The sequence below is a fragment of the Cysteiniphilum sp. JM-1 genome, assembly GCF_008711525.1.
In the GTDB taxonomy this organism is placed as follows: domain Bacteria; phylum Pseudomonadota; class Gammaproteobacteria; order Francisellales; family Francisellaceae; genus Caedibacter.
Genome location: NZ_VXKS01000020.1, coordinates 1 through 45,588 on the forward strand (window position 1 = coordinate 1; position 45,588 = coordinate 45,588).

Consider the following 45,588-nt stretch of genomic DNA (forward strand, 5'->3'; position numbering starts at 1 on the left):
TGCGTCGATCACGTCTCCACAAAAAATCAAAAAAAATCTGTAGTGCCTTAACTCAACTTTGTGTATGGCTCAATGCCTTATGCTGTCTACGTTTCAGAAATTTTGCTTACCAAGTTGGGGTTAGAAATAATATTTTGAAATTCAAGTAATAGGAGCAGAAAATGACCGTAACAAAAGAAACACAGCAAAAAGCATCAACTTGGCAAAAGTTCAAAAAAGAATATATCAAGTTTTGTTCATTACAAGCGCAGTCACAGCTGTATTTATAATCGTAGCGTAGTGCTAGCGTTGTTTACGTATAAAGGTAAAGATAGTTGGGTTAACACCAAGTTTCTTGATCACAAAATAAGTTAATACTAAGTTCCAGAAAATCATCGCAATCGCTGAAGCAATCGCGACACCAAAGGCATGTAAACTTGGAATAAGGGCAATGCCTAGGACAATATTAATAACAAGTGCGATATAAAAGACACGACATGTTGTTTTCTCAAATCCTGCCATATTTAAGATGGTAAAGACACTACCACAGAGGACGTTAACCGCTTGACCAATCATTAATACGCAAAATAGTGAGTAAGCTTGGGTATACGCCTGACCATAAAGCATAGTAATCCAATAACCTGCAATAATCAGAACTATCATACCAAGTGATGATAATCCGCAGATAATACGTGTATACTCGGTGATTTTAGTTTGAAATGCATCGCGTGATAGCATTTTATAGTCATTGGCTACTTGCGCCACAATATTGGCACTAACGGCATTTAACACAAAGACAACTAAGGCGCTTAATTGCAGTGCTACGGCGTAATAAGCAATACTTTCATTACTAGAGAATATTTTTAGTAAGACAATATCGATTTGACTTAAGAGTAAATTTCCCCATTTCAATAACATAAAAGAGAGGTTGCTACCCTGTGGCTTATGACTTTTAAATCCGTGTTTGACACTTATTTTTAACCATAATATAAGCATATATAGGGTAATCGCAGCAAACATAGAGCCCACAAGTAGGGGAGCATTGTGAATCTCGATCACAATATAAATGCCAATAATCAGTAGCATAATCAGACGCATGATAAATTGGATTAAGTTGGCATAAATCACTTTTTTATTGGCAACATAAAAAGACTGCAAAAGGTTAGCAATAAAAAAAGGCAGCGCAAATAAGAAAGCAAAAACCTCAATAAAACTGGCATTAGGATCAAATAAATAGATATAGCTAAAGCAGCCGATACAAGCAAAGATCAGAATAATTATCCCGCGGCGCCAAAACCAGTTGTGTAGTTGGAAAACTTCTTTTGTACGTGTAACCCCGTTGTTGCTAGACCAGCCCCAGCTGCGAGCTAAAATCCCATCGGCTCCTAAGGTGGCAATTACAGCGGAAATCGTGGCAATGGTCACACCAAACATATATTGCCCATATTCAGAAACAGTTAGATAGTGTGCCAATAAAATGGCAGAGGCAAAGGCGGTCATCTGTCCTAAGCCTTGTACAAACATTGTCCCTAGAGATTTGATGAGAATTTCATTGTGAAGTAATTTTTTAACTTTTACGGTTAACATCTTAAATGCATCTTTTAGGTTTGGGTAATCCTGCGATTTTAGCGGCTTGTACTGCAGGTGAGATCGGAAATAAGGTTTGCAGATAAAGGCTATTGCCAATGTTACTGCCATATTTTTCTTTGAGAGACTTCACCAAAAGGCGAATCGCCGGCGCTGTTTTATGTATCTCATAGTATTCACGTAAGAAATCAATAACCTGCCAATGCGCCTCGGTTAGTATAATATTTTCGTCTTTGGCAAACAAATAAGCAATATCAGCTGACCATTGTCTATGATCTTTCAAAAAGCCGTGCTCATCAAGTGGTGTACTAAATTGGGTCATTAATATAGAAAATGAAATTTTCAATCGCCATATGGTAGAGGAATTTAGTGAGATAGTGAAGTTGAAATTAAACGGTTAGATTATATAAACCCACTTCAATATTGCCTAATACCTGTTTATATATCCAAGAAAATGGTAGTTGATCAGGGTTGAAGTTATAAACATGTACATCCCATAGTTTGGTTGATGCGTCGTAGTCAATAACCATGTTTAAATAACAAGGTGCATTACTGTTATTACTCAAGGTATAAAATGAGCTATCAGACATCGTTTGAAAAGCAGGTAGTGGATATTCTGAATTATTTGTTGTTACCCAACATTGTTGAACTTCTGTTTGCGAAGGGAGGCTAACACGTGCGCGCGAGGCAAAATAAATTGTTGTAATGCCTTTTTCATGGTGAACTCTTTCGAGTAATCCAAAATAGTTATTATTGATGTATTGATTCAACAACAATGAGATATAACGTGTAGAGCTATCATTTTCTTCACATGAGTGATGTGTGCAAGAAGTTAATGAGAACATCGTTATTAAAAATATAATGATAGTTGAGGGAAATACAAACCATCTTGACGCTTTTCTAGGTACTGAAAGTTTCTTATGTAAAAGTGTCAACATGATTCGCAAAATAAATTAAGTCCTTTAATTTAGTCAAAATAAAACAGATAAAGCAAGAAAGGCAACATAATTGTTGCCTTATATAATTGCTTTTACTTGTTCAATTTTTCTTTGATCAAGTCACCAATGGTTGTTGGTGCCATTTGCTCAGCTTTGTAGTTAGTTTTAGCTGTTTTTTCCATATCTTCATCCAAGCCTTTGATTGAAAGGTTGATGCTGCGACGCTTAGTGTCAATATTGCTAACGCGCGCTTCAATTTCCTGACCTACTTTAAGAACATGGCGGGCATCTTCAACGTGCTCACGTGAAATATCAGCAACACGAATGAAGCCTTCTACTTCAGGTGCAAGCTCAACGTTGGCACCATTTTGTTGAACAGCAGTGATAACACCAGTTACTTTGGCACCTTTGTCATTTGCAGAGGTGTACTGTGTAAATGGATCATCAGAAAGCTGCTTAATGCCAAGTGCGATACGCTCACGCTCGATATCAACAGAAAGCATAACGGCTTCGATATCTTCACCTTTCTTCAATTGCTTAACAACGTCTTCAGCTTTGTTCCAAGCAACATCAGAAATGTGTACCAGACCATCGATATTGCCATCTAAGCCAATAAAGATACCAAAGTCTGTGATAGAGCGGATCTTACCATTAACTTTATCACCTGGCTTATGTGCATCAGCAAATGCTTGCCATGGATTGATAATGCATTGCTTCATGCCAAGAGAGATACGGTGACGTGAAGCATCAACTTCTAATACCATCACTTCAACTTCTTGACCTAAAGAAACTAATTTGTGTGGGTTAGCATTCTTGTTCGTCCAATCCATTTCAGATGTGTGAACAAGACCTTCAATACCTTCTTTAAGCTTAACAAAACAACCGTAGTCAGTAATGTTAGTGATTTTGCCCATAAGTTTAGTACCAACAGCAAGCTCTTCAGCAACGCTCGCCCAAGGATCTTCACCCAACTGCTTGATACCAAGAGAGATACGACCTTTATCATTATCAAATTTGATGATTTTAACATCGATTTCATCACCAAGCGCTAGCATATCACTTGGGTGTTTGATGCGACTCCAAGACATATCAGTGATGTGTAATAAACCATCAACACCGCCAAGGTCAATAAATGCACCAAAGTCAGTGATGTTTTTAACAACACCTTTAACAACTGAACCTTCGCTTAACTTCTCGAACAATGCGTCACGATCTTCTTGTGTCTCAGCTTCGATAACCGCACGACGAGAAACAACGATATTGTTGCGCTTAGTGTCAAGTTTAACAATCTTAAGCTCGATATCTTTGTCTTCTAGGTGAGAAATATCACGTAATGGACGAACATCAACAAGAGATCCTGGTAAGAACGCACGTAAGCCTTTAACTTCAACTGTGTAACCGCCACGAACGTGGTTTGTGATGCGACCCAATACAGTTTCTTGATCATCACATGCTTTCTCAAGCGCATCCCAAACTTCGATACGCTTCGCTTTTTCACGAGATAGACGTGTTTCACCGTTGCTATTATCTAATGCGTCAAGCACAACATCTACTTGATCACCAACTTGAACTTCAATTTCGCCTTGATCATTTTTGAATTGATCAAGAGAAACGATAGATTCTGATTTTAAACCTGCGTCGATCCAAGCAAATTCACGATCAATCGCAACAATAGTTGCTTTGATGATCTTGCCAACACGCATTTCAGTTTCTTTTAGTGAAGCTTCAAAGAGGTCTTTAAAATTTTCAGTCATGGTTTAGTTCCAATATATCTTAAGCCAGTGGTTAGTTATACATTGAGTTTACGGCATTCACTGGAAAACTGCATAAACTCAGCCTAAAAGGTGGCAAGATTTTAAAGGATTGTCTTGATGTTTTCAATCAGTTGTTGCAGTTTTGTGCAAAAAAGTCAAAAGTTAAATGGTTTATCCGCTTTCTATTAGCTGAAATAGTCGAAGCGGTATATGCTAATGCTACACATCCTTTAAGTAAAGCTCGCTAATACAATATGAAGAGTTACCTATGTTTTGACCTAGGCGGAACCTATACCAAATATGCACTGATTGATCTGGCGGGAAATATCGTTACAGCTGATAAATATCACACCGGAGAAATCATCGATCCTGAGGCGCTGCTTCAGCAATTTATTGTGCGTTTTGTAGAATTAAAAAAGACATATCACATTGTGGGTGTTGGCTTTTCGTGTCATGGCATTGTAGATCCTCAAAGAGGTTGCATTGCTTTTGGTTCACCTTATGTTAAAGCGCTAGAAAATTACCCGTTAGTTGAGCGCTTTAAACAAGAAACAGGCGTTGAGCTTGTGGTGATTGAAAATGATGTTAATGCTGCAGCCATTGGTGAAGCAATCTATTGGCGAGAGAGTCATTATCAAAGCTATCTTTTTTTAACATTGGGTACGAGTATTGGTGGTGCGATTATTATTAATGGTCAATTGTATCGTGGATTTAATAATGCGGCAGGTGAGTTTGGCTATCTGTTGACAAATGCACAGGATAATCAACAAAACAGTGGCAAAGCACAAAATATGCTACCAGGGGCTTGGGAAAGTTATGCTTCAGCCAAAGCGTTATTAGCAAACTATTGCGCTGCAACACAAAGTAAAGAAGTAAGCATAGCGCATTTTAAAGAGCAGTTATTTAATAAAAACCCTATTGCGCTACAGGTGTTTGAAGCGTATTTGCATCAGGTTGTTGTCGGACTTATTTCATTGACGCATATATTGGCACCTGAGCTGATTATCATTGGTGGTGCGATCTCAGAGGAGATATTTTTTATTGAAGCATTACGACAACGTTTTCAAGAAAAAGTATTGCCCTTTTATAAAGAGGTAAAAATTATGCCAGCGCATCTGGGCAATCATGCTGGTGTGCAAGGGGTTGCTGCTTTATTGAGCAAAATGAAGGTGTGTTAACGATTATTTGCGTGAAGTGCTTGACGGATGCCGTAACTTTGGTTATCAATAACAGCAGAAGTTAAATTACAAAAATAACTAGAAAACAAAAATTTAAAAAAAATTAAGTTAAATAAACAGAAGTTTAAACGTCTTAAGGTGACTATCAGCATGAAGCTAAAAATGAACACGATGTTTAGATGGAGGAAGGAGTAATAAAACAATGGCAAATCAATATTCTCAGAGCTTTGAAATCATTCTGTCAAAGAAGTATGGAAGACCGGCAGAAGAAGTACTAAAGGATTATTCAAACGAAGGCTTAAGTTATGAGGACGTTGCTGGCAAGTTTGGCTTTAAAACCACGACGGTGCGCAAATGGTGTCGTAAATACAATATTGAGCTGTTGGGTCCCACCGATGGCAATGCCGCAAAGGCTTATGAGACACTTTATCAATCAAGTCTTAATGCTGTATCTGTCAATACTTATAACGTACTGTATCGCTCTTGGTCAATTGATCACCAGTATTTTACGGTTGATAGAAAAAATTAAGCTTTGATGATTAATGCAGCTTAATCAACTCGATCAGCAGCATTAGAATTATCGTAAACAAAAAAGCAGTTGATAATAAAAACGAGCAGAGTCTTAAGCTTAAATTATTCGTTGTTAAGTGAATAATTGAGTTAATGATCCTAAAGCTGACAAATAGCCAACCAAGGATGAGAAAATAACTGATCTGCATAAGCTCTGGATTGAGCAAGATGATGATAAAGCAGATATAAAAAAGCACAGGCATTTGAAATAAGTTATCAAGATGTCTTGAGGTGATTTCAAGCCAAGGATGCTCTTTCTTACAAAAATCCATCGTCCGCAAATCGTCCAGTGTGATTTTCTCCTTGCGAATAGCATGAATGCGACTAAATAGGGTGATAAAAACACTGACGATGGTAAGAATCATCATCACAATAATCGGTATTGACCAAGCGGTTGTTGACATTGTGATACTCCAATTATTAAGTTTACTTAGCTAATGCTTGCCATTTTTCAGGTGTATATGTTTTCATAGCAATGGCGTGTAACTCACCTGATGCAATGTACTCATTAATTGCGGCATAAACCATCTGTTGTTGTTTGACTTTACTTAGAACCCCGCTAAAAACATCACTGATAATCGTTGCATTAAAGTGTACGTTATCATCACTTTCAATTAGTGCAGTGGTGTTAGCCCCTAATTTATTCTCGATTAAGGTTTTTAACTCGACTGTATTCATGATTTGTAGTCTCTTATTTGTATTGTTTTATAAAAGGTGAAAATAGATTATCTAAACCGTGGATGTTAATCAATGATTTAGCATTTTCTGAAACAAGACCCGTAAACTGCAGATCAATGTTATTGCTTTGACAGTGTTGGATAATATGCATAAGAAGCGCAATGCCGGCGCTATCAATCTCTTGAGTATCATTAAGATCAATTTTTAGTGTTGATATTATAGATTTAAGCGCATGATCTAGTTCTTTTTCAATGCTTGAAGCATTGCTAAAATTAAGATCGCCTTGCAGGCTAAAACTATTTGGATTTTTTATTGATAAGCTCACTGTTCTTTTTCTCAATGGCAAGGTTAATATCTTTAAGAGTTTTATAGTCTTTAAACTGTGCTCTGAAGTTATCTAATATGCTGACACCAGCAACAGATAGATCATAAATTTTCCACTTGGCTGCAGCGTCTTTTCCTGCTTCATTTAACATTTTAATACTCAAATCAGAAGAGGATTGATTTTGCAAATTAATGATTTTGCCAGTTACCACAATAAGACGTTGTCCTTGCCACGAGTTATTACTAAAAGGAAATATTTGAATATCATAATTACCCGCTTGAGCAATATTCTCAGCATATGAATAGGCTAACATTTGTGTGATTTCAGTGATAAACTTCTGTTGCTCGGTCTTGTCAGCTGCTTGCCAGCGTCCTTTGCCAACTAAAAGTTGTGCGATGATGTTTGTCGCTAAAAGTGGCATCACATGGGTGTTAATTAACTGGATCAATTCTTTGGGGTTTTGACTTAATTCATTTTTTGATTTAATCAATGTTTTTTGTGTTTCAACAATAGATTTTTGCAGTAGCGCTACTGGGTCGGTATTTGTTGCAGGTTTGTTAATTGCAGCAGCAGGTTTTGTGCCTGCAGAGGTTACGGTTGTTACAGTTGTTGCAGGTTTAGCATCAGCTGCAAAGCTTAGCTGTATGCTGCTTGCCGTTAAAATGGTACTTGTCAATGCTATAATTTTTTTTGCTCTATTCATTTTATTCATTATTTCTTATCTCCAGAACCTGATACAAAGGTGTTGATCAGTGAGTTTAGGTTAATGGCTGAAGAGGTATTTGACAACTCTATGGTGCTACCATTTTCTAAGTATTTACTGTTATATAACCCAGGTATGTCCATATTTGATGGGTGAAGGGCAATAAAACTATCGCCTAAAATACCGCTTGTATCAATGGCAGCACCATAGCTGCTTGGAATATTGCTATAGCGTTTATTGATGTTTAAAGTCACATCAGCAATAAAGCCATTATAATTTGGTGTTAAGCTGATGCTGTCAACTTTACCGATTTCAACACCGGCAATACGTACTGCAGCACCCGGGCGCAAGCTGCCGATGTTTTGAAACTGTGCTTTGACTTGATAAGAGCTATTATCAAAGCCAGAAAGTGACATTCCGCTAACTTTTAATGCCATAAAGATAAGTGCAACAATGCCAAGAAGGACAAAAACACCTACTAATAGCTCATAAGATTTTTTATACATTTTTTAAACTCCTTTGAACATTAAGGCGGTCATTAGAAAGTCTAGACCTAAAATTGCTAAAGAGGAATAGACAACGGTCTTTGTCGTCGCTTGCGCAATACCTGCGGAATTAGCACGACAATTATAACCTTGATAAAGCGAGACAATCGCCACGGCAATGCCAAATACTAGGCTTTTTAAAATACCATTCATCACATCATCATAAAATAACACTGAAGCTTGCATATTACCCCAGAATGTGCCGCTAAAAAGCCCCAACAGTTTGACGCCAATAAGGTACCCACCCCAAATCGAGATGGTTGAGAAAAACAAATTTAAAATAGGCACACTTAAAACACATGCCCAGAATCTAGGTGCCAAGATAAAACGAACAGGGTCAACGCCCATCATATTAAGGCTGGCAAGTTGCTCGGTGGCTTTCATTAATCCCACTTCAGAGGTTAGTGCGCTGCCTGCGCGTCCAGCAAATAATAAAGCAGTGACCACGGGTCCTAGCTCACGAATAATGCTTAAGGCAACCATTGGACCTAAAGCCGATTCAGCGCTGAATTTAGCAAGTGTATAAAAGCCTTGTAGTGCTAAGACAAAACCAATGAATAAACCTGAAACCAGAATGATCAAGACCGAGTTGATGCCAACATGATAGGTTTGCGTAATAATGCTACGTGGATTGCAACGCCCAAATGTCATCTCAAGTGCCAGTAATATTGACTCACCGAGATTAGTAATTGTATTTAAGGTATTGCGACCAAGCACTTGGAGTATTTTTAGCATGAATCACTTCCTCATTTATTGCAATGTGCTTAAGAAGTTAGGCGCAGGATAATCAAATGCCACCGGACCGTCTGCGCTACCGGATAGAAACTGTGAGACAAAGGGATCTTTACTGTTTTTGATAAATTCAGGTGATCCCTCAAGCATCACTTGTTGATTGGCAATGATAATGACATGATCAGCAATGCTCATCACCTCATCAATATCATGTGAGACAATCACGGATGTCATATGTAGTGCATCATTAAGCTCTTTGATTAGGGTTAAAATCACCTTTAAAGAAATAGGGTCTTGACCAGTAAATGGCTCATCATAAAGCATAAGATCGGGATCTAATGCAATGGCGCGGGCAAGCGCCACGCGTCGCGCCATGCCGCCTGATAACTCGCTAGGCATCATATCGGCTGTGCCGCGCAGTCCAACAGATTGTAGTTTCATTAATACTAAGTTATGAATGAGGTGTTCACTTAGGTCGCTATTTTGACGCAAAGGGAAGGCAACATTATCAAATACCGATAGTTGCGTGAAAAGAGCGCCTGATTGAAATAAAACGCCCATTTTCTTACGTAAAGCTAATAATGCTTTTTTATCTAATGAATCAAGTTCATGATCAAGGACACGAATATCACCGCTTCGAGCTTTTATCAGGCGACCAATCAGGTGCAAAAGAGTGGTTTTACCAGTGCCTGAGGGACCCAGTATTGCAGTGATTTTACCCTTTGGAATACTGCATGTTAGGTTCTTATAAATGCATTTTTCACCACGGAAAAAGGCGACTTTATCAAAGCTTACAGCAAGGTGATCGTGAGACATTAGGCGTTTAATGCTTGTTTAGGTTGGTTTGACTCTTCAGGGATAGTAACATTAAGCTCAAGGACAGATCTATCTCCTTGGCTATCGATGTCAATTTTTATGTCATTATGTCCGATATTGACGTATTTTTTGACAACCTCAAGAATGTCATCTTGTAGTTTATTGATGAAATCTGGCTTTTTAATACCAGAGTGAGCTTCATTTCGCTGGTGTGATACGATGATCTGTAAACGCTCTTTAGCGATATGCGCGCTATTTTTTACTTCAGGTTTACTTTTAAAAAAATTAAACAATCCCATGTTACTTTCCTCCAAATAGACGCTTTAAAAGCCCTGGTTTTTCTGCTGTGATAAAGCGTAGTGGTTTATCATGACCTAAGAAGCGCTCAACAGCATCAATATAAGCTTGACCTGCTTCGCTGTCTTGATAAGCAGTTACTGGCACACCTGAATTTGATGCTTGTAATACCATTTTGGATTCTGGAATAACGCCTAATAGCGGGATAGATAACACATCTTTGACATCATCAAGTGATAGCATTTCACCTTGCATAACACGTGTCGGATCATAGCGCGTAATCAAAAGCTTAGCGTCAACGGCTTCACCATTTTCTTTGGCTTTCCGCGTTTTACTGGATAGCACGCCAATGATGCGATCTGAATCGCGTACAGAGGAAACCTCAGGATTGGTAACCACAATCGCTTTGTCAGCATGAAGCATTGCCATTAATGCGCCTTTTTCAATACCTGCAGGCGAGTCGCAAATAATATAATCAAAATTTGCTTTAAGCTCCTTCATAATATCTTCTAAGCCAGCTTCAGTTAAGGCATCTTTGTCGCGCGTTTGTGACGCAGGTAGAATGTAAAGATTCTCAGAGCGTTTATCTTTAATCAATGTTTGATTGATGTTTGCTTCTTTATTGATGAGGCTGATTAAGTCATAGACAACGCGGCGTTCGCAGCCCATGACAAGATCAAGATTTCTAAGGCCTACATCAAAATCAATAACAACGGTTTTAAAGCCCTTCATGGCTAATGCTAATGATATCGCGGCACTTGTTGTGGTTTTGCCAACACCACCTTTACCTGAGGTGATGACCACGGTTGTGGCGCGCGGCTTGGCATTTTTTTTGGTTTGTTTGGAATCTGTGCTCACAGTATTTAATCCTTGATTCAATTGTTATTTTCTTAAAAAGGGGGGAGCCTAAATTTGGCTGATCATGATTGTACCGTCTTTTAGCTGTATTTGATAGCCATTATTGTCATTTCCAAGCGGTTCAACAGGCTCTTCAAAAATTTTATACTGACCTGCAATTGATACAAGATCTGCTTCTAATTTGTGACAAAAAATTCGTGCATTGGTGTCGCCATCTAATCCAGCGACTGCACGCCCACGTAATGTGCCATAGACATGAATATTGCCACTGGCTAATAACTCAGCACCTGAGCTTACGGACGATAAAATAATCAAGTCACCATTTTGTGAGATCACTTGCTGACCTGAACGCACGCGCGAGCTGATGATTTTGTGTTGTGACGTTGAGACTTTATTAACGGAAACCGTCGGCGCGGGAATGTTTTTCCCTTCTTTGAAGATTGGAAAACCTTTCGCTTGTAGGGCATCGGTTAACGTCTGATCAGGTAATCTAAAACCTACGGTAAGTAGTGTGTGTTTTCTTAACATTTCAGTTAAGCTTTCGATAAACTCAATCGTTAATCCGCTTGTTAAGGCAGTTAGTTCAATGACCATTGGAGTATTATTAAAGAATTGCGGCGCTTGTTTTATCTTGGTTGTGATTTGTTTTTCAATGTCCTCAAGATCTGTACTCAATATTTGTAATACGCTCAACGTAAAGAGACTTCCCTTGATTTGAAAAGCTGCCGGCATTTTGTTTCCCTTGTTATTTTGTCGCACTTTACCAATAATGGTAGCGCAAATGCATTTATTGCATCGTTAAAATATATCGATTTTATAACGAATATCATGATAATTGGCAAGGCTAATTATGCCTTTAGGTGGTAAATTATGATGAAAGGGCGAAAAAGTTGCAGACACAGATAAATAAAGTGAGAAAAATTAAAAAAATAAATAAGGCAAGTAGAGTTGTTGGCTTTAATCTCATATTAGGCTTATTGTTGCTCGTGCTGTTTGTTATCGTGAGCTTACTGTCATATGGTCACAATGCGCATTTAAACAGCTCATTGGCGAGTCAGCTGTTTTGGCAATATCAGTTAATTATCTGGGTTGCGGCAACGCTTGTAGGTGGTGGTTTGGGTGTCAGTGGTGCTATTTTGCAGTTGGTATTACGTAATCCATTAGCCGATGCCAGTATTTTAGGTGTCTCCTCGGGCAGCCAATTTGTTGGATTGATGCTGTTGTTTATCTTACCTGCTTATTTTGTGACACTGACGCATTATTCATATTTACTCTTTTTCCTTGCGTGTGTGTTTGGCGCATTTATCGTGCTTATTGTGTTTTTGCTGGTAATTAGCTTACAGGATCGTCTTGCTAATATCGCTATAGTAATTTTGCTTGGTGTCGGTGTTTCAGCGATTTTTAGCGCGTTAACGGCATTGATTATGAGTTTTAGCCAAGCGCAAACCTTGCAGCAAATCACCTTGTGGCAATTTGGCGGCTTCGTCAACATCACTTGGCAGCAGGTGATATTATTAGCTATTACTACCATGATATTTTGCAGTTTTGCTTATTGTAGAAATCAGGCATTTGATTTATTGAGTCTGGGTGAATCTGAGGCAATGATGATGGGACTTGATGTCAAAAGATTATTGATTCAGTTGGTTGTGTTATTGGCATTCTTAATTGCTGCCAATGTCTCGGTTGCCGGCCCCATTGCCTTTTTAGGGCTTGTTGCACCTCATATTGCCAGAATGTGTATTGGCACGAACAAAATGAAGTATTTGCTGACAAGCAGCTTTTTGTGTGGTGCGATTTTAATGCTAATCAGTCAGTTTTTATCGCAAAATTTGCTTTATCCCATGGTTATTCCTGTTGGTGTGATTACTTCTTTAATTGGTGCACCGTTTTTAATCTTCTTGGTGATTCGCGCATTGGCAGGCAAATAGCGCAGTAAGTAGTATAGATTGTCATAAGCCGACTGTGCTATGATACGCGCTAACTAAAACCAGAGTATTGATTTATTGATTGCTATGAGTCGTTTTCAACAAAATATTATTTATGCAGGGATTTTAATTGCCGTGATTGGCTTTTTTTGGGCGATTGTCCCTAAAACACAATATGAACCACATGCGGTGTATTTGCCACAAACCAAAGAAGTTTACTCGCCGATCAAGCTTCAGGATGTACAGTTTTATGCCTCAGAAGATATGAATTTAAGAAAGGCGGTGCCTGTAGTTAACGGGCTTAATGAATCGCCAATTGGTATTATCCGTGTTGATACGCATTATACGAGCAAAAAAGAAATCCAAGCAGCTTGTGAGCAAAATGTGCAAAAAGCCAAAGAAGTAGCAGCGCAGTATGGTGCTACTAAAGTCATTGGTAATTGTGTGGCTTCAGGCAATACTGGACCGTTGGATGGTGCTAATCTTTACGCTTACGCTTATCATTAATCTATTGAGTTTTCTAAATAAATAGCGATAAGTAGCTATGCAAATATTATCAGGTATTTTTCTGGATTCACGGATCAAATCCGAGAATGACCGCAAACCGTCATATTCTGGCTTGACCCGAATATCTATGATTATCAATAAACCATTGTTTAGGTGCTTATATGTCAAATAATCTTAAATCATTACGTATCGTCTTTGCTGGTACGCCAGATATCTCAGCACATGTGCTAAGTGCCTTACTTGAAGAAAATTACAATATTGTTGGCGTTTTCACGCAACCAGATCGTGCTAAAGGGCGCGGTAAAAAACTGGAGTGCTCGCCAGTTAAAACGTGTGCTTTGGCACATGATATTCCAGTGTTTCAACCGTTATCATTCAAAAAAGAGCCTGAAGCAATCAAGCAACTAGTGGACTTAAATGCCGATGTGATGGTGGTTATTGCTTATGGCTTATTATTGCCAAAGGTGGTGCTGGAAACCCCTAAACAGGGATGCATTAATATTCACGTATCCCTTTTGCCTAAATGGCGAGGGGCTGCTCCCATTCAGCGCGCGATTGAAGCATGTGACAATAAGACTGGTATTACTATTATGCAGATGGATGAAGGCTTAGATACTGGTGACATCTTACATGTGCTAGAAACGCCTATTTTGGCTGATGACACTAGTTTGAGCTTACATAATCGCTTGGCAGAGTTATCAGTTCCAGCTGTTTGCACTGTGCTTAAAGAGATGGCAGAGCATACATTAACCCCGCTAGTGCAGCCTGAGGGTGCGACTTATGCTCATAAGCTGACTAAAGAAGAAGGGTTGATTAACTTTAATAACCCTTGCCAGGTAATTGATTGCAAAGTTCGCGCCTTTAGTCCTTGGCCAAGTGCTTATATGATGATTGATGACGAAGCAGTCAAGTTCGCCGATATTGAGATTATTCATCAGATGTCAAATTCGGCGATTGGTAGCATTATTGGCGTAGATAAAGAGGGGCTAAAAATTCAGGCGCAAGATGGTATAGTCAATATTGGTTCATTACAATTCCCAGGCAAGAAAATGCTGGCTGTAGCAAGTATTCTTAATGGTAAAGATTTAAGTTATCTTATAGGAAAAGAAGTTTAACTAGATGCTTGGGCCGACGTGATTAACTTGGAGAAACTCAAAAATGATTTTGTCAAATAAGGCAAATAAACTAAATATCACCAATCAATTAGAACTGGCTAAAGCAGAAGAAAAAATAAGCAAACAAAAAGCAAAACAGCTATTTATCAGTGGTGATATTGATCAGGTTGAAGTCGGCAAATTCGTGGGATTATCATATATTCATGCTTATCTTTTTGCAGAGATCTATGATTTTGCTGGCAAAATTCGTGAGGTTAATATTGCCAAAGGTAATTTTCGTTTTGCACCTTTGATGTATCTTGAGCAATCATTAAAATATATCGATGCAATGCCACAAACCAGTTTTGATCAGATTATTGAGAAATATGTTGAGATGAATATTGCACATCCATTTAGAGAGGGCAACGGGCGTGCAACACGCATTTGGTTGGATTTGATCCTAAAAAAAGAAATTCAGTATGTGATTGATTGGAATCAAGTGGATAAAGACGAATATTTATCGGCAATGGAGCGCAGTGTGGTTAAAGACGTTGAAATCAAAGTATTACTTAAGCAAGCATTAACCACGCAAATAAATGATAGGGCGCTCTTTATGAAAGGCATAGATATTAGCTACTACTATGAGGGGTATAGTGAGTTTAAGACTGAGGATTTGTAATGTGGTGATGTATAAATAACCTCGCCCCTTGTGGGAGAGGTCGTGCAGCTTAAGCTGAACGGGTGAGGGGGAGTTAAAACTTAACTTATTCTTGATGAGCTGCAATACTTTTTATCTATTAATCAATGAATTTAACACATTCTGCACAATCTTAATCCCGCTATTGTCTTTTAAAGTCAATATTGATTCAGGGTGAAACTGCACAGCAATAGCAGGGTGGGTTTTATGTTGTATTGCCATAATATGCTGATGCTCATTGCTAGCAATGACGCTCAAGCAATCAGGTGTAGTCGTTGGATCAGCAATGATTGAGTGATAAGCGGCGACCTCAGCGTGTTGTGGTACGTCTTTAAAAACAACACTGTGATGTGTCAGTTTCCAAGTTTTGCCATGATGCGGATTATCAAGGTAGGTAAGTTTGCCGCCAAAGGCCTGAAACATGCCTTGAAGACCTAGGCATACGCCAAATTGGGGGATGCCTGCTTTGGTGATGTCTCTAATCATTTGCGGTAGCTTAAAATCATCAGGCGTGCCAGGTCCTGGTGAGTAAATCACTAAATCAGGTTTTTGTTTGATGATCTCATCAGCAGTAATGGTGCCTGCTCGATAGGTGCTAAGCTTAACACCCAGTTTACGAAAATAGCTTGCCAACGTATGCACAAAAGAATCCTCATGATCGATCATAATTGCCTTGATGTGATCAAAGCGTTGTGCCTGCCATGTATCTTGACTTTCTTTGGGATTAAACTGTCCTAAAGCCTTATAAAAAGTCGTCGCCTTGGTGATTGTCTCTTGTGCTTCTTCCTGCGGATTTGAATCCCATACTAAAGTAGCGCCTGATTGATAATATGCCATATTATCTTTTAAGTGTACGGTGCGAATAGTGATGGTTGAGTTAATATCACCATTAAATCCCAAACAGCCAATTGCACCACCATACCAGTTGCGCGGTTGCTTTTCATTGTGTTCAATTAGACTTACCGCGCGCTTTTTAGGCGCACCAGTCAAGGTGACTGCCCACATGTGACTTAAGAAAGCATCAAGACCGTTATAACCATTGCGTAAGATGCCTTTAACATGATCGACGGTGTGGAAAAGCCCGACATAACGCTCAATCGTGCGTCTTGAGATCAGCTCAATACTATCAGGCTCGCAAATACGCGCCTTGTCATTGCGATCAACATCAGTGCACATCGTCAATTCGACTTCATCTTTGTAGGAATTCAGGAGTTCACGAATTTTAAGCTCATCTTCCATTGCGTTATTCCCGCGACGGATGGTGCCAGAGATTGGGCAGGACTCAACGTCTTTTCCCTCACAACGCACAAACATCTCCGGAGAAGTGCCGACGATTTGCTCGTCGCCTAATTGACAGAAAAACTCATAAGGACTTGGATTCATTTGTTTTAAGCGTGTATATAATTGCGCAGGCGATCCTGACACACGCGCTTTAAATAGGCGGCTATAGACGACTTCAAAGATATTGCCTTTTTTCATTTCTTCTTTGGCACTTTCAACAAATTTGGCATATTCTTCATCAGAGATTGACGTTTCAATTGTCGATTGTGCGCTGAAGTCTGTTTGATCGGTGGTAAGTAGTTTAAAAGCATCAGTTGAGCTGTTTTTTGTGGTTAATTGATGCTGGCTAAATTCTAGAGTTAACTCAAAAGCTTGATCCTTTTGCTTATCAATAGCATAAACGTGATCAGCGAAAAACAAATGATAAATCTTATTGTCCTGAGCGCGCGTTTGCGTTAGTGGCATCGCTTCAAACGCAAAAATAAGATCATAAGCAAATGCGCCAAAAAGCCCAAGCATATTATCTTTTAATGGAGAAAATTCTTGATTAATAATACGTAACACAGAAGTCACAGATGGCTGCAAACTGCGATTTTCTTCGCTGAATGTTTCATTGGATAAATGGATTGATAATGTCAAGGTGAGGTCAGTGTGTTTTTCTAAGTTGACATGGGCGTTGCCCGCAAAAATGGGCTTTAAAAGCTGTAACAAGATAACACCACGTGGGTTAAGCGCGTTAAAAACAACATGATTGCTATAGGCAATAATCTCAAGAGGTGGATTATAAAACCCAAGCTCCCAACGATTATAACGCCCTGGATATTCAATCCCTGAAGAGAGCATTATACCTTTGTATTGATGCAGGGCTTCAGTAATATGATTTAAGGTTGTATATTGGCACGGTATTTTTTGATAATGTACATCAATGCCATGTTTGCTGGTAAAGTTTTGGGTATCCATAGTCATCCTTTTAAAATTAAACAGTCTTGTTCTTGTATTTTTGTAACGATACATAAGTATGTTGATGCTGTCGATAGTTTATTGTATGTTTTTTTGTTGATGACAGTTGTCTTTGGTAAGGTGTGAATTTTTAATAAAAAAAACTGATCAATAATTAAAATACAATATATTTATCACATGCTTGAAGGTTTGTTATAGTGTTGACATCACAAAGAGCACTAAGGAAGAAAAGTATGAAAAAGATTACAAGTATCACAATCAGTGTTATGTTATTAGGTGGTAATCTTGCGTCAGCAGGCACAGATTTTTATACAACATCGACAATGGCAAAACAGGTGTATAAGACGCAAATACATAGTCTAAATGCATCAATTAATCTTAATGAATAACGAAACAATCAATAAAACAGGAGTCAATAAATGTTCCCAAATTTAGAAAACCAACGAGTACCCAATGTCACGTTTAAAACCATGCAAGATGGTCAGTGGCAGGATGTGACAAGCGATGATATTTTTAAAGGTAAAAATGTTATTGTGTTCTCATTACCGGGTGCTTTCACGCCAACATGCTCATCTGCACATGTGCCGCGCTTTAATGAGTTGTTTCCAGTATTTAAAGAGTATGGCATTGATCGCATTGTTTGCATGTCAGTCAATGATACCTTTGTGATGAATGCATGGAAAAAAGAGCAAAAGGCCGAGAATATCGAGTTTATCCCTGATGGCAATGGTGAGTTCACTGAAAAAATGGGACTTTTGGTTGATAAAGAGGCTTTAGGTTTTGGTAAGCGTTCATGGCGTTATTCAATGCTTGTAAAAGATGGTGTGATTGCCAAAATGTTTATTGAGCCAAATAAAGCAGGTGACCCGTTTGAAGTCTCTGATGCGGATACGATGCTTAAGTTTGTTGCGCCTAATGCGCAATTGCCGAAAGAGGTGACCATTTTCACTAAGCCAGGGTGTCCACATTGTAAGCGCGCTAAAAAGTTATTGGCAGAGCAGAATCAAGGCTATGAAGAAGTCGTTTTGGGGCATGGCGCTTCAATGCGTACCGTCAAGGCGTTAACTAATCGTCAAACCGTACCGCAAATTTATATTGATGGTCAGCATATCGGTGGCGCGGATGATTTGGAGAAGTACTATAGCAGCAAGTAACGAATTGATTTAAATAAAGCGTAAGCCTTTTGCGCTGCATTAAGGTACAATCACAGGCATTGTTGAGTGGCTATAAGGAGCATCATCAGATGCATTTTCAAATCAACCCATCCATTTTATCGGCAAATCTTGCACATTTAGGTGATGATGTTAAAAAGGTATTAAAAGCCGGCGCTGATAATATTCATTTTGATGTGATGGATAATCACTATGTCCCTAACTTAACATTTGGTTCAATGATATTAAAGGCACTGCGCGATGATGGCATTAATGCTGGCATGGATGTGCATTTAATGGTTGAGCCTGTTGATTCGATGATTGAGAGCTTTGCTAAAGCCGGAGCGACAAGTATTGTCTTTCACCCTGAGGCATCAAAGCATGTTGATCGAAGCTTGGGTTTAATCAAATCTTTTGGCATTGATGCAGGTCTTGCATTAAACCCGGCGACGTCTGTTAGCGTCTGTCAGCATGTGCTTGAAAAGATCGATAGGCTACTCATCATGACGGTAAACCCAGGATTTGGCGGGCAGAATTTTATCGATGCAATGTATGACAAGATAAGCACGACAGCGCAATGGATTAAAGAATATAAAAGTGATATTTTGCTCGAAGTTGATGGTGGAGTGAAAGTCGATAATATTGCTCAAATTGCAAGCTGTGGAGCTCAAGCATTTGTCGCGGGATCAGCAATTTTTAATGCGCAAGATTATAAGGAAATTATTAATAAAATGCGCCAACAACTCGGATGAAAAATGGCCATAAAAAAGACCATAAAAAGTGGGGCAAAAAAGATTGATGAAAAAAATATTTTTTGACCTTAAATTTTTGATTGACCCGCAAAAAAATTGGCTCTAATATTCGCACTTTCTGTCACCATAAAACTTAAGGCATGATCGCAATGACGGAAGTAAAAACACTAAGAAAAGACCTTAAACTACGCCACCTGGAATTGATTTCTTTGGGAGGCATTATCGGATCAGCTTTTTTCCTCGGCACGGGATATATTATTGCCCAAGGAGGTCCTGCGGTTTTAATATCTTATGCCTTAGGCGGATTGATTGTGTTTTTAGTGATGCTTTGTCTGTGCGAGCTAACCGTGGCAATGCCCAGTTCAAGTTCGTTTATTCAATATGCAAGTGATTATATTTCACCAACGTGGGCATGTGGCACGGGTTGGTCATATTGGCTTAATTGGATTGCTTATATTCCGGCTGAGTGTACGGCAGCTGGCATTATTATGCATTATATTATCCCAAGTGTGCCTGCATTTACTTGGGCGATGCTATTTGGATTGATGATTACCATTATTAACTTATCCAAAGTACGTATTTTCGGTGAGATGGAATTCTGGCTGTCGATTGTTAAAATTGTTGCAATTGTGATGTTTAGTGTGTTAGCAATATTCATCTTTTTTGGACTGTATAAAAGTGGCGGCAAAATGCCAACCATTGGTACTGAGTATTTACTTGGTGATGGTGGTTTCTTTCCACATGGCAAGCTTGTTGTGATTAGTTTGATGGTCATGTTACTTGTCAATTTCCAAGGATCTGAAATCGTGTGTTTAGCAGCGGCTGAGTCAACTGATACTGATGTTGCTATTCCACGTGCTTCACGCAATATTGCTATTCGTATCGTGTTGCTTTATCTAGTACCAGTATTGCTATTAGTGCTCATATTCCCATGGAATAAAATGGAAAGTGATACTTCGGTTTTTGTTCTAGCATTACAGCAATATGGTTTTCACTGGGTCGCTGGCGTCTTTACGTTTGTGATTCTAACAGCAGCTTTTTCATGCGCTAATAGTGGCATGTATGCAACGGTGCGTGCATTGTATGGTTTGTCAAATCAAAAGATGGCACCAAAAATATTCTCAAGACTTAATCGCCATCAAGTGCCAATGCCTGCGGCGATATTCACTTTGATTTGCATCTGGATATTTTTGATTTTGTCATACTTTTTCTCGTCAACAGCAGCATTTTCTTACCTTTTAAGCATTTCTGGCTTTACCGGTGCGGTATGCTGGATTTCAATTTGCTGGTCACAATACAACTTTAGAAAGCATTGCAAGAAGCACAAGATTGAATTAAAAGGCAAGTTCCGTACGCCATTTTATCCATTGGTGCCACTCTTGGGAATCTGGTTGCAGGTTGCTTGTTTGGTGCTGTTATTTTTCAATGAAGAATTAAGACCAGCCTTCTACTTTGGCGTACCGGCAGTACTCTTACCAATGGCGATTTATTGGCTATATAAAAAGTACAGCAAAGCCAGTAATCATATTGAACAGAGTTTATAGATAATCTTTTTATTTTTTTTAGCAAAAAAATTTATTTACAGCGAAATAACTTGCTGTTACTTTATGCAAAATTTTTAGCAGTCTTGATTTTAAGTGCTAGACTTCATATATGAATCAACGCTTTAAATCAAACGTGTCTGATGAGAGTCAGATAATTGTTTAATTGGCACAAAACGGGAGTTTCCATGGCCTTCAATGAATAGGGCGCACATGAGTTAAATAGCTTAAGGTGCGCTTTACAAACTATAGGAGAGGTTCTATGCATAATATCAATTCATTTAACACACGTAACACATTTCAACCCTACTTCAGTTATGATGAAAACAATCAGTTGTGTGTTCATTATGGTCAGAGTTTCACACAGTCGAAACCACTCACCGAGATCATTGACAAAGTACTACAAAAAGGCGGCAGTAAGCCTTGTGTACTAAACTTTAAACACATCACTGAAGATAGGATGTTAAACCTCTACCAAAGTTTTGCCAAAGCAATGGAAAATTACCGTTATCAAGGTGCTTATCAGTTAGCGTATCCGATCAAAGTAAACCCTAATGCTGCAGTGATGGAGACCTTAAAAGAGTGCGCTTATAAATATGATTTACCTTTTAACTTTGAAGTTGGCAGTAAGTCTGAGTTGCTAAGCGTTTTAGCACTTGCTGCAAAGGAAAATAATATCATTTGCAATGGCTTTAAAGACAAGGCATTTTATGAACTTGCCAACTTAGCTGCCAAGCTAGGTTACACGGTCATTATGGTGCTCGAAAATGTTGATGAATTAGCAGTTGTTAAATCTCTAAGCTATGAATCGGCGATTTACTTTAAATTAGGTTATCGCACAAAGCCATTTCATGAGGATTTGCATAGTGTTAAGTTTGGTCTTAGCTTAAAAGACATTCTTTTTGTTAATAATGAACTAAAAGCGCTTAATTTGAGTGACAAAGTGGTATTGCTGCATGGACATATCGGTTCACAACTTAAGCAGTTAAGTCAGGTTGAGAAGCATATTAATATGATGGTTTGCTTATATGGCAACCTATTAAATGATTGTAAAAATCTGACAATGATTGATTTAGGTGGTGGCTTAGGTATTGATTATGAGGATACCCAAAACCCACGTTTTCAATTGCCATATTATGCTGAAACGATTGTTAGAACATTCAGCTATTTTGTCGATCTTTTTCAGCTGCCACATCCAACGATTATTACTGAGTCAGGCAGGGCTGTGACGGCGATCTCAAGTGTGTTGATCGTTTCACCTCTTTATCAAAAAGCAGAAAATGAAATTGTTACTCAAACAAGCTATGACGAGGCTTTACAAGCAGGGTGGTTGAATGGCGAAATCGATTTAGCAGACTTGGTTGACAGCTCAAGTGTCAGCTATTTGGGCGATCAAAATGCACAAAAATTATGGCTTAATTTCTCGTTATTTCAGTCTTTACCAGATCACTGGGGGATTGGGCAACATTTCCCATTATTACCAGTAACACATTACTCAGAAGAAGAAAGCATCGATTGTCAGTTATTTGATATTTCATGTGATGCTGATGGTGTTTTTAAAGATAAAGAAGGCAATGATTATATTAACTTGCCATGCACTGAGATTAATGATCTTGCCTTTATGTTTGTCGGTGCTTATCAGGATATGCTCAGTAGCAAGCACAATATCATTGGGCGAACAACCTCTGTCGAGGTGGATTTTGTAACCTATGATGACTGTGTGTTATATGTCGAACAGGCTGAGGATTATCATGCACTATTGTGTCAGTATGGACATAATCCGCTGCAATTAAGCTCGAGATTACAACGTTTGGCTTATTTTCATTTAACGGAAGAGTTAACAGATCATGAGCAATTGCTATTGGATAGTATCCTAAGTGGTAATCCTTACTTGCAATTGGCAGATGCCGAACAAGTAGCTTATGATTTTAATCAACAAATATTCAATAAAATCTAGACCAAAAAGACAGTAATAAGCAGATAAAAATACGATTGCTTTGGTTTTCATAAGCAATCTTTGTTATGATTTTGCCAGATAAAACTAAACCTCTGGATGTGCTTATGCGTGTTTTGCTTAATTTACTGTTTGTTGTTGCCGTTGTTGTCGCTGTATTGGTGTTTTTTCCGTTCTCAATGCTCATATTACTTGGCGTATTGTTATTGATGCTTTACTTTTTACCAAGCTATATTGCTTTTAAAAAGCAGCATCCAAGTGCGATTATCATCTTTATTGTTAACTTGTTATTTGGCTTTACGTTTATTGTTTGGTTGATCTGTTTGATTTTGGCAATTGCCTACCAACCACGTACGATTATTGTTGAAAAACATCATTACCATGCCGTGTAATGCGATGACCGTGATGCTTGATATGATTAAATCGCTTAATAAAGCGCAGCAAAAAGCCGTACTTTTAACAAATGAAAACGCATTGGTTTTAGCCGGAGCGGGCAGTGGTAAGACGCGTGTGTTAACGCATCGCATTGCCTACTTGTGTCAGGAGAGAAACATCTCACCTTTGAATATATTGGCAGTGACCTTTACCAATAAAGCAGCACGCGAGATGCGCGGTAGGGTTGAGGAGCTTCTAGGCTTTTCAACCGTTGGTATGTGGATTGGTACATTTCACGGAATAGCACATAGATTATTGCGCCAACATGCACAAGAGATCGGTTTTGATCGACGCTTTAAAGTGCTCGACCAAGATGATCAATTACAAGTCGTTAAGAAAGTTATCCAAAGTTTAAACCTAGATGAGAAATATTATCCACCTAAGTATTTTCAAGGCTTTATTAATGGCAAAAAAGATGAAGGAATGCGCGCGATTGATTTGCCAACAGCCGAGTTTGATAGTGAAGTGGTTAAAATATATCAAGCTTATGAAGCACGTTTAAAGGCAGATAATGCATTAGATTTTGCTGATTTGCTACTATACGCTTATGAGTTATTTAAACACAATGAAGTGCTTCGTAGCTATTATCAAAAGCGCTTTCAATATGTATTGATTGATGAGTTTCAAGATACCAATAGTGTGCAATATAAATGGTTGATGTGTCTGAAATCAGAGAATAATGCCTTTATGGCGGTGGGTGATGATGATCAATCTATTTATGGTTGGCGTGGCGCTAAGGTTGAAAATATTGAACATTACTTGGTGGATTTGACACCGGTAAAAGTCGTGCGTTTGGAGCAGAATTATCGCTCAACACAGCTGATTTTAGATGCAGCTAATGCGGTGATTGCCAATAACAGCAAACGCATGGGCAAGATGCTATGGTCTGAAGCTGAAAAGGGTGAGCCAATAGCGCTTTATGAGGCCTTTAATGAGCGCGATGAAGCAGATTATATTGCCGATAAAATTGATGATCTACATCATAATCAATCTATTTCCTTGGCTGATATTGCGATATTGTATCGCTCTAATGCGCAATCGCGTGTGATTGAAGAGGCATTACTTAAACGCGGGTTGTCTTATCGCATTTATGGAGGCTTACGCTTTTTTGATCGCGCAGAGATTAAAGATGCATTAGCCTATATGCGTTTGCTTGCACTACGCGCCGATAACTTAGCTTTTGAGCGGGTGATTAATCTACCAACGCGTGGCATTGGTAATAAAACCTTAGAAAGTATCCGCGAGTATGCCGGAGTGCATGATTTATCCTTATGGCACGCGACACTACAGATGATTGAAATAAAAGCGTTTAGTAGTCGTGCCTCTCAAGCACTGCAGCGATTTGTTGATTTGATTGAGGATATGTCTTCGTTGAAAGATGCATTGACTTTAGGGCAGTTAATGCGTCATGTACTTGATGCCAGTGGCTTAATGCTGATGTATCAGGAGTCAAAAGCTGAGAAAGCACAACAAAAGCATGAAAACTTAAAAGAGTTAGTCAATGCAGCCAATGAGTTTATTCCGCCTGTTGAGGATGTTGCTGATGAGGATTTGCTGGTTGAGTTTTTAAGCTTTGCTGTGCTTGAGTCAGGGGAGATGCAGGCCGAGGATAATATGGATGCGGTGCAATTGATGACTTTGCATACCGCAAAAGGGCTTGAATTTCCTTATGTGTTTATGACAGGGCTTGAAGATGGCTTATTTCCATCATCACGCTCGATTGAAGTGCGTGAGAAATTGGCTGAAGAAAGACGGCTTTGTTATGTGGGTATTACGCGTGCGATGCGTTATCTGACCTTAAGCTTTAGTAAAGTGCGCCATCAATATGGCGATGTTAATTATCAGATTAAGTCGCGATTTTTAGATGAAATTCCGGATGAGTATATTCAATATGTGCGCCAGCAAGTGAAAAAAACACCATCGCCAAAAGCTAAGAAAGCAAGTTTTGGCATGTCGCCTTTTGAGTTTATGAAAATTCAAAGTGCAAATAGCAATGCCTTTAAATCAGGTGACTGTGTTGTTCATCCAAAGTTTGGTATAGGCGTGGTTTTAAAAACCGAAGGACAAAATGATGATTTGTGTTATCACATTGACTTTCAAGCCGGAGGTGGCAAAAAGGTGTTGCTTGCCAATATGGCGAAGCTGACAAAATTATAATGCTTTTGTTTGAGCAGTAAGCCACGCTTTAATCGCTTCGTCACTAATCATAGGCAATATTTCTTTTTCGACACGCAAGTGGTAACTATTAATCTGTTTAATTTCATCATTAGTCAGAAGTGCAGTATCGATCAAGTTGCGCGCATAAGGCACAAGTGTGAGATCTTCAAAACAGTAAAAATCACCAAAATCATGGTGCGCCTGCTCGCGCATTGGTTTAACAAAGCATAAGTTTTCAATACGAATACCAAACTGATGAGGGAAATAAACACCCGGTTCATTACTCACAATCATGCCAGGCTCAAGTGATTGATTGCTAAAGGCCGGAGAAATACGCTGTGGTCCTTCATGCACACACAAGAAGCTACCAACCCCATGTCCTGTACCATGAGCATAGTTTAACTGTTGTTGCCATAAAGGCTGACGCGCTAGTGTATCTAGCTGCTCGCCTCGGGTGCCTTTAGGAAAGCTTGCATTTTGAATCGCTAGATGCCCCTTAAGTACTAATGTGTAATAGTATTTATGCTCTGAGGTTGGGTTGCCTAGATGAAAGACACGCGTAATATCTGTGGTACCTTCCAAATACTGTCCACCTGAATCTAGTAAGTAAAGACTGCTATTATCAATGACTTTAGAAGTCTTTGCAGATGAGCGGTAGTGAATAATCGCGCCATTTGAGGCAAAGCCGCTAATAGTATCAAAGCTTGCCCCTTTGAAGTTAGGTTGTTTTTGGCGGAATTTCAATAGCATATCTTGCGCTTTAAGCTCATCAACACCTTCATGCCAATGATTTTCAAGCCAGTGAATAAATTCGATCATCGCAATAGCATCTTTTTTGTGCGCATACTTACTACCATCAATTTCAGTCATGTTTTTGCACGCTTTGGCTAGTGTGATAGGTGATGGCGCGAAATGATCGTTACAGTCGATATTTAAGTTTTGTAGGATCGCATAATTTGCCGTATTAGGATCAATCCAAATTTTGCCTTGAAGCTTTGATAATTGCGGGTAAAACGCATCATAACTGACGATGCTAACGCCTTGAGTATTCAGCGTGGTTTTAACCTCATCATTCAACTTAGTTTCATCAACAAAAAACTCACAACGATCTTTATAAAGGATCACATAGCTAATCACTAAGGGGTTAAAGTTAATATCATTACCGCGAATATTGAGTAACCATGCAATTTCATCAAGCATGCTAACAATTAATGCATCGACTTTATTCTTATGCATTAGTGAGCGCATTTCTTTAAGCTTCGTCGTGGTATCTTTGCCACTGAAATGATCTTTTTGTAAAAAGGTAGCGGCATGTGGTAATGCACTTTGATCATTAAGCGTGGTACGTGCTTGATCGATTAAATTATCTTGATCAAAAACACATTTGCCTTCAAGTGAGTGCATAAGCTCCTCAAGGTGTTCAGCGCGTTTTATCGATACAGTGGTTGGGTCAATAGCGATAGTTTTGCCATAGGCATTGTCTCTTAGCCAGTTTTCTAACTCGGAAATAAAACCTTGCTGTTTTTGTAAGCTATAGATACTGCTATCAAGCTGTGCTTCAGCTTGCAAGAAATAACGTCCATCTGTCCAAAGAAGGGCATTATTTTGACCAATTAACGCTTCACCTGCACTGCCATCAAATTCGCTTATCCACGGGCGGCGTTGCCAAGCCTTAGGTAAATACTCGTTATTATGTGCATCTGTTGATGGTGCAAGATAAAAATCATATTGTTTTTGCTGCATTAATTGACGTAATGTTTGAACTTTTGTGGAGATCTCCAGCATGAAGTTGTCCCTATTGCTTATTTCATAAGTTGTGGTTATTTAATCGTAGATGCTTGCTATAAACAATAAAATTTAAATTTTTTCATTGAAAAAGCGCTAACAACACTCCCAGTCTGCTAAAAAGTTAACTATACTAGCCAAGGTTTAATTAAAAGGAATAGCTTCTTTATTGAGAAGCTCCCGCAATGTCCTGCTAACGGATAAACTATTTTTATAACCGAAAAAAATGAGGAAGAAACATGAAGAAAAAAATCATTGTTGGCTTATTAGCAGCGGGCTTGTGCTCTGCAGCTTTCGCAGCGAATGATCATAGCAACCAATTATATGGACAGTTTGGCTTAGGTGGTTATATTAATCATAGCTATTCTCAAAGTGGTCCTGCTGTATCAGGCACTGTTGGTTATGGTTTTAACAAGAACCTTGCGGCACAAGCAAGTGTTAGCTACATGGGCAACAACCAAAAAACTGTTTTAGCGGAAGGTATCTGGAATTTTGCTAATAACACGAAATTCACACCGTATGTTGCGATCGGTGGTGGTTACATGAGTTTAACAACGAACTCATTTGGTCTTGATGCAGGTGCTGGTGTTAAGTATGACTTTGCGCCGAATGCTTATATTTCAGCTGATTATCGTTATCTTCAATCATTTGGCTCTAAGACACCAAATGGTAGCATGATTACTGTTGGTCTTGGCTTGTACTTCGGTGGTGCGAATAACACATCTGCTTATGGCGCTATGGGTCCTGTGGCAGCAGATCAACAAGCACGTGAAGATGAGTATCATGCAGCTTATGCATTACCAAAGAATGTGATGGAATGCCAAGCAGGTACTTCTGAAATGACACGTGAGTCTATCGGTTGCTACACAGTTGATGGCGATAAAGTAACAATGCATTTAGATGCTAAATTTGCCTATAGCAGCTATGCATTAAATACAAAAGCTAAAGCGGCAATTGACAACCTAATCAACTTTATGAACGAGTATGATATCAAGAAAGTAGTATTACAAGGCTTCGCTTCACAAGGTAAAAAAGGTCCAGCATTTGCACAATACAACCAGCAGTTATCAGTTAACCGTGCGCAAGCGGTTAAATCATACATGATTTCTAAAGGTGTTGATGCAAGCAATATCGAAGTGGTTGGTTATGGTTATACACGTCCATTAGTACCAAACACAACGAAAGCCAATCAGTCAATCAACCAACGTGTTGAAACTAGTATCCCTGTTCCTTTAAAGGCTCAGTAATTATTTCTGTCTGAATTGTAAGCAGCCTTGTTTTGTCAAGGTTGTCTTCTTCTGAATTGTTCTTTATTTCTTAAATTTTTTAGTTCGCATTCATTCGGAAATCGGATAGAATAGCTCGAAATTTCCATAAAGCGAAACTTCAAAATCCATGTCAAAAATTACACCTACTTTCATTAAAGAAGTCTTTGATGCTTCACGTGTTATTGTACCTCAGCAAACTTTAGAAGCATCATTTGAAAAAGTGGCAACTGAGATTACACAAAATCACATCAAAGATAATCCGATTGCTGTGTGCGTGATGAATGGTGGCTTGTTTATTACTTCAGAAATTGTCAAACGTTTGCGCTTTCCATTACAGGTTGATTATATTCATGCTAGCCGTTATGGCAATGAGTACACAGGTGCCAATATGCTAAATTGGGTTAAAACACCTAATATTAACCCGCAAGGTCGCACGGTTATTTTGTTTGATGATATTTTAGATGGTGGTTTAACCTTAGCTGAAGTTAAACGTTATTACGAAGATCGAGGCGCGTTAAATGTCTTAACAGCGGTGATGCTTGATAAAAAAGCACCAAGAGATAAAGGTGGCTTGATCAAAGCAGATTACGCTGGTCTTGAAGTTGAAAATGAATTTTTATTTGGTTTTGGTCTGGATTATCACGGTTATATGCGCAATGTGCCAGAGATTCGCGCCGTAGACACAAAGCATATGATTTAATTACTCTTTTATTATTTTTTCTTATGATCATTGATTCTCATTGTCACCTCAACTATTTACAAAAAGAAGAGCAACCCACACTTCAGGAAATTGTTGCTGAAGCCAAAGCGAAAGGCGTTGAAAAAATTATCTCGATCGCGACCACACTAGAAGATGTCGAAGCAATTAAAGCGATTGCTTTAACATTTCCTGAAGTTTATTACTCCGTCGGCGTTCATCCCAGTGAAGTTGAAGGTATTCAACCGCTTGATGCACAAACCATTATCGATTATATCGACCATGATAAATGTGTCGCGATTGGTGAGACAGGACTTGATTACTATTACAATGATCAAGAGACGCACTCACTACAGCAGCAGAAATTTATTGCCCACATTGAAGCGGCAAAAATATTAAAAAAACCTGTTATTGTGCACACTCGTGGTGCCAAAGAAGATACATTAGCTATTTTAAAAACACATGCCATTGATCAATGCGGTGGCGTGCTGCATTGCTTTACCGAAGATTGGGACATGGCAAAAAAAGCGCTTGATATGGGAATGTATATTTCAATCTCAGGCATTGTGACCTTTAAAAATGCACAAGATGTGCAAACTATGGCGCAGAAAATTCCACTAGATCGCTTGTTGATTGAAACCGATGCACCGTATTTAACCCCCGTGCCATATCGCGGTAAACCGAATTATCCGGCATATGTTTATTATGTTGCCGAGTTTTTGGCAAAGTTGCGCGGTGAGGATTTTGAGCACTTTTGTCAGGCGACAAAAGAAAACACTAAGCGCTTGTTTTGTGGAATCAATGCGTAAAAAGAGCGTTTGAATCGATTGCTAAGCTGCAAAAAAATATTTCTCAGGCTATACTTTTAGCAGGTTTATGATGAGCATGTATCATTGAGACAATCAAGGAAGCGGCTATGGTATGTAATAGAAAATATAAAACATATAAAAAATATACAAAGCTGATGCGTAATAAAGATCATTATCAATCACGCAAGCAAGCTGGTTTTGGTTTGATCGAGTCTTTAATTGCACTGACTATATTAGTTTTTGTCTTTACCTCGTTTATGGCAGTGATGCTGCGCTCAGCCACTGTGGCAAGTCGCACAAATAACGAAGTTGCTATTGATATTCTATTGGATAATCGCATTGAAAACTCATGGATTACCGGAGATGCGATTGATACCGCAGCAAATGGCAATATTGTCTTTACTCAAGGAACAACGGAATTAACAGGACGTAATACCTTGTTAAATGTTGAGCAGCAGCGCACCTTTGCTGTGGTGATACCGTAAGTTTAAGGGGTATCAAGATGCATGTTCAAAGGGTTAAAACAAAAGAGCAGGGCGCAAGTTTAATTCAAATACTCGTAGGTATTGCGGTTGCTGCTTTTGTTTTGGTGATGGCAGGTGAGATGTATTACACCGTGCGTCATAGCTACACACGCACAGTCACACAATTAGTGGATAATACCGAGGCAAGTGTTGTTGCTCAAACCTTTCGCAATCTTGTGGATCAATCAACGTCACCATCGCCCTATGGCTTATGGCCATGGCAGCAGGTGGATTTGCGTGTAACAAGTTCTACCTTTAATCCGCTATCCTATCCACCAGTATATGCGGCAAGCTCATTAAATTTTTATGCTCCACCAAATCATGTTGCTGGAACTGATATATTAATGTTACAAGGCGTTGTTTCCAGTGAGCTATCTAGTGCTATTTCAGCCAGTGCTTCACCGATGAATATCACAACAGGGTTAAATATTGGCAATGATGATTATATATTGCTAGCGGATCAAACGGGCTATCAAGTGATGAAGGCAACAGCGAATGCTTCGGGTGGTTCAGTGCCTGTTGAGCAGGGGCCAGCGCGTAGCTATGCCGCGGACAGTTTTTTGGCGCAATACCATGTCTATATTTTGTATTTGCGTGATCAAGGTGGTGTCAAAAGTCTTATGATTAATGTTGATAATGCAGGAAGTTCACAAGAGCTTATTGATAATGTTGATGATCTGCAAATTCGCTACTATGTCAACGGTGTTTGGAATAATGTCCAAGCAGACGGTACAGCTAATTATCTTGAGCCTTGGTATAAAGCCGTCAAAGGCATAGAGGTTCGTTATACAGTTTCAGGGCAAGTCTATACAATCCTAATTGCGTTAAAGGCGAATGTTTTGTAGCTAGGCTGCTACAAATCAGGTTAACTCGTCAAAATAAACTGCTTTAAAAAACTGTCAATGCGCATATTAAGCTTAAAAGGAGATATGCTTGAGCCATCTTGTTGCTCAAAATAGGCTTTAGCTTGAGCCTTATCAACGCTTTCTTTTAATGCATCAAAGCGCCCAAAGTTATTAAGGTTTACCTCGTTTACTTTGTCGTTTAATAACGCTAACAGCAAGCCTCTATCCAAGCCTAAAGCATTGACAATACTATTAAGCTGAGCGTTTTCAGCATGTGCTTTATAGTCGTTTATGTAGTCTCTAAAGCTGTGTTCTTCAATAAGTTGCGCATCACCGCGCTGAAGGTCATGCAAGAACAGCTTAGCGTATTTTTGATCATTTTGAGTCAGTGATGCAAATGACTTATGCAGCTCATTGAGCACAAGTTCAATCTTAGCTTGATCTTTATGTTGGTTAAGCTCTTTTAAGTATTTTTCAAAGCAGCTGTTCATATGATTGGCGTCGATCTTGCCAGTATCAGTTTCAGTCAAATAGCCCTTAATATCAAAAGGAATGTCGCCACCGCCATTGGCGCTGCCTTGACCTTTTTTAAGAAGCTCTTTGTAGCGCACAACAAGGCTTAAATAAGTTTGCTCATTAATTGCCAGTGTGACGTGATACTGCTTGGAATTTTCAGTAAATGAATAGGTTAGCTCATGCCAATGAAATCCTTGCACCTTGGCAGCTTGTAAGTGCTGATTAAACGGATTAAACAAACTGGCAAATTTAGCGCAAGTATCAATATCCTCAGGTAGCTTTTCAAAGTTTTGCACACCTGCGTTGACAAATAACTCGGTAATTTCCGCAAATAGATCATTCATTACTTTGAGATTATCTTTAAGCCGATCGACAAATAAACCAATGGGTTTATCACCTGAGTAAAGTTTGACCGCATCCTTGATATGCTGCTCCATCGTATGCGGGTAACGATAATAACGAATCGTACCGTGAGGTTTATCCACACCAAATAGACGGTTGGTGCGTGAAAATGCCTGAATAATATTTTGGTATTTAATGACCTTATCTAAATACAAGGTATTAAGCCATTTAGAGTCAAAGCCGGTGAGCATTTGATCAACGACAATCAGTAAATTCAGCTGTTTTTTCGGTTCGGTGTGTATGCGCTTATACGGATCTTTATGCGCAAGGCGTGCCGCAATATCTTTTTTAAACGCAGCATGCTTGGCAAAGTCAAACTCGTGACCAAAGCGTGCATTATAGTCGCGCATGATTTCCTCTAAACCATCGGCTTTAAACGTTGGACCTCTGTCATCGCTACCATTGTTATCAATATGCGGATCAAATAATGCCGATATATTAAGCTCAGGCTTAGCAGCTTTTAATAGCCGGTAATAATCAATGGCTTCGGCAATGCTGTCGGTGGCTAAAATGGCATGAAATTTATTAGCCTGACTTAGGACATCCCAGTTATTTAAGATATCTTCGACAACCTTTTGTTGATGTGTATTACTCTGGTACTGCTCTTTAGGCACATAGTCTTCAATGCCTTTGAAATATTTGCCTGTGGCATCTCTATAGCCAGCCATCGGCATATCATGTATGAAGTAATTAAACTTTTTCTTTTTAGCAGGGTTTGCCATGGCATCGGCAACGCTATTGGCGTTGACCTCTTTTAAGGCAACCACTTGGCGCAGATCACGGTCTCTAAAAGTAGAGACTCTATATGGATCAAATCCCAGCACATTGCCATCGCGGATACCATCGGCAATGCTATAGCGATGCAGCTCATTACCAAACACATCGGCGGTGGTGTTTTTATTAATCTGATTTTCTGCCTGAATAGGTGTGCCGGTAAAGCCAAAGAACAAGGCTTTAGGAAATGTGTTTTTAATGCTAAGCAGCATGCCTTCCTTATCCTCTGTGCCACCGCTCATGGTGGAGCGGTGCGCCTCGTCAACGATAAACACCAAGCGCTTAGCACGAATGTGCTCGATATCTGCCGAATTAGTCGCAGTCCCCGCATCATCCACTGCTTCAAAAATATTACTCATTTTTTGAATCGAGCTTACGATGAGGGTGTTGACAGGATCGTTACTTTTAAGCTTTGTGATTAAGATATGGGTATTTTCAGTGGCTTGCACGTCATCACGCTCACCAGCAAAGCCTTTATATTCACGCAGTGATTGGGTACCAAGCTCAATGCGATCCATCAAAAAAATCACTTTATCAGCGTCTTTGGATTGGGCAATCAATTGTGCTGATTTAAAACTGGTTAGGGTTTTGCCTGATCCCGTGGTATGCCACACATAGCCACCCAAGCGATCCGGATTATTTCTACTATTGCCAAGTTGCTGCCAGCGGGTTTTAGCCACTTTGTCAGAGATGGCATTAACTGCATAATATTGGTAGCTACGCATGACTTTAAGCACACCATCGGTGTTATCGGCAACGGTATAAAAACCAATAAGCTGATGCGCCATCGGGATTGATAATAAAGTGGCAGTAATATCTTTCCAATGATTCATGGGTTCATTATTAAAATCCGCCCAATTAAATTGATAATCAGGGTTGAATTTCACGCCCATGCCGGGATTGGCAAGGTATTTGGTTTCATGAGGGGTCATTGCCACAAAGACTTGAATCAATGAGAAAATCCCGCTGAAAATGCCCTCAGCACTGTATTTTTCAATTTGGTTAACGGCTTGGCTTACTGGAATGCTGCTGCGTTTTAGCTCGATATGAATCACCGGCATGCCGTTAATCAGTAACAATACGTCACCTCGGCGATCATGACACAAGGAGCTGCCACGTTCAAACTGTGGTTGCTGTACAATCTGGTAGCGGCTTTGACCGGCAGCAATCTCGTGGCGATCATAAATTTTCAAACTCACTTCTTTACCAAAGTGCAAAGTATCCAATGGATTATCACGCTTAATGGCGATGGTTTTGCCATTGATCAAGCCATTGAGCTTAAGTGGTGTTTTAAGCGCTTTGATTTGCTCAAGGATCTGTTGCATTTCACTGGTGCTGAGCGGAACATCGTTTAGGCGATCACGCTGGCGGTTATTCTCAAACAAAATATCAGCCCAGTTTTGTAAAAGCTCGGTTTCGTTTGTATATCTTAAAATCTCAGGCTCCCAGCCCTTGTGGGTGAGCACTTCAATAAAGGCTTTCTCAAACTCAAGCTCTGTTGTAAAGGTTGTCATTTTATAGCTGAACCTCCCAGTATCCAGTTTTATCGGAGCCTATGCGTTTTAATTGGTTTGCTTGTTGTAATTTGCTAATGGCTCTGCCTATGGTACGAATATCTTTGCCCATCACCTCGGCCAATTGCTGACGCGTTAATTGGGGGTTATGTTGTAGTAATAATATAATAGCCTCGGAAGTTTTTAAGCCTGCAATATTTACAGGGGCGTTTTGCTTGCGTAATTGTGGTGAAACATTTAGCGCACTGGCGTTTAATTGCCCAACCTTTTCGCTAATGTCCGCGACCAAATTGAGAATATCAGCGCTAATGCTAAATGGTGGAATATAGCTCATATCTATCTACTCCCTGTCAAACAAACATTTTATTCAAGCACGCCTGCTTGATTTGCTTGAGTTTACTAATCTGTTGCTGGTGTTGGTTAATAAGGTTGTCGAGTTTTTGAAAGTAGTTGCCTATTTTTATTTGTTCTTCAAGACAGGGAATGGCTACAGTTGTATCCATCACTTTCGTTTTTGAGATATTGTAACGAGATATGCCTTGAGCTAAAAAAGTGATTTTTGCTCTAAAAGAAGGTGATCTCAGCATGTAAGCAAAGTAATAACAATTGAATTTTCGTTTTGGTCTATAACCAAAACAAAAGCTATTTAGATAAATATTTTTAATATCGTACACCCAAACAGAGGACATCCCTACTTCTTCCGGTGTTTCGGAGGATGTTGTAAAAAAAACATCACCAGCTTTTACTTCGGTTTGGGTTGAATCGATATTTATTGGTTCAACTAAAGTTTCATCTGAAATCACATTTGAGAAAACATTCATATACGTAACAAATCTCCCTTGACCATAACCAAAGTCGTCTTTGGTTTTTCCTGATAGCCCTGTATATGTATTGCCTATTTCTGCTAGGGTGCTCCTCTCCCACTCCCCGCTAAACCCTTTAAAGCGAATTTCTGGGATAGTTGCACCTGCTTTGGGAAACATTTTTCCTAGCATGGCTTTTTTAATATTGCTAAGCTGATTATGCTTTTGTTGATGTTGATTGATAAGGGTGTCGAGTTTTTGGAAGTAGTTAGTTATGGTTTTTTGTTCAGTTATTTGTGGAATGGTGATGGTTCTGTTTTTCCAATCAGCAACGTCAAATACTAATTTTTCAATATCAACACCATAAGAGCTAATAAAAAACAACCGATGCATTTCAGATCTTTTCGAGATAATTGTCCAGAATCGGGTAGTTATATCATCGCTATCTATAGCTATAAGATATTCGTTAGATACAACGGCATTGTTTAGATTATTTGGTACAAGTCCATTAGCTCCGTGAACAACTTGGCGCTTTGAAATTAGATAATCACCAGCTTTAATGCTGAAATAATTTTTCACTAATATGTCTTTACCTTTAAGAGTGATTCTAGGCACAACACCCTCGTTACGGCGCTTTACTGTAACTAATTGATACAATTGATCATCAAGCAACTCAATTGGTCGTTTAATTTCGGCAAGAACACATCCAATATTTTTATTTTCCCAATCCCCGCTAAACCCTTTAAAGCGAATCTCAGGCACTTTTAATTCTGAATGCTCAATGGCGAGTGTTAAATTGCTGTTGTCTTTTTCATTCATCATTTATCACTCAGCGTTAATAATTTTCTCAATTCATCTAAGCCCTGCATATCAAACTCGTTACCCGTAAGGTCATCCATCATCTGTGCCAGTTCTTGCTCAGTGGTTTTAATCTCACTGTCTACTTGTGAATAAGTCACGGCATATTTATCGGCAAGAGCTTGTACTTCACTGCTAAGCTTGGTGATTATGGCATTAGGTAGCGCGGCTAGTTCGTCACACAGCGGGGTGATCCATTTAAGCTGAAGTAAGTGATTGACTTCATTAGGATCTAGAGCTTCGATGGTGGCTTTGGTTTTAAGGTGCAGTGCGGTAGCCGCGGCTTTAACGGTCTTTTTAAGCGCTTTTTCTTCATCGATTAAGGCGCTTGCCTCAATTATTTTTGCCTCGTAACTCTCTGCAGCAAATGCTACTTTCGTGTCTTTTTGTTCTTTTAAATAAGCCTTGGCAGCCTTATTGACTTCAGCATTGGCAAAGCCGTCTTTGCTTTCTTTAACGGTATCAAGCTCTTTTTCTTCATCGCTTAGTGATTCTAGAATTTCCTCAAGTGTATTGGCAATTTCCGCTAAGCGATTTTGTTGTTTTTCTAATGCTTTTAAGTCATCACTTAACAGTGTTTTTTGCACTAAATCAAATGGCAATATATGACCCTTCCAGCCATCTTGGATCTCAATGTCTTTGCCGTCTTTTTTCTTAATCACCATATTGGGGTCAACTTGCGTGGTTGCGGCAAAGCCTTCAGTTTGCATCATTTCCAAATCAGCGCTGATGATTTGCCATTGGTTACTTAATAGTTGATAGGCTTGATACTTATCGATAAGAGCAATGGATTCAAGGCGCTTAAATAATTCAACACTGAGTAAAGCTTCTTGTTGATTGCGGTTAACACTTTGCCAATTTTGAATTAAGTCGGTGGTTAAATGCTTATCAAAGCCGTTAAAGACTTGTTTGTAGGCGTTAATAAAACTTACCACTTGCGGGTGCTGGCTAATGGTGGCGTTTACGTCTTCTTTGCTTGTCGCAAGCTCACTGTAAGCGCTTGATTTGGGCTTAAACAGCGCGCTGTGCAATTGCGGCAGCGCTTGCCAGTAGTCTTTTAAGTTTTCGATCTCACGATTGGGTATACCGCCCAACATTGTGGCATGCAAATCCCAGTGCTCAGTTGCCGCTGAGGAGTCAACATAGCGCGGGATATTGAGATTATAGCCATTCTCACGAATGGTTTGCTTCTCTACTACGTTTGAAAATTTAGGATGATTTTCACGCTTGATCACCGCATCAACAATGCGTTTGATATCAGAGGTTTGCAGCTTGTTGTTTTTGCCTTCTTTAACAAAGTGTTTGGAGGCATCAATAATCAGCACATCGCTATTAGCGCGTTTTTGTTTCAACACCAAAATCACCGTAGGAATGCCCGTGCCAAAGAAGATATTAGCAGGCAAACCGATAATCGCATCGATATGATTGTTTTCAATGAGTTGTTTGCGAATCTCACCTTCCTCACCACCGCGAAACAATACCCCATGGGGTAGGACAATGGTCATAATACCCGTGGGTTTTAGGTGATATAGATCATGCAGCAAAAAAGCAAAATCAGCCTTGGTTTTGGGGGCTAAACCAAAGCGCGAATAGCGTGGGTCATTGTCTTTGAAACTTGGATCCCAGTTTTGTGAGTAGGGCGGATTGGAAACCACGGCATCAACATACAAGGCCTGATAAGAACCTAGTGGGTCATTGTCATCAAAATACGGCCAATCATCTTCCAGCGTGTCACCATTACGGGTTTTAATGTTACTTGCTTTTATCCCACGCATGATCAGATTCATACGCGTTAGGTTGTAGGTATTGGCTTTTAGCTCTTGTGCGTAATAGGTAATGCTGTCGCGGCTTTTGGCATATTGGGCAACGGCATTACCAATATTGATCAAGAGTGAGCCTGAGCCACTGGTTGGGTCATAAATCTCAAGTGTGTCTTTGTGTTTTAACTCATGGGCAATAATGTGCGACATAAGCACTGAGACCTCATGTGGCGTGTAAAACTCACCAGCCTTTTTACCGGCATTGGCAGCAAATTTTTCAATCAAGTATTCATAAATATAACCGAGCACATCATAGCCTTGATTGCCGTTCATCGGAATGCTTTTGATCAGGTGTAGCAGATCACTAATGGCTTTGGTGCGCTTACTCGCACTTTCTCCAAGTTTACTTAAGCCGGTCTCCAGTGTGGTGAAAATGCCTTCAAATAACTTCTTGTGATTAGTATGAATAAGGCGGCTAAAGGCAGAGAGGGCATCGCGGACGTTAGACTCATCAAAGTCAGATTTAGAGTCAATCCATGTTGAGAATAGATTGTCATATGCAATAAAGTAACCCAAGTTGCGCTGTATAAACTCAACGGTTTCATCGTCGTCTTCATTCAAAGATTTGATGTCTTCACTACTCATGCCTTGAGCGCTAACAAATTGCGTGAGTTGCTCACTTAGGTATTTATAAAAAATAAAGCCAAGGATATAGTCTTTGTATTCGTTGGCTTCAATTTTTGAGCGCATCTGGTTGGCAGATTCCCAGATTTTGGCAGCAAGTTGTTGTTTATTCATAGGTTGTTTTCCTTTAGCAGAATAAAATGTTCAATCAATCGTATCATTAATTCTTTTTGCTTGGGTTGGCTTTCGGCGACTAGCAAAGCCAATGCCACTAGTGTGTTGTCATTGATAAGTTGTTCTACAGGTTTTGCCAGCAAGTTTTGATGAATACGCAAATACCACAAAAACAAAAATGAGCCACTACGTTTGTTCCCATCAGCGAAAGGGTGGTTTTTGATAACAAAATACAGTAAATGTGCAGCACGGCTGGCGACATTGGGGTAAAACAGCTCATTGCCAAAACCTTGCTCAATGGTAGCAATGGCAGATGCCAGTCCATTGCCACGTAGTTGACCAAATAGTTCAGTAGCTTCACCTTTGGCTATTAGAGTTTTTTTAAGCTGTGTAATAGCAGCTAATACATCATTTGGCGCTAGTGCCTGCATATTAAGCTGCTTGTCTGTACGTGATACAAGGTTTTGCTCATCATAGCTTTGCAATAAGCTCCAGCTGCGAGCATACTCATTAATTACAGATAATACTGCTACACCTTCTGTTGTTATTAGCTGTTGATTGTTTAAGGTTCGCGATAGTAGGGCAATGGCTTGTTCAAATTCAATGCCACGTTCCTGCAGACGTTTTTGATTGAGGGTGTAACCTCTGACCAAGTGCTCTTTCAGGGTTTGAGTAGCCCACTGGCGAAATTGCACACCTCGTTGGGATTTAACCCGATAGCCAACTGATATGATGACATCCAGAGAATAGTAGGCAACAGGTTTATCGGAGCCAGTAATATGCATTTTTTGCATATTGCTTTTCTCTATCAGTTCACCTTCTTTAAATACATTGCGAATATGTCGGGATAGAACGGACTGATCACGCTCAAACAATTCGACCATTTGAGCTTGTGAAAGCCAAACGGTATCGTTGTCAAATGATACTTTTAATTCTAGTTGGCCATCATTTGATTGATAAATTTCGATGCTATTGCTCATCGATTACTCCTTGCTCTGTGCAGATATGGCATCAGCGATGACCTATTTTCTATAGCGAAGGATTATAAGGAAAAATAATGGGCTAAGCCAACAACTATTGGGTTGTTGTGGGAAGAAAAGCAAAAATCTAGGTCGCTTTTTGTAATCTGACTCACCCCGAATCCCGCGAGTTCAACTACAACGATAAATAAGTATATGAAACGTCATTGGTATATTATTGGTTTTTAATTTGGTGGAGGCGGCGGGAGTTGAACCCGCGTCCGCAAACTCGCCATCTTCAGATCTACATGCTTAGATTTATCTATTATCTTTAACCTAAATTTGCCCGATAAATCAGGGCAGTATTTAAGCGAGTCTTAAGGTTTAACCGCAGTGTTTAGACAGACACGTTGGCGATCTTGTGAAAGATATGAACGAACGTAAGATAGATCCACAAGCAAATACTATCGGTTCGTGCGTATCTAGGTTATTAAGCTAGATTAAGCAGCTTTACGAGCAGCGAAAGCTGCATCGTTAGCTACAACGCGGTTTGCTTTATTTTTGCCAGTTATTCTGACGATGTAACGTGTTTTACGAGGCAGATACACCCTCGGCATGCACCGTAAGACATTGACATTCCCGTCGAAGCCATATTCGCCCCCAGTGAGGTTTGTTATTGTAGGTAAGGGCATCAATAAAGGCAAGTGGCAAGCTAAATTATTTTGTTTATTTTAATGATTTTGACTTTTGTGCAATCGGGCGTAGATAATAATGCCAATCAAAGGTGCTAATAAACCAATAACTGAGACGGTGATTAACAGCACACCAAGCTCACTATAATTTGCCGGTGTGGTAATGGTGTTATTGCTATGATCCACGACTTCACGTGTGACGACAAAGATTTGATTAAGATATTTGCTAAATAGAGATCCTGCAGTTAAGGCTAGATTCATAAAGCTTGCCATTAAAGCAAACCAGGTCGCGGCATTGCCCTTGGGTGCGTAACGCGCGATAAGCGCTAACATCGGGATCATTGCCAATTGAGCAAAAGGTGAGGCAATCGCGCTATCAATCAGAACAATAGTGCGTGCACCAAAACCAAAGTAAACCATTGTCCATTCATGTAAACCATAATAAAGTGCGATAAGTGGTAGCTCTAGTAAAAAGCCTGCAACAGTGAGCCATAATAGCACCCATGCGATCGATTTCTCGGTGATAAGACGCGCGAAAAACCACATGCCAACAATCGACATAAAAGCACCAATTTGTGAAAGTGTGCCAAAAAAAGCTTTATCAAATCCAAGCACATCGATCATAAACCATTGCGCGCCGGGGCCAGCAGTAGGTGAGGCGCGAAAGATAAAGATCATAAGGGCGGCGACAAAAATAGCACGCAATAAATCTCGCGGTAACTCTTTGGTAATGGATTTAAGTAAATAGATGATAATCACTAACGACACAACAAAAACAATTTCCTGAGCAAAAGGAATATTACTCAAACCGATAAGAATAATAAAAACAGCGTAGATCAGCCCACCAATAAGTACGGTTTTGTTGATTGGTTTTCTCGGTACTTTATCCAAGCGAATACATAAAATACCGCTGATACTAATCAGTGGAATGACTAAGGTCAGCAAAAATAGATTTTGATAACTCATTACTTGCGCAAGCCAGCCACCAAGACCGGCAACCAAAAACATGCCTAAGCTTAAACTTAAGCGCCCCAAAAGTTGAACCATTGCCAAGTCTTTGTCGATATCTTCTTGTGGGCGTCCCTCGCGTTCAACCACCTCAACACTCATGGCATCAGCAACGACATCCTGTAAGACAACGCCAAGAACAGTTAGAAGTGATGATACAAAGAAAAGCGTATTATCGGGTGCTAAAGCCACGACAAACGACCAGCGCCCAGCGAGTCCTGCCATAAGTAGTGAACCACAAACCATTAAAATCGCTGCAAGGTAGATATAGGCTTTGCGTTGTGAGCCAAACAAGGGCAGGCTGTCAACAAACTGCCCAAAAACCATTTTGATATTCCATGGCAAGCTTAACCATACACCAATAACGATAAGGCTTTCTGCGGATAAATTTAATTGTTCCTTAACAAAAAAGGACTCACCAACACCCGAGAAAATACTGCAACCGTAGGCAAAATAAATCATCAAAAGCGGCAGATAACGCAGGCGCATCGCCTTGATTGGTTGGATTAAACTATCAACTTGCATATTGAAATCATCCTTGCCTGATATTCCCTGTAATGTTAAGCATAGCCAAGATTATCTAATTTACAAAAATCATATCAAACGCACTAATCACGGCATTGTTTTGCCATGTTTTATGATACAATTGCCGCGTTTTATTAACTGGAGTTACGCACTTTTTAAAAAACTATGATTTTATCAACACCCCGTCAGCCTATGGCTGCCACCCCTCTTGTAAAGAGGGGAATTAGGCAACGATGGTTTTATATTCCCCCCCTCTTTACAAGAGGGGAGCCGAGCTCGCGAGGCGGGGTGTTGAAATAGAAAAAGTCCGTAACTCCAGTTATTAAGCTGAATGCAAAAATAGCAAATATCTAAAAGAATAAAAAAGAGTAAAAAAAGTAAAAGAGGTTTTAATATGGCTGGTCACAGTAAATGGGCAAACATTAAACATAAAAAAGCAAAAGAAGATGCTAAGCGCGGTAAGGTGTTTACTAAGCTTATTCGTGAGATAACCGTTGCTGCACGCTTGGGTGGTGGGGATAAGGACTCGAATCCACGTTTGCGCGCGGCAGTGGCAACTGCATTGTCAAATAACATGACCAAAGATACGATTGAGCGCGCAATTAAAAAGGGTGCTGGCGGTGAAGAAGGGGGCAACTTAGAAGAAATTCGTTATGAGGGTTACGGTCCCGCGGGTGTTGCATTTATCGTTGATTGTATGACCGATAATCGCAATCGCACGGTGGCTGAAGTGCGTCATGCCTTTACGAAAGCCGGCGGTAATTTGGGTACGGATGGTTCAGTGGCGTATATGTTTAATAAAAAGGGCATTATCAGCTTTGATGCCGGTTTAGACGAAGATATGGTGATGGAAGTCGCCCTTGAAGCCGGTGCTGAAGATGTCGTGAGCTTTGATGATGGTGCGATTGATGTTATTACCGATCCTAATACGTTCTCAGAGGTTAATGATGCTTTAGAAGCCAAAGGCTTAAAAGCGATCTCTGCCGAGATTACGATGGATGCGGATGTTAAAACCAATATTGACGATGCCGAAATCGCACAAAAAATTATGAATATGATCGATCGTTTAGAGGATCTTGATGATGTCCAAAGCGTTTATAGCAACGTTGAGTTTGACGAAAGTGTAATGGATGCGCTTAATTCGTGATTATTTTAGGCATTGATCCGGGCTCGCGCATTACTGGATTTGGTGTAATCAAAGTGCAGGCAAAAGAATGCTTGTATGTTACCAGTGGCTGTATCCGTATTACTAAAGAAGCAACCGCTGAACGCTTAAAGCAAATTCAAGATGGCATTAATGATATTGTTGCCGCTTATCAACCAACGGAAGCGGCAATTGAGCAGATCTTTATGTTTCAAAACCCAGGTGCTGCATTAAAGCTTGGGCAAGCGCGCGGTGTCGCAATGTGTGCTTTGGCAAATCAAAATCTCACGGTTAACGAATACTCAGCAAAACAGGTGAAACAAGCCGTTGTTGGTAATGGTAATGCAACAAAGTTTCAAGTGCAGCATATGGTGCAATCTTTTTTGCAATTAAGTAGCAAACCACAAGCCGATGCTGCGGATGCTTTGGCGATTGCGATTTGCCATTTTCACAGTCGCAATAGTTTGCAGTTTATTCCAGGTGCTAACAAAATTGTACGAGGACGATTACGATGATTGGAAGAATAAAAGGTGAGCTTATCGAAAAGCAACCACCATTGATATTGGTTGAAGCCTTTGGTGTTGGCTATGAGATTTGGGTGCCAATGAGCTCGATTTATAAGCTTGGCGATGTCGGGCAAGAGGTGATACTGCATACCCATTTTGTTGTGCGTGAAGATGTGCAACAACTCTATGGCTTTGCGACTAAGTCAGATCGACGGTTATTCCAAGAGCTTATTAAGATCAATGGCATCGGTGCTAAGATGGCGCTAGCGATCTTATCAGGTATGGACGGGGTAACTTTTGTTAGCTGTATTGAGTCACAAGATCATGGGTTGTTATGCACGATTCCTGGTGTTGGTAAAAAAACGGCTGAGCGTATTATTATTGAGATGAAAGACAAAATCACGAAATTAGTCCTTGAGTTAGATGCTTTAACACAGAATATGCCACATAAGGCACAAGAGAGTGCAAGCCTTGCTCATTCAGGTAATACAAGCTATCAGGCAAACTCAATGGTGCATCAAGCGGTTGATGCACTGGAAGCGCTTGGTTATAAGCGTAAAGAAGCTGAGAAATATGTGCATAAAGTCAAAAATGACGCTGATAGTGTCGAGAGTCTTATCCGTTTAGCATTGCAAGGGACACAAAAAGTGTAAAAGACGTAAAAGTTATTTGCTATAAAACATTCTTCACTTAAATTAAAACTTTGTTAAGCTAATCGGCGAATGTTTGACATGGAAAAAATAGAAAGGTGAGAGATTGGCTTATGAAGAAAATTAAAAAAATGAGAAAAATTGTTAAAACATTATCGTTACCACTCATAAGTATGAGCTTAATGTCATCAGCAGTTGCGATGACAAATTACCAAGGTCCTAATCAGACGAAAGCATTATTTATATTACACAATGGGCATACGAATTCTTTATATAAACCTGTGCTTGAGGTACCTGCCAAAGATAACGTAAAAGGACATGCCAATGTGTATCAAGGTGAATATGCCGTATACATTCCTGTCAAAGGTAACAAGCCATTACTGACTCTGTTAAAAGAAGTTAATACGTTGGCATATCCTGATATGGCAACAAGAGTTATGACAACGCCGCATATTAGTATTATTCAAGGTGTATTTAAGGGCAAGAACTATCAAGAGCTGGTTGCAGCGGTTACCCAATTGGCGAAAAATACCAAAGCGCAAGAGGTGACTTTAGCCAAAAACTTCAGCGTGGTAGGGGATACCTTATCTTTGGATGTTGCCGGAGATAATGCCTTTTTGAATGAGCTTAATGCAGAGTTAACTGCCAAAACGCATCCCAACGCACCAACACATCAAACGATTGTTGCTATTGAAGAGGGGCATGCTGATCTTACGCAAATGCAAAGCGGTAGCGCGTGGCGTGATTATAATATCCCAGGCAGTAATCGCTCACATATCACAGCGGTTTATAACAAAGGTAATAGTGAATTGGCTACCAAAGCAAATAAGTTACTCAATAACAAAAGCTATAGCGTAATGGTTGATAGCATCGCGATTGCCAAAATGGATGATAATGGCAACTTATATGGCAAACCAATTTTTGTTGCTCAATTCAAATCATGACTTTAGTACGTTGTCCTTGGGCAAACTCAAGTCCAGAGATGCAAAACTATCATGATCACGAGTGGGGCGTGCCACTATATGATGAGCAAAGACTGTTTGAGTTTTTATGTTTAGAAGGAGCGCAAGCGGGCTTAAGTTGGCAAACGATCTTAAAACGACGTGAGAATTATCGCCAAGCTTTTTATGATTTTCAGATTGATAAAGTTGCAAACATGACCTCAGATGATATTGAAGCTTTAATGCAAAATCCTAGCATTATTCGCAATCGTCTTAACCCAAGTTGGTAAATTTTTGATTACAAAGCATTCAAATCGAACTTTTTTTGCAATTTCATGCCCTTCAAATCCTTATTCCTACGTTCATTTTATGTCAAAATCACTTTTGTAGTGCCAT

The 45,588-nt window shown here is 39.5% G+C and carries 45 protein-coding genes and 1 other RNA gene; 23 read left to right on the forward strand and 23 right to left on the reverse strand.

Annotated features, from left to right (window positions below; all coding sequences use genetic code 11):
- Positions 1 to 282 precede the first annotated feature (282 nt).
- The 4 genes from F3D68_RS08810 to rpsA all read right to left on the reverse strand — a co-directional run bounded on the left by F3D68_RS08810 (position 283) and on the right by rpsA (position 4,258).
- Positions 283 to 1,566, reverse strand: a complete 1,284-nt coding sequence (locus F3D68_RS08810; protein WP_224728278.1) for a polysaccharide biosynthesis C-terminal domain-containing protein — start codon at positions 1,564 to 1,566, stop codon at positions 283 to 285.
- 1 nt (position 1,567) lies between these two features.
- Positions 1,568 to 1,888: a TusE/DsrC/DsvC family sulfur relay protein gene (locus F3D68_RS08815; protein ID WP_151194071.1), complete on the reverse strand. Its 321-nt coding sequence runs from the start codon at positions 1,886 to 1,888 to the stop codon at positions 1,568 to 1,570.
- A gap of 67 nt (positions 1,889 to 1,955) precedes the next feature.
- Complete coding sequence (locus tag F3D68_RS08820) at positions 1,956 to 2,411, reverse strand: hypothetical protein (RefSeq protein WP_151194072.1); 456 nt, start codon at positions 2,409 to 2,411, stop codon at positions 1,956 to 1,958.
- Positions 2,412 to 2,596: 185 nt separating this feature from the next.
- Positions 2,597 to 4,258, reverse strand: a complete 1,662-nt coding sequence (rpsA, locus tag F3D68_RS08825) for a 30S ribosomal protein S1 (protein WP_151194073.1) — start codon at positions 4,256 to 4,258, stop codon at positions 2,597 to 2,599.
- Between the two features lie 254 nt (positions 4,259 to 4,512).
- Between rpsA and F3D68_RS08830 the strand changes: the two genes are divergently transcribed.
- Positions 4,513 to 5,436 carry an ROK family protein gene (locus F3D68_RS08830; protein ID WP_151194074.1) on the forward strand — a complete coding sequence of 308 codons (924 nt, stop codon included), beginning with the start codon at positions 4,513 to 4,515 and terminating at the stop codon, positions 5,434 to 5,436.
- Positions 5,437 to 5,638: 202 nt separating this feature from the next.
- Positions 5,639 to 5,965 (forward strand): helix-turn-helix domain-containing protein, encoded by a 327-nt coding sequence (locus F3D68_RS08835; protein ID WP_117001236.1) that lies wholly within the window; start codon positions 5,639 to 5,641, stop codon positions 5,963 to 5,965.
- A gap of 10 nt (positions 5,966 to 5,975) precedes the next feature.
- Here the strand turns inward: F3D68_RS08835 and F3D68_RS08840 are convergent, their stop codons facing one another.
- Genes F3D68_RS08840 through minC form a run of 10 tightly spaced genes read right to left on the reverse strand, consistent with a single transcriptional unit; the run spans position 5,976 to position 11,692 of the window.
- Positions 5,976 to 6,410: an MAPEG family protein gene (locus F3D68_RS08840; protein WP_151194075.1), complete on the reverse strand. Its 435-nt coding sequence runs from the start codon at positions 6,408 to 6,410 to the stop codon at positions 5,976 to 5,978.
- Between the two features lie 22 nt (positions 6,411 to 6,432).
- Positions 6,433 to 6,684 carry a BolA family protein gene (locus tag F3D68_RS08845; RefSeq protein ID WP_151194076.1) on the reverse strand — a complete coding sequence of 84 codons (252 nt, stop codon included), beginning with the start codon at positions 6,682 to 6,684 and terminating at the stop codon, positions 6,433 to 6,435.
- Positions 6,685 to 6,697: 13 nt separating this feature from the next.
- Positions 6,698 to 7,009 carry a lipid asymmetry maintenance protein MlaB gene (locus tag F3D68_RS08850; protein ID WP_191092773.1) on the reverse strand — a complete coding sequence of 104 codons (312 nt, stop codon included), beginning with the start codon at positions 7,007 to 7,009 and terminating at the stop codon, positions 6,698 to 6,700.
- On the reverse strand, positions 6,981 to 7,712 hold the full coding sequence (locus tag F3D68_RS08855) for a phospholipid-binding protein MlaC (protein ID WP_224728279.1): 732 nt from the start codon (positions 7,710 to 7,712) through the stop codon (positions 6,981 to 6,983). The genes F3D68_RS08850 and F3D68_RS08855 overlap by 29 nt, the downstream gene beginning before the upstream one ends.
- Positions 7,713 to 7,720: 8 nt before the next feature.
- On the reverse strand, positions 7,721 to 8,218 hold the full coding sequence (gene mlaD, locus F3D68_RS08860) for an outer membrane lipid asymmetry maintenance protein MlaD (protein WP_151194080.1): 498 nt from the start codon (positions 8,216 to 8,218) through the stop codon (positions 7,721 to 7,723).
- A 3-nt stretch (positions 8,219 to 8,221) separates the two neighbouring features.
- Positions 8,222 to 8,992 carry a lipid asymmetry maintenance ABC transporter permease subunit MlaE gene (gene mlaE / locus F3D68_RS08865; protein WP_151194081.1) on the reverse strand — a complete coding sequence of 257 codons (771 nt, stop codon included), beginning with the start codon at positions 8,990 to 8,992 and terminating at the stop codon, positions 8,222 to 8,224.
- A gap of 15 nt (positions 8,993 to 9,007) precedes the next feature.
- Positions 9,008 to 9,805 (reverse strand): ABC transporter ATP-binding protein, encoded by a 798-nt coding sequence (locus tag F3D68_RS08870; protein WP_151194083.1) that lies wholly within the window; start codon positions 9,803 to 9,805, stop codon positions 9,008 to 9,010.
- Positions 9,805 to 10,104 carry a cell division topological specificity factor MinE gene (minE, locus tag F3D68_RS08875; protein ID WP_117001244.1) on the reverse strand — a complete coding sequence of 100 codons (300 nt, stop codon included), beginning with the start codon at positions 10,102 to 10,104 and terminating at the stop codon, positions 9,805 to 9,807. Before minE ends, F3D68_RS08870 begins: the two co-directional genes overlap by 1 nt.
- A 1-nt stretch (position 10,105) precedes the next feature.
- On the reverse strand, positions 10,106 to 10,960 hold the full coding sequence (minD, locus tag F3D68_RS08880; RefSeq protein ID WP_283156775.1) for a septum site-determining protein MinD: 855 nt from the start codon (positions 10,958 to 10,960) through the stop codon (positions 10,106 to 10,108).
- Positions 10,961 to 11,008: 48 nt separating this feature from the next.
- Entirely contained in the window at positions 11,009 to 11,692 is a 684-nt protein-coding gene (minC, locus tag F3D68_RS08885; RefSeq protein WP_151194084.1) for a septum site-determining protein MinC, read from the reverse strand.
- Positions 11,693 to 11,871: 179 nt separating this feature from the next.
- Between minC and F3D68_RS08890 the strand changes: the two genes are divergently transcribed.
- The 4 genes from F3D68_RS08890 to fic all read left to right on the forward strand — a co-directional run bounded on the left by F3D68_RS08890 (position 11,872) and on the right by fic (position 15,165).
- Positions 11,872 to 12,888, forward strand: a complete 1,017-nt coding sequence (locus F3D68_RS08890; RefSeq protein WP_191092774.1) for a FecCD family ABC transporter permease — start codon at positions 11,872 to 11,874, stop codon at positions 12,886 to 12,888.
- A gap of 84 nt (positions 12,889 to 12,972) precedes the next feature.
- Positions 12,973 to 13,392, forward strand: a complete 420-nt coding sequence (locus tag F3D68_RS08895; RefSeq protein ID WP_151194087.1) for a hypothetical protein — start codon at positions 12,973 to 12,975, stop codon at positions 13,390 to 13,392.
- Positions 13,393 to 13,553: 161 nt separating this feature from the next.
- The gene (gene fmt / locus F3D68_RS08900; protein ID WP_151194088.1) at positions 13,554 to 14,507 is read left to right on the forward strand and encodes a methionyl-tRNA formyltransferase; all 954 of its coding nucleotides are present in this window, start codon (positions 13,554 to 13,556) and stop codon (positions 14,505 to 14,507) included.
- A 43-nt stretch (positions 14,508 to 14,550) separates the two neighbouring features.
- Entirely contained in the window at positions 14,551 to 15,165 is a 615-nt protein-coding gene (gene fic / locus F3D68_RS08905; protein ID WP_151194089.1) for a protein adenylyltransferase Fic, read from the forward strand.
- A gap of 111 nt (positions 15,166 to 15,276) precedes the next feature.
- Here fic and F3D68_RS08910 read toward each other — a convergent pair whose 3' ends face one another.
- Positions 15,277 to 17,424, reverse strand: a complete 2,148-nt coding sequence (locus tag F3D68_RS08910) for an anthranilate synthase component I (RefSeq protein ID WP_191092775.1) — start codon at positions 17,422 to 17,424, stop codon at positions 15,277 to 15,279.
- 233 nt (positions 17,425 to 17,657) lie between these two features.
- Between F3D68_RS08910 and F3D68_RS11285 the strand changes: the two genes are divergently transcribed.
- The 7 genes from F3D68_RS11285 (at position 17,658) to F3D68_RS08940 (ending at position 25,414) form a co-directional block, all read left to right on the forward strand.
- A complete protein-coding gene (locus tag F3D68_RS11285; RefSeq protein WP_191092776.1) occupies positions 17,658 to 17,813 on the forward strand; it encodes a hypothetical protein in 156 nt (51 codons plus the stop codon).
- Positions 17,814 to 17,843: 30 nt separating this feature from the next.
- The gene (locus F3D68_RS08915; RefSeq protein WP_151194093.1) at positions 17,844 to 18,578 is read left to right on the forward strand and encodes a glutathione peroxidase; all 735 of its coding nucleotides are present in this window, start codon (positions 17,844 to 17,846) and stop codon (positions 18,576 to 18,578) included.
- Positions 18,579 to 18,667: 89 nt separating this feature from the next.
- Positions 18,668 to 19,327 carry a ribulose-phosphate 3-epimerase gene (rpe, locus tag F3D68_RS08920; protein WP_151194094.1) on the forward strand — a complete coding sequence of 220 codons (660 nt, stop codon included), beginning with the start codon at positions 18,668 to 18,670 and terminating at the stop codon, positions 19,325 to 19,327.
- A 149-nt stretch (positions 19,328 to 19,476) separates the two neighbouring features.
- On the forward strand, positions 19,477 to 20,871 hold the full coding sequence (locus F3D68_RS08925) for an amino acid permease (protein WP_151194095.1): 1,395 nt from the start codon (positions 19,477 to 19,479) through the stop codon (positions 20,869 to 20,871).
- Between the two features lie 259 nt (positions 20,872 to 21,130).
- Positions 21,131 to 22,825: an arginine decarboxylase gene (locus F3D68_RS08930; RefSeq protein WP_151194096.1), complete on the forward strand. Its 1,695-nt coding sequence runs from the start codon at positions 21,131 to 21,133 to the stop codon at positions 22,823 to 22,825.
- A gap of 65 nt (positions 22,826 to 22,890) precedes the next feature.
- Entirely contained in the window at positions 22,891 to 23,214 is a 324-nt protein-coding gene (locus F3D68_RS08935) for a superinfection immunity protein (RefSeq protein ID WP_151194098.1), read from the forward strand.
- A gap of 13 nt (positions 23,215 to 23,227) precedes the next feature.
- Positions 23,228 to 25,414 carry a UvrD-helicase domain-containing protein gene (locus tag F3D68_RS08940; RefSeq protein ID WP_411955152.1) on the forward strand — a complete coding sequence of 729 codons (2,187 nt, stop codon included), beginning with the start codon at positions 23,228 to 23,230 and terminating at the stop codon, positions 25,412 to 25,414.
- Here the strand turns inward: F3D68_RS08940 and F3D68_RS08945 are convergent.
- Complete coding sequence (locus F3D68_RS08945) at positions 25,409 to 27,199, reverse strand: aminopeptidase P family protein (protein ID WP_151194099.1); 1,791 nt, start codon at positions 27,197 to 27,199, stop codon at positions 25,409 to 25,411. The genes F3D68_RS08940 and F3D68_RS08945 overlap by 6 nt on opposite strands.
- A 239-nt stretch (positions 27,200 to 27,438) precedes the next feature.
- Here F3D68_RS08945 and F3D68_RS08950 point away from each other — a divergent pair, with 239 nt between their 5' ends.
- The 5 genes from F3D68_RS08950 to F3D68_RS08970 all read left to right on the forward strand — a co-directional run bounded on the left by F3D68_RS08950 (position 27,439) and on the right by F3D68_RS08970 (position 31,342).
- Entirely contained in the window at positions 27,439 to 28,446 is a 1,008-nt protein-coding gene (locus F3D68_RS08950; protein ID WP_151194100.1) for an OmpA family protein, read from the forward strand.
- Positions 28,447 to 28,594: 148 nt separating this feature from the next.
- Positions 28,595 to 29,167: a hypoxanthine-guanine phosphoribosyltransferase gene (locus F3D68_RS08955; RefSeq protein ID WP_117001265.1), complete on the forward strand. Its 573-nt coding sequence runs from the start codon at positions 28,595 to 28,597 to the stop codon at positions 29,165 to 29,167.
- Between the two features lie 23 nt (positions 29,168 to 29,190).
- Complete coding sequence (locus tag F3D68_RS08960) at positions 29,191 to 29,973, forward strand: TatD family hydrolase (protein WP_151194101.1); 783 nt, start codon at positions 29,191 to 29,193, stop codon at positions 29,971 to 29,973.
- 107 nt (positions 29,974 to 30,080) lie between these two features.
- Positions 30,081 to 30,458, forward strand: a complete 378-nt coding sequence (locus F3D68_RS08965) for a prepilin-type N-terminal cleavage/methylation domain-containing protein (RefSeq protein ID WP_151194102.1) — start codon at positions 30,081 to 30,083, stop codon at positions 30,456 to 30,458.
- A gap of 17 nt (positions 30,459 to 30,475) precedes the next feature.
- Positions 30,476 to 31,342, forward strand: coding sequence for a hypothetical protein (locus F3D68_RS08970; RefSeq protein WP_151194103.1), 867 nt, complete (start codon positions 30,476 to 30,478; stop codon positions 31,340 to 31,342).
- Positions 31,343 to 31,362: 20 nt separating this feature from the next.
- On the opposite strand, the gene F3D68_RS08975 is transcribed toward F3D68_RS08970, so the two are convergent.
- The 7 genes from F3D68_RS08975 to F3D68_RS09005 all read right to left on the reverse strand — a co-directional run bounded on the left by F3D68_RS08975 (position 31,363) and on the right by F3D68_RS09005 (position 41,951).
- Complete coding sequence (locus tag F3D68_RS08975; protein ID WP_151194104.1) at positions 31,363 to 34,548, reverse strand: type I restriction endonuclease subunit R, EcoR124 family; 3,186 nt, start codon at positions 34,546 to 34,548, stop codon at positions 31,363 to 31,365.
- Between the two features lies 1 nt (position 34,549).
- Positions 34,550 to 34,882: a winged helix-turn-helix transcriptional regulator gene (locus tag F3D68_RS08980; RefSeq protein ID WP_151194105.1), complete on the reverse strand. Its 333-nt coding sequence runs from the start codon at positions 34,880 to 34,882 to the stop codon at positions 34,550 to 34,552.
- Between the two features lie 16 nt (positions 34,883 to 34,898).
- On the reverse strand, positions 34,899 to 36,173 hold the full coding sequence (locus tag F3D68_RS08985) for a restriction endonuclease subunit S (protein WP_224728280.1): 1,275 nt from the start codon (positions 36,171 to 36,173) through the stop codon (positions 34,899 to 34,901).
- Entirely contained in the window at positions 36,170 to 38,767 is a 2,598-nt protein-coding gene (locus F3D68_RS08990) for a type I restriction-modification system subunit M (RefSeq protein ID WP_151194106.1), read from the reverse strand. The genes F3D68_RS08985 and F3D68_RS08990 overlap by 4 nt, the downstream gene beginning before the upstream one ends.
- Positions 38,764 to 39,747 (reverse strand): virulence protein RhuM/Fic/DOC family protein, encoded by a 984-nt coding sequence (gene rhuM / locus F3D68_RS08995; protein ID WP_151194107.1) that lies wholly within the window; start codon positions 39,745 to 39,747, stop codon positions 38,764 to 38,766. Before rhuM ends, F3D68_RS08990 begins: the two co-directional genes overlap by 4 nt.
- A 230-nt stretch (positions 39,748 to 39,977) precedes the next feature.
- Positions 39,978 to 40,388: a transfer-messenger RNA gene (ssrA, locus tag F3D68_RS09000) on the reverse strand.
- 69 nt (positions 40,389 to 40,457) lie between these two features.
- On the reverse strand, positions 40,458 to 41,951 hold the full coding sequence (locus F3D68_RS09005; protein WP_151194108.1) for a folate/biopterin family MFS transporter: 1,494 nt from the start codon (positions 41,949 to 41,951) through the stop codon (positions 40,458 to 40,460).
- Positions 41,952 to 42,345: 394 nt separating this feature from the next.
- On the opposite strand from F3D68_RS09005, the gene F3D68_RS09010 reads away from it, so the two are divergent.
- From F3D68_RS09010 to F3D68_RS09030, 5 genes are all read left to right on the forward strand, one after another.
- A complete protein-coding gene (locus tag F3D68_RS09010; RefSeq protein WP_117003967.1) occupies positions 42,346 to 43,098 on the forward strand; it encodes a YebC/PmpR family DNA-binding transcriptional regulator in 753 nt (250 codons plus the stop codon).
- Positions 43,095 to 43,610 carry a crossover junction endodeoxyribonuclease RuvC gene (gene ruvC, locus F3D68_RS09015; protein WP_117003966.1) on the forward strand — a complete coding sequence of 172 codons (516 nt, stop codon included), beginning with the start codon at positions 43,095 to 43,097 and terminating at the stop codon, positions 43,608 to 43,610. The genes F3D68_RS09010 and ruvC overlap by 4 nt, the downstream gene beginning before the upstream one ends.
- Complete coding sequence (ruvA, locus tag F3D68_RS09020) at positions 43,607 to 44,254, forward strand: Holliday junction branch migration protein RuvA (protein ID WP_151194109.1); 648 nt, start codon at positions 43,607 to 43,609, stop codon at positions 44,252 to 44,254. Before ruvC ends, ruvA begins: the two co-directional genes overlap by 4 nt.
- A gap of 110 nt (positions 44,255 to 44,364) precedes the next feature.
- A complete protein-coding gene (locus F3D68_RS09025; protein WP_151194110.1) occupies positions 44,365 to 45,195 on the forward strand; it encodes a hypothetical protein in 831 nt (276 codons plus the stop codon).
- A complete protein-coding gene (locus F3D68_RS09030; protein ID WP_151194111.1) occupies positions 45,192 to 45,482 on the forward strand; it encodes a DNA-3-methyladenine glycosylase I in 291 nt (96 codons plus the stop codon). Before F3D68_RS09025 ends, F3D68_RS09030 begins: the two co-directional genes overlap by 4 nt.
- The last annotated feature ends 106 nt before the right edge of the window (positions 45,483 to 45,588 follow it).

Coding starts and splice junctions, on each gene's coding strand:
- F3D68_RS08810 (WP_224728278.1), bottom strand. CDS start 1,566: ATGTTAACCGTAAAAGTTAAAAAATTACTTCACAATGAAATTCTCATC.
- F3D68_RS08815 (WP_151194071.1), bottom strand. CDS start 1,888: ATGACCCAATTTAGTACACCACTTGATGAGCACGGCTTTTTGAAAGAT.
- F3D68_RS08820 (WP_151194072.1), bottom strand. CDS start 2,411: ATGTTCTCATTAACTTCTTGCACACATCACTCATGTGAAGAAAATGAT.
- rpsA (WP_151194073.1), bottom strand. CDS start 4,258: ATGACTGAAAATTTTAAAGACCTCTTTGAAGCTTCACTAAAAGAAACT.
- F3D68_RS08830 (WP_151194074.1), top strand. CDS start 4,513: ATGAAGAGTTACCTATGTTTTGACCTAGGCGGAACCTATACCAAATAT.
- F3D68_RS08835 (WP_117001236.1), top strand. CDS start 5,639: ATGGCAAATCAATATTCTCAGAGCTTTGAAATCATTCTGTCAAAGAAG.
- F3D68_RS08840 (WP_151194075.1), bottom strand. CDS start 6,410: ATGTCAACAACCGCTTGGTCAATACCGATTATTGTGATGATGATTCTT.
- F3D68_RS08845 (WP_151194076.1), bottom strand. CDS start 6,684: ATGAATACAGTCGAGTTAAAAACCTTAATCGAGAATAAATTAGGGGCT.
- F3D68_RS08855 (WP_224728279.1), bottom strand. CDS start 7,712: ATGAATAGAGCAAAAAAAATTATAGCATTGACAAGTACCATTTTAACG.
- mlaD (WP_151194080.1), bottom strand. CDS start 8,218: ATGTATAAAAAATCTTATGAGCTATTAGTAGGTGTTTTTGTCCTTCTT.
- mlaE (WP_151194081.1), bottom strand. CDS start 8,992: ATGCTAAAAATACTCCAAGTGCTTGGTCGCAATACCTTAAATACAATT.
- F3D68_RS08870 (WP_151194083.1), bottom strand. CDS start 9,805: ATGTCTCACGATCACCTTGCTGTAAGCTTTGATAAAGTCGCCTTTTTC.
- minE (WP_117001244.1), bottom strand. CDS start 10,104: ATGGGATTGTTTAATTTTTTTAAAAGTAAACCTGAAGTAAAAAATAGC.
- minC (WP_151194084.1), bottom strand. CDS start 11,692: ATGCCGGCAGCTTTTCAAATCAAGGGAAGTCTCTTTACGTTGAGCGTA.
- F3D68_RS08895 (WP_151194087.1), top strand. CDS start 12,973: ATGAGTCGTTTTCAACAAAATATTATTTATGCAGGGATTTTAATTGCC.
- fmt (WP_151194088.1), top strand. CDS start 13,554: ATGTCAAATAATCTTAAATCATTACGTATCGTCTTTGCTGGTACGCCA.
- fic (WP_151194089.1), top strand. CDS start 14,551: ATGATTTTGTCAAATAAGGCAAATAAACTAAATATCACCAATCAATTA.
- F3D68_RS08910 (WP_191092775.1), bottom strand. CDS start 17,424: ATGGATACCCAAAACTTTACCAGCAAACATGGCATTGATGTACATTAT.
- F3D68_RS11285 (WP_191092776.1), top strand. CDS start 17,658: ATGAAAAAGATTACAAGTATCACAATCAGTGTTATGTTATTAGGTGGT.
- F3D68_RS08915 (WP_151194093.1), top strand. CDS start 17,844: ATGTTCCCAAATTTAGAAAACCAACGAGTACCCAATGTCACGTTTAAA.
- rpe (WP_151194094.1), top strand. CDS start 18,668: ATGCATTTTCAAATCAACCCATCCATTTTATCGGCAAATCTTGCACAT.
- F3D68_RS08925 (WP_151194095.1), top strand. CDS start 19,477: ATGACGGAAGTAAAAACACTAAGAAAAGACCTTAAACTACGCCACCTG.
- F3D68_RS08930 (WP_151194096.1), top strand. CDS start 21,131: ATGCATAATATCAATTCATTTAACACACGTAACACATTTCAACCCTAC.
- F3D68_RS08935 (WP_151194098.1), top strand. CDS start 22,891: ATGATTTTGCCAGATAAAACTAAACCTCTGGATGTGCTTATGCGTGTT.
- F3D68_RS08940 (WP_411955152.1), top strand. CDS start 23,228: ATGCTTGATATGATTAAATCGCTTAATAAAGCGCAGCAAAAAGCCGTA.
- F3D68_RS08945 (WP_151194099.1), bottom strand. CDS start 27,199: ATGCTGGAGATCTCCACAAAAGTTCAAACATTACGTCAATTAATGCAG.
- F3D68_RS08950 (WP_151194100.1), top strand. CDS start 27,439: ATGAAGAAAAAAATCATTGTTGGCTTATTAGCAGCGGGCTTGTGCTCT.
- F3D68_RS08955 (WP_117001265.1), top strand. CDS start 28,595: ATGTCAAAAATTACACCTACTTTCATTAAAGAAGTCTTTGATGCTTCA.
- F3D68_RS08960 (WP_151194101.1), top strand. CDS start 29,191: ATGATCATTGATTCTCATTGTCACCTCAACTATTTACAAAAAGAAGAG.
- F3D68_RS08965 (WP_151194102.1), top strand. CDS start 30,081: ATGGTATGTAATAGAAAATATAAAACATATAAAAAATATACAAAGCTG.
- F3D68_RS08970 (WP_151194103.1), top strand. CDS start 30,476: ATGCATGTTCAAAGGGTTAAAACAAAAGAGCAGGGCGCAAGTTTAATT.
- F3D68_RS08975 (WP_151194104.1), bottom strand. CDS start 34,548: ATGACAACCTTTACAACAGAGCTTGAGTTTGAGAAAGCCTTTATTGAA.
- F3D68_RS08980 (WP_151194105.1), bottom strand. CDS start 34,882: ATGAGCTATATTCCACCATTTAGCATTAGCGCTGATATTCTCAATTTG.
- F3D68_RS08985 (WP_224728280.1), bottom strand. CDS start 36,173: ATGATGAATGAAAAAGACAACAGCAATTTAACACTCGCCATTGAGCAT.
- F3D68_RS08990 (WP_151194106.1), bottom strand. CDS start 38,767: ATGAATAAACAACAACTTGCTGCCAAAATCTGGGAATCTGCCAACCAG.
- rhuM (WP_151194107.1), bottom strand. CDS start 39,747: ATGAGCAATAGCATCGAAATTTATCAATCAAATGATGGCCAACTAGAA.
- F3D68_RS09005 (WP_151194108.1), bottom strand. CDS start 41,951: ATGCAAGTTGATAGTTTAATCCAACCAATCAAGGCGATGCGCCTGCGT.
- F3D68_RS09010 (WP_117003967.1), top strand. CDS start 42,346: ATGGCTGGTCACAGTAAATGGGCAAACATTAAACATAAAAAAGCAAAA.
- ruvA (WP_151194109.1), top strand. CDS start 43,607: ATGATTGGAAGAATAAAAGGTGAGCTTATCGAAAAGCAACCACCATTG.
- F3D68_RS09025 (WP_151194110.1), top strand. CDS start 44,365: ATGAAGAAAATTAAAAAAATGAGAAAAATTGTTAAAACATTATCGTTA.
- F3D68_RS09030 (WP_151194111.1), top strand. CDS start 45,192: ATGACTTTAGTACGTTGTCCTTGGGCAAACTCAAGTCCAGAGATGCAA.